We start from the raw sequence: 57671 nt of genomic DNA on the forward strand, positions 1-57671 counted from the left end.
CCTCCGCCGGTGCCGGGGCGGCCGTCTCGGGTCCGGCGCCCGGCTCGGTGTCCACGGTAATGAAGACGGCGCCGACGTCGACCGTCGCGCCCTCCTCGTAGTGCAGCTCCCGCACCACCCCGTTGAAGGGGATCGGGAGTTCGACGGCCGCCTTTGCCGTCTCGACCTCGCAGACCGTCTGTCCGTCGGTCACGCTGTCGCCCGGCTTCACGTACCACTTGAGGATCTCTGCCTCGGTGAGCCCCTCGCCCACGTCCGGCATCTTGAACTCGCGGAAGCGCTGAGTCGTCGTCATCGTCACTGCTCCTCGGCCCCTCAGTACGCCAACGCGCGGTCGACGGCGTCCAGCACCCGGTCCAGCCCGGGCAGGTACTCCTCCTCCAGCCGGGCCGGCGGATACGGCGCGTGGAAACCGCCCACACGCAGCACCGGGGCCTCCAGGTGGTAGAAGCACCGCTCGGTGATCCGGGCGGCCAGCTCCGCGCCCGTACCCAGGAATACCGGAGCCTCGTGCACCACGACCAGCCTCCGGGTCCGCTCCACCGAGCCCTGAACGGTGTCGAAGTCGATCGGGGACATCGAGCGGAGGTCCACGACCTCGAGGGACTTGCCCTCCTCCGCCGCGGCGGCGGCCGCCTCCAGGCAGACCTTCACCATCGGGCCGTACGCGACCAGTGTGAGGTCGGTGCCCTCGCGGACGGTACGGGCCCGGTGCAGCGGGCCGGGGATGGACTCGGTGTCGACCTCGCCCTTGTCCCAGTAGCGGCGCTTCGGCTCGAAGAAGATGACCGGGTCGTCGCTGTCGATGGCCTGCTGCATCATCCAGTAGGCGTCGGCGGAGTTCGACGGCGAGACACACTTCAGGCCCGCGACGTGCGCGAACAGCGCCTCGGGCGACTCGCTGTGGTGCTCGACCGCGCCGATGCCGCCGCCGTACGGGATGCGGATGACGACCGGCAGCTTGACCTTGCCCAGCGCGCGGGCGTGCATCTTGGCGAGCTGGGTGACGATCTGGTCGTACGCGGGAAAGACGAAGCCGTCGAACTGGATTTCGACCACCGGGCGGTAGCCGCGCAGCGCCAGCCCGATCGCGGTGCCGACGATGCCGGACTCCGCGAGCGGGGTGTCGACGACCCGGTCCTCGCCGAAGTCCTTCTGCAGGCCGTCGGTGACCCGGAAGACGCCGCCGAGCTTGCCGACGTCCTCTCCCATGATCAGGACCTTGGGGTCGTTCTCCATCGCCTTGCGGAGCGATTCGTTGATCGCCTTCGCGAGCGGGAGCTTCTGCGGCTTTCCGGCAGCGATGTCAGCGGCCATGTCAGCTGACCTCCTCGGCGAAGGACGCCTGGTAGGCGGCGAACTCGGCGCGCTCCTCGTCCACCAGGGCGTGGCCGTCGGCGTAGACGTTCTCGAAGATCGCCATGGTGTCGGGGTCGGGCATCAGCCGGATGGCCTCGCGCACCCGCTGGGCGAGCCCGTCGCTCTCCCGGTCCAGCTCCGCGAGGAAGCCGTCGTCCGCGATGCCCTCGGCCGTCAGATACGTCTTCAGCCGCAGGATCGGGTCCTTGGCCTCCCACGCCTCCCGCTCCTCGTCCCGGCGGTACTTCGTCGGGTCGTCGGAGGTGGTGTGCGCGCCCATCCGGTACGTGAACGCCTCGACCAGCGTCGGGCCCTCGCCGCGGCGGGCCCGCTCCAGCGCGGAACGGGTGACCGCGAGGCAGGCCAGCACGTCGTTGCCGTCGACGCGGACGCCCGGGAAGCCGTAGCCCTGTGCCCGCTGGTAGAGCGGCACCCGGGTCTGCTTCTCGGTGGGCTCGGAGATCGCCCACTGGTTGTTCTGGCAGAAGAACACGACCGGGGCGTTGTAGACGGCGGAGAACGTGAAGGCCTCCGCGACGTCGCCCTGGCTGGAGGCGCCGTCACCGAAGTACGCGATGACGGCCGCGTCGGAGCCGTCCTTGGCGACGCCCATGGCGTAGCCGGTCGCGTGCAGCGCCTGCGAGCCGATGACGATCGTGTAGAGGTGGAAGTTGTTGCTGTTCGGGTCCCAGCCGCCGTTGTTCACGCCGCGGAACATGCCGAGCAGATTCGTCGGGTCCACCCCGCGGCACCAGGCGACGCCGTGCTCGCGGTAGGTCGGGAAGACGTAGTCGTCGTCCCGGAGCGCCCGGCCGGAGCCGATCTGCGCCGCCTCCTGGCCCAGCAGCGACGCCCACAGGCCCAGCTCGCCCTGCCGCTGGAGCGCGGTGGCCTCGGCGTCGAAGCGCCGGGTGAGCACCATGTCGCGGTAGAGACCGCGCAGCTCGTCGTCGGTCAGGTCGATGGAGTGGTCCGGGTGCTCGACACGCTTGCCCTCGGGTGTCAGCAGCTGCACGAGCTCCGGCTTCGTCGCGTCCGGCGGCTTTTTCGCGCCGGCGCGCTTGGTCGTACGGCGCGGCTTGCGCGCCGCCGTGCTCTCCACGGTCACGGTGTGCTCCTCCGTCTGTCCGGCCCCCGGGGTCGCCGGTGGCCCGTTGGTCCCCCTCACCGACGGCAGGGGGGAGGCTCACCCGCTTCGTAACGGCGCACGGGGTGGGTGCGGCTGCTTCGAACCGGGCGTGACAGGCGCCCGGAACAGGGTCTGCGAGAGCACGTTACCCAGTGTTGCGCATTCCTGCGAAACCCCATCTGACCTGCGATTTTGCTTGGATATCCAAGTAAATCGTGAAAGTCGGGAACAACTACTGGTCACAGCCTTGCAGCCTGCCGGGACAACGGCACGTTATCCCGGGGGACAAGAGCACGGGAAGACTTCGTATGGGAAACTGGCTTCGTGCGCAAAGACGGACGTATGCCACATATATCTGTTTTCCTCGTCGACGACCACGAAGCCGTACGGCAAGGGGTGCACGGGCTGCTCTCCGGAGAGCCGGACATCGAGATCGTCGGCGCCTGCGGGACCGCCGCCGAGGCGCTCGCCCGCATCCCCGCCGCGCACCCGGACGTCGCGGTGCTCGACGTCCGCCCGGCGGGCGGCGGCAGCGTCGAGGTGTGCCGGGAGATCCGCGCCCTCGACGAGGAGGTCGGCTGTCTGATGCTGACGTCCTTCGCCCCGGAGGAGGCGCTGTCCGACGCGCTGCTGGCGGGCGCGGCGGGCTGCGTCCGCAAGGCGGTGCACAGCCGGGAGCTGGTCGAGGCCGTACGCGATGTCGCGGCGGGCCGTACGCTGCTCGACCCGGAGGCCGCCGGCCGGGCGCTGGAGCGGCTGCGGAACGGCGGGCCCACCCGGACGGCGCGGCTGACCGGCCGGGAGCGGACCGTCCTGGAACTGATCGGCGAGGGCCTGAGCAACCGCGCCATCGCCGACCGGACGGGGCTCGGGGAGGACGTCGTCCACGAGGTGGTGTCCGGCCTGCTCGCCAAGCTCTCGGCCGAGCGCCGGGTGCGGTCACCGGCGTGAAAGGCCCGGGGCACGCTGCAAGGGCCCCACGGGCGACGGGCGACGGGCGACGGGCGACGGGCGACGGGCGACGGGCGACGGGCGACGGGCGACGGGCGATCCTAGCCGCCCGAGCAGCCAGGACACGAGCTGAGCGAGGCCGCGGTCCGCCTGATCTAACATCTGACGAGTGCCGCGCTCATCCGTTGCCCCACCCCCGCCGGGCCTCGCCCCGCCCCCTCGTACGGACTCCGCAGCGGCCGGCCCCGGCCCGGGCGCGGGTCCTGACACGAGCCCCGGCGCGGGCCCGGGCACGGGCCCTGACGCGGGCTCCCTCGCCGAATTGCTGCGCCGCTACGGCCTGCCCGGCGAACCGGTCGCCTGCGAGCGCGTCGCCCAGGGACTGCTGAACCGCGGCTACCGGCTCACCACCACCGGTGGCCACTGGTTCCTCAAACACCACCTCGACGGCGACAGCCCCGCCATCGCCCGCCAGCACGCCGCCACCGTCCGGCTCGGTGCGCTGGCCCTGCCCGTCGCCCCGCCGCTCGCCGACACCGACGGCCGCACCACCGTCGTCCTCGACGGCCACTGCTACGCCCTGCACCCCTGGGTCGAGGGCCGGCACCGCTACGGCTCCCAGCTCACCGGCGCCGGTTCCGCCCGGCTGGGGAACCTGCTCGGCCGGGTGCACACCGCGCTGGAGCAGATCATGCCGCCCGCCGCCCACGTGCCCCGCCCCGCGTCGGGTCCGGCCGGCCCCGCTCCGGCGGGCAGGCTGCGGCTGCCGGGCCAGCGGCGCCCCACCTATCCGGCGGGGCCGCCCGCTCAGGAGAGCGCCGAGCCCGCCGACACGTACGCGCTCATCGACGAACTGCTGGCGCGCGTACGGCGGCGGCGCGCCCCCGACTCCTTCGACGCGCTGGCCGAACACCGGCTCACCGAGCGGCGTGCCCTGTTACGGCAGCACGCCCACCGCCGCCCGGACCCCGGCGAAGCGCCCCGCCCGGGCTGGGTGCACGGCGACTTCCACCCGCTGAACCTCATCTACCGGGGCACCGAACCGGCCGCGATCGTCGACTGGGACCGGCTGGGCGTCCAGCCCCGCGCGGAGGAGGCCGTCCGGGCCGCCGCAATCTTCTTCGTGCGGCCGCGGGGGACGCTGGACCTGGCGAAGGTGCGCGCGTACGCACGCGGATACCGGGCCGCGACCGGCGCGGGCCAGGACGAGCTGGCGGCGGCCGTGCACCGGGTGTGGTGGGAACGCCTGAACGACTTCTGGATGCTGCGCTGGCGCTACGAGCTGCACGACGGACGCGCGGACGACCAGTTCCCCGCGGCGGCCGCCCTGGCGGTCTGGTGGACCACGCGCTACGAGGACGTGCGCCAGGCGTTCACCGGCTGACTCGGCTGCCGCGTACGGCGGCGGGGGCGGACCGCGCCCGCGACAGCGGGAGGACACGTACGGCAGCACGGAGGCCCCGCGTACCACAGCGGGAGGACACGTACGGCAGCACGGAGGCCCCGCGTACCACAGCGGGAGGACACGTACGGCAGCACGGAGGCCCCGCGTACGACAGCGGGTGCCGGGAATCGGCCGCCGAGGGCACGGGTCCCGCCGCCGCGAGTCCGCGGCCACCCGCCGCCTCCGTCCCCGAGGACGGCCGGGCGCCCGCACCCGGCGGGGATGCGTGCTGCGGCTACTCGCCGTCCTCGTTGCCGCCGCCGCCACCGGTCGGCAGGGTCGTCGGCTGGTCGCCGCCCCCGTCGTCGCCGCCGGGGCCGCCGCCCTCGTCGCCGGTCTGGGTCGGGGTGCTCGGGTCCGGATCGCCGCCGCCGTTGCCGCCACCGGCACCGCCGTCGCCCTCGGTCTCGCTCGGCGAGGTGGTGGCGCTCGGGGACGTCGTCGGTGACGGGCTCCAGTCGCCGGTGCCGCCGTCGGTCGGCGTCACATCGCCCGTGTCGCCGGTGCCCGGCTCCTCGCCGGTGCCCTCGGAGCTCTGCTCCTCGCTGGGCGTCTCCGTCGGCTTCTCCTCCTGCGACTGGCTGTCCGACGGCTTCGGGTTCGGGTTGTCACCCTTCCCCGTGTCGGCCTTCTGCAGCGCGATGACCACGCCGACCGTGACCGCGATCAGGGCCAGCGCCATGAACAGCCACAACTTGCCGCGGCCGGCACCGCCGTTGCCGTTGCCGCGCGGACCGCCGTCGTACCCGCCGTCGTCACCGCGCGGGGAGCCCAGCAGCGGGGCGGGGATCTGCGAGGTGTCGCTGTGGCCCGGGTGCGCCAGGGCGCCGCCGCCGATCGCGGCGCCGCCCATCGCGGGGGTGGAGGCCCCGGCGTGGGTGACCGGGCCGGTGTCCCAGGTGCTGGTCCAGCCACCGCGCTCGCCGAGCATCCGCAGCGCGTACTGCACCATGCCGCGCATCTCCTCGGCGCTCTGGAACCGGTCGTCCGGCTCCTTCGCGAGCGAGCGCATGACCAGCCCGTCCAGCTCGGGCGGCACCGAGTCGGACAGCTGCGAGGGCGGCACCGGGTTGTCCTGGACGTGCTGGTAGACCACCGACAGCGGGGTCTCGCCGACGAACGGCGGGCGCAGCGCGAGGAGTTCGTAGAGCAGGCAGCCGGTGGCGTAGAGGTCGGAACGGGTGTCGACGGTCTTGCCGAGGGCCTGCTCGGGGGAGAGGTACTGCGGGGTGCCCATGACCATGCCGGTCTGGGTCATGGTGGACTGCGCGCCGTGCAGGGCGCGGGCGATGCCGAAGTCCATGACCTTGACCGCGCCGCCATGGGTGATGATCACGTTGGCGGGCTTGATGTCGCGGTGCACGATGCCGTGGTGGTGGCTGTAGGCGAGAGCCTCCAGCACGCCGGAGACGATGATCAGCGCCTGGTCGACGGGCGGCGCCTCGGCGTTGAGCAGCAGATCGCGGATCGTCCGGCCCTCGACCAGCTCCATGACGATGTAGGGCACGACGTTGCCGGCGACCGTGTCCTCGCCGGAGTCGTAGACCGCGACCACGGCGTGGTGGTTCAGGCCCGCGACGGACTGCGCCTCGCGCGTGAAGCGGGCCTTGGAGACCGGGTCCTCGGCGAGGTCGGAGCGGAGCAGCTTGACCGCTACGGTGCGTCCCAGACGGACGTCCTCGGCGGCGAAGACCTCAGCCATGCCGCCGCGGCCGAGGCGGTGGGTGAGACGGTAGCGTCCGTCGCCGACCAGGCCGCCGTTACCCCACATCTCCGGCGTCTCGGTCATGCCGCCGCCGCCTCCGTCGGGTTCGGACGGGCCGCCGGCGCGCTGCGTCTGTGCCATCTGTCCTCGCCGTTGTGTTCTGTCCGCATCTGTGCGGTAACCGGGTCCCCCTGCCTGGATCCGGGCCTGCCGGACCCTGGAGCCCGAGGGGCTTCCGGTAGGCACGCTACAGCCTCGGCGTGGCGCACCTTTCAGTGATGGACAGGCCATCAAACCCGCCGTTGGTGTACGAACGCAAATCCGCTGGTGCCCTTGTAACACTTCCCGAACTCTTCTTGCCCATCCGGTCACGGAACGGGCATGCGGCTTGACGTGCCCGACCCCTGGGGCAGACTTGGCCAGGAATCACTGTTCGATCAGTACGCCGGTACGCCGGGAACGTCGGGCAGCGCACCGAGAACACCGGATCACCGGAATACCGAGCACGCCGAGAACACCGTGGCCTGGCAGGGCCGTGCGCCGAGGGGGAGTAAGTCACATGAGTCACGACGGCGCGCAGGGCGGCGCTGCGGGAGGCCCGGGACGTTCGATCGCGGGCGGCCGCTACCAGGTCCGGGACCTGCTCGGCGCGGGCGGCATGGCCTCCGTGTACCTGGCCCACGACACGGTGCTCGACCGGCAGGTCGCCATCAAGACGCTGCACACGGAGCTGGGCCGCGAGGAGGCCTTCCGGGAGCGCTTCCGGCGCGAGGCGCAGTCGGTCGCGAAGCTCTCGCACACCAACATCGTCTCCGTCTTCGACACCGGTGAGGACACCCTCCCGGACACCGACGGCGGCGCCAAGATGCCGTACATCGTCATGGAGTACGTCGAGGGCCGCCCGCTGCGCTCCGTGCTCGACGAGGACATCGCCCGGTACGGCGCGATGCCGACCGACAAGGCGCTGAAGATCGCGGCGGACGTGCTGGCGGCGCTCGAGGTCAGCCACGAGATGGGCCTGGTGCACCGGGACATCAAGCCGGGCAACGTCATGATGAACAAGCGCAACGTGGTCAAGGTCATGGACTTCGGCATCGCGCGCGCCATGCAGTCCGGTGTGACATCCATGACACAGACGGGCATGGTCGTCGGCACCCCGCAGTACCTGTCGCCCGAACAGGCCCTGGGGCGCGGTGTGGACGCCCGCTCCGACCTGTACTCCGTCGGCATCATGCTGTTCGAACTGCTCACCGGGCGGCTCCCCTTCGACGCGGACTCGCCGCTGGCCATCGCCTACGCGCACGTCCAGGAGGAGCCGGTCGCCCCGTCGAGCATCAACAGCTCGATCCCGCCGGCCGTCGACGCGCTGGTCGCCCGGGCGCTGAAGAAGAATCCGAACGAGCGCTTCCCGACCGCGGAGGCCATGCGCGACGAGTGCGCGCGGGTCTCCTCCAGCGGCGCGACGGGCGCCGGGCCGCAGATCGTCAGCGGCGCCGCGGGCACGCGCAGCGGCGCCGGGGTCGGCTCCGCCGTCTTCCCGCCGGTCGACCAGCAGACCCCGGCCCCGCAGCACCCGCACACCCCGTACCAGCCGCAGCCGGCCTCCGGCGCGGGCCAGCTGGGCGGCTTCGGCCCGTCCACCCCGCCGCCCGCCTCGCAGCCGATGGGCGGCTACGGCACCCCGGCACCCGGCCCGTACGGCAGCGGGGTGCAGACCCCGCCGCCGTACGTCATGGCACCGGGCGGCGCCCCGGCCGGCGGCGGCAGGAAGAACATGCCGGTCGTGGTCGGCGCGATCGCGGTGGCGCTGCTGGCGATCGGCGGACTGATCACCGCCATCGCCATGAACAACGGCGACGACGGCGGCAAGCAGGCCGACGACCGGCAGACCAACCAGCCGGTCGATCCGGGCTCGGGCGGCACGGAGGCGGACACGGACTCCGGTTCGGGCAGTGACGCGGACAGCGAGCCGGAGAGCGGCAAGGCCGTCCCGGAGGACAAGAGCCGCACCATCGACGAGGACAAGTGCACCGACGCGTACGAGCACTACGACGACCAGGACTCGGTCTCGATGCCGGACTTCTTCACCCGGAACCTGTCCTCGGTGAAGGACTGCATGAACGCGGCGGGCTGGAAGTACAACGAGGTCGAGTACGAGGACTCCCTCTGGGGCAAGAACTCGGTGATCGAGCAGATCCCTCGCAAGGGTGAGGCGTTCAACCCCGAAGAGGACAAGATCACGCTGACCGTGGCGAGCGGCAAGACACCGTAGGGCCGTCCCGGCCGCTCACAGCGGCACCGCACGGCGCGGGGCCCGTACGCGAACTGCGTACGGGCCCCGCGCCGTGCGTCGTCGGTCGTCGGTCTTTGCTCGTCGGGCGCCCGGACCCGTCCGTAAGACCGCCCCCGGAGCACCGGCCCGGAGGCACGGGCTCCGGAGCCGGGCTCAGCCGGTACGGCCGGGGGGTGCGTACGGGCTCGGGGGTACGTACGGATTTCAACAGCAGGCTCAGCAACACTCGCGCGCAAGGTCGTGCGCAGGGCCCGGCGGGGTTCAGAGGTACGAGGTTCGGCAGTACGGGATCAGAGGTACGGGATCAGAGGTACGGGCCGGAGCGGGCGCCGCCGCCGGGGCTCGCGCCGTCCTCCTCGCCCTCGGACGCGATCATGCCCGGGGGGAGCGCCCGGCGCATCTGCTCCAGCTGGGCGCGGGCCGCCATCTGCTGCGCGAAGAGGGCCGTCTGGATGCCGTGGAACAGGCCCTCCAGCCAGCCGACCAGCTGCGCCTGCGCGATGCGCAGCTCCGCGTCGCTGGGCACGACGTCGTCGGTGAAGGGCAGCGAGAGCCGCTCCAGCTCCTCCACCAGCTCCGGCGCGAGGCCGTCCTCCAGCTCCTTCACGGAACCCGCGTGGATCTCCTTCAGCCGGACCCGGCTCGCCTCGTCGAGAGGCGCCGCCTTCACTTCCTCCAGCAGCTGCTTGATCATGCTGCCGATGCGCATGACCTTGGCGGGCTGCTCCACCATCTCCGTCACCGGGGTCTCGCGGGCCTCGCCCTCGCCGTCGCTGCCCTCCGGGCCGGCGCTGCCGAGAGCCATCCCCTCCGGTCCTACGACGAGGACCTGCGGATTCTCCTGTGACCGTTCATTCCTCGGCATCTCCATGCCGCCATTCTCTCGCACCGGGCGGGGTGGGCGGGCTCGGCCCCGGCTCACGGGGCCGGGGCGCGCGAGCCGTCCGGAAGGGGCGCGCGTCGCGTCCTCAGCGCCATCGCAGCCGGATGCCGAGGAAGCCCAGTCCGAGCCCGACGAGCAGGATTCCGGTGCCGAGGGCACCCACCTGGACGCCGGCCCCGCCCTGGCCCGTGCCCGGCGGGCCGACGGTGGCGGGCGGCCCGGCCTGCGGTGGGCTGCCGCTGTCCGCGGGATCCGCGGCGAGCTGCCGGGCCGGGGCCTCCGGGGCCCGGGTGGGGGCGTGCCCGTCGGTCCGTACCGAGGCGGGCGCGGCGACCGGTCTTCCCCGGTCCGAGGTGAAGTGATCATGGGCGAGGACCGCGGGCGCCGGCGCCACGGCGGCGGCGACCAGCAGTCCCAGAACCCACTTCGTGCGAAGCACCGGAGCCACAGGGTGACCCCCTCCCGTGCCGAACGGCATGATGACCGTGTCCAGCGTCACACGAGCCGACATCCCCGGCATCTCGGACATCGGGCGGCCTGCTCCGCGGGGGCGCCCCGTTACGGAACCAGCAGGATCTTCCCCACGTGCGAGCTGCCCTCCAGCACCCGGTGGGCCTCGGCGGCGTCCCGCATCGGCACCGTCCGGTCCACCACCGGCCGCACCCGGCCCGCCGCCACCAGCGGCCAGACGTGCTCCCGTACGGCCGCGACGATCGCCGCCTTCTCCTCCGGCGGCCGGGCCCGCAGCGAGGTCGCGGTGACCGCGGCCCGCTTCGTCAGCAGCGCGCCGAGGTTCAGCTCGCCCTTCACACCGCCCTGCATCCCGATGATCGCCAGCCGGCCGTTGACCGCCAGCGCCTTCACGTTCCGGTCCAGGTACTTGGCGCCCATGATGTCGAGGATGACGTCCGCGCCAGCGCCGTCCGTGGCCTTGCGGAGCTGCTGGACGAAGTCCTCCTCGCGGTAGTTGATCAGGATGTCGGCGCCCAGCTCACGGCAGCGCTCCAGCTTCTCCGGGCTGCCCGCGGTCACCGCGACCTTCGCGCCGACCGCCTTCGCCAGCTGGACGGCCATGGTGCCGATGCCGCTCGACCCGCCGTGCACGAGCAGCGTGTCACCGGGGCGCAGATGGGCGATCATGAAGACGTTCGACCACACCGTGCAGGTGACCTCCGGCAGCGCGGCCGCCGTGACCAGGTCGACTCCCTCCGGCACCGGCAGCAGCTGTCCCGCCGGCACCGCGACCCGCTCGGCGTAGCCGCCGCCCGCGAGCAGCGCGCAGACCTCGTCGCCGACGGCCCAGCCGGAGACACCCGGTCCCAGGGCCGCGATCCGGCCGGAGCACTCCAGCCCGGGATACGGGGAGGCGCCGCGCGGCGGATCGTAATAGCCCTGCCGCTGGAGGACATCGGCCCGGTTGACGGCACTGGCCGCGACCTCGACCAGGACCTCTCCCTCGCCGGGAACGGGATCGGGCACCTCGGCCCAGGTCAGAGCCTCGGGTCCGCCGGGTTCGGGGATGGTGATCGCGTGCGTAGACATGCCGCGAGGCTACTCCGCCGGTCTCGGCGGGCGGCGTTCCTCCGCCTCCGCGGCGTGCGCCGCCTTGGCCCGCCGGATGGTGATGAGACGGTCGGTGGACTGCAGCGGGCTCGCCTTCGGGTCGTCGTAGCCGAGCAGCCGGTGACCGCGCAGCACGGAGACGACGAGGTCCCCGGTCTCCCGCACCGAGCGGCCCACCTCCGCCTTGACGACCGGCCGTTCGACGAGATCGAGCCCGCTGCCCTGCGAGATCAGGTCCTCCATCACGGTGCCCGCGCTGGGGCTGAGCATGGACAGGCCGAGCAGCCGGCCGGCGGCGCTCGCGCTGGTGATGACCGCGTCGGCACCGGACTGGCGCAGCAGCGGCGCGTTCTCCTCCTCGCGGACCGCGGCGACGATCTTCGCCGCCCGGTTGAGCTGACGCGCGGTCAGGGTGACCAGGACGGCGGTGTCGTCGCGCTGCGTCGCGATGATGACCTGCCGCGCCTTCTGCGCCTCGGCGCGCAGCAGCACGTCGCTGCGGGTGGCGTCGCCGATGACGCCGACGAAGCCCTCGGCGTTCGCCGCGTCGATCACCTTGCTGTTCGGGTCGACGATGACGACCCGGTCCTTGACCAGGCCCTTGGCGAGCAGTGTCTGCACGGCCGAGCGGCCCTTCGTGCCGAAGCCGACGACGACGGTGTGGTCACGCAAGGCAGTCCTCCAACGGGCCAGCCGCCATTCCTCCCGGGTGCGTTCCGTGAGGACTTCGAGTGTGGTGCCGACCAGGATGATCAGGAACATCACGCGCAACGGCGTCACTATCAACACGTTGACCAGCCGCGCGCTGTCGCTCGCCGGGGCGATGTCGCCGTAGCCGGTGGTGGAGAGGGTGACGGTCGCGTAGTAGAGAGCGTCGAGGAAGTCGACGCCCTTGTCGACGTTGTCCTGGTAGCCGTCCCGGTCCAGATAGACGATCAGCACGGTCGCGAGCAGCACCAGCAGCGCCATCAGCAGCCGCCGGGCCACCTGCTGGAGCGGCCGCACGGTGTCCCGGCGGGGCAGCTGGATGCGGAAACTGGTCGGATCCTGCTCGCCGCGCGACGCGGCAGCGTCATGGGTTGGCAGCTTCACTCGATCTCCCCTTCGAACCAGGGGAGTTCCACGACCTCCACCACGGCTCCCGGCTCGGCACCGCCCGGGGGCACGACGGCGAACCCGTCGGCGGCGGCGACCCCGCGGAGCATAGCCGGTCCGTTGAACCGCAACGGAACCGCCCACTCGGCGTCGTCCCGGCCGGTGCTGCCGCCGTCCGCGCGGTGGGGGGCGCGGTGGGGGGCGGGTTCGGCGGTGCGGCCGGTCCTGCCCTCGTCGGCGCGGCGGGTGGTGGGATCGGTGGTGCGGTGGTCGATGCGGTGGGTGGTGGGTTCGGTGGTGCGGTACGCGACGGGCACCAGCCGGGTGGAGCGCGGGTGCCCGGTGACGCCCTCGGCGAGCGGCGCCCGTGCGGGGGCGCACGCCGCTCGGCCCGAGAGCGTGCGCAGCAATGGCTCGACCAGTGTCAGCAGCCCCGACACGGCCGCGAGCGGATTGCCCGGCAGGCCCACCAGATGCCGGCCGGGGGCCGTCCGCGCCAGCAGCATGGGGTGGCCCGGGCGCACCGCGACACCGTCCACCAGCAGCTCCGCGCCGGTGGAACGCAGCACCGGGTGCACGTGGTCGACCGGCCCGGACGCGGTGCCACCGGTGGTGACGAGCAGATCCGCGGTGGAGGTGGTGACGGCGCGGCGCAGCAGCCCGGCGTCGTCGCCCAGCCGGTGCGGTCCGGTCACCTCCGCGCCGAGGGCCCGCAGCCAGGGGGCGAGCATCGGGCCGAGGGCGTCGCGCACGAGGCCGTCGCGGGGCGGTCCGGAGTCCAGCAGTTCGTCACCGAGGACCAGGATCTCGACGCGGGGGCGGCGCACGGTGCGCAGCGTGTCGTATCCCGCGGCGGCGGCCAGTCCGAGGACGGCGGGCGTGACGCGCGTCCCCGCGCGCAGCAGCCGGTCGCCGCTGCGGCACTCCTGGCCGCGCGGACGGATGTCCTGGCCGGGGGCGAGGGGCCGGTGGGCGTGCAGCCGATCGTGGGGGACGCGGCGCTCGGGGGTGGGCGGGGTGGGGCTGTGCGGGGCAGGGCTACGGGGGATGGGGCCGTGCGGGGTGGCGCTGGGCGAGGTGGGGCCGGTCGCAGTGGCGCTGGGCGAGGTGGAGCCGGTCTCGGTGGCGCTGGGCGAGGTGGAGCCGGTCGCAGTGGCGCTGGGCGAGGTGGGGCCGGTCTCGGTGGTGTCGTTGTCGTCGGTGCCGGTGGTGTGGTTGGGAGTGGTGTGGTTGGGGGTGGTGTGGTTGCGGGTGGTGTTCTGCCTCTCGGCGTGCGGCCCTGCGGCATTTTGCCCGGTGGCGGGCTTGTCCGTGGCGGACTTGTCCGTGCCGAGCTGATCCGTGGCGGGGGGGCGCGCGCTGTGGACTTCGCCGTGCTCGCTGCGGAGTACGGCGGTGGTGCCCGCGGGCACGGGGGCACCGGTGGCGATCGGCACGGCCTCGCCGTCCTCCAGCGCGGCGCCGGTGTGCCCGGCCAGGATGCCGGGCCCGCCCGCGCCGACGAGCCGCCAGGGCCCGGGCCCCGAGACGGCCCAGCCGTCCATGGCGGAGGAGTCGAAGGACGGCAGGTCGGTGAGCGCCGTCAACGGTTCGGCCAGCACCTGCCCGAGAGCGTCCCCGAGTTCCCGCAATTGGGCGGGGAGCGGCCCGCGCGCGGCGCGAGCAGCCACGGCGCGCGCCTCGCTCCAGGGCATGGCACCGTGCCGCGGGCGCGCGGGCGGTCCCTCGTCACGGGCGCCCACCCCCGGTGCCGTTCCCGTTCCCGGTGCCGTTCCCGTTCCCGGGGCCGGTGTCGTTCCTGTTCCCGTGGCCGGGGCCGGGGCCGACGAACGGCCGGTGTCCGTGCCGGCGTTGATTCCGGTGTCCGTGCCGAGGTCCGTACCGCCGTCCGTACCGGTGGATCGGCCGCCCGCGGCCTCCGTACCCGGAATTGTGCTCCGGCCGTCGGCGCGGCGGGCCGGCCCACCCGGCGCGCACCCGGCCTCCCGACCGGCGTCCCACTCGGTGTTCCGACCGGCGTTCCGTCCGGCGTTATGTTCGGTGTTCTGCCCGGTGCCGGGCCCGGCCTTCTGCCCGATGCCCTGCCCGGTGTCCCGTTCGGCGTTCTGCCGGGCGTTCCGTTCGGTGGCTCGCCGCGGGCGGGAACCGGAGTCCCGGTGGCCGGCCGCACCACCGCTGCCACCGTCCGGCACGCCGCGACCGCCGTCCGGCGCTTCCGGTGCCCGGGCGGCCGGAGGGCGTGGGGCCTCGTCGGCCGGTTCGGGGCCGAACCAGTCGCGAAGCAGCGGTTCCGGTTCGGGTGGCTCCGGCGCGGCGGCCGTGGTCGGCCGGCGTCCCTCGTTGGCGATGGTGAGGGCCTCGTCGAGGTCGTCACCACCGGCACCGGGTTCGCGACCCGCGCCACCGGCGCCGGGTGCGCGCCCGGCCCGGCCGGTGCGCGGGCCGGTGCCCCGGTCCGCTCCGCCCGGGCTCGTCATTCCGTGGTCTTTCCCGGGTCCTCGGCGGACTCCTCCGCCCAGCGCGCGGCGAGCGCGGCGGCCTTGCGGGCGGCCTCCGCCACCGCCTCCGGGCCGCCACCGGCCTGCGCCGCGGCGTACCCGGCGAGGAACGTGGTGAGCGGCGCGGCGGGCCGGGCCACCCCGTGGGCGGCGTCGCGTGCGAGGTCGAGCAGGGCGGCGGTGTCGACGTCCAACTCGATCCCGAGTTCGTCCTTGACTGCGGTGATCCATTCGTCCAGCACACGCCCATGGTCCCTGATACGGGCCCGGGCGGCGGCGAGGTCCTCCCAGGTGTCGCAGTCGAAGGAGGCGGTGGCGTCCTCGGCGGGCAGCCGGCGCAGGTCGAGGTCGGCGGTCAGCAGACGCAGGGGCAGATGCGCGAGACCGCCGTGCTCGGTGGCCACGAGCGCGAGTTCGCGGCGCAGCGACTCGGTGCGGTAGACGGCGACAAGCGGCTGGTCACGGCCCTCGGCGTCGGTGAGCAGCACACCGTCGGGGCCCTGCGGGCGGGCCGGACCACCCCGACGACCGGGCGCACCGCCTGCGCGCCCGGTACCCGAACGCGCGGCCGCAGAACGCACGGCACCGGACGCACCGCCGGAACCCCGGTCACCGAACGCGCCACCGGGCGTGCCATCAGGATCCCGGTCACCGAACGCGCCACCGGGCGTGCCACCAGGATCCCGGTCACCGAACGCGCCGCCAGGGTCCCGGTCACCGAACGCACCACGGGACGCACCACCGGGCGTGCCACCGGAACCCCGCTCACCGGACGAACCACCAGACGTGCCACCGGAACCCCGCTCACCGAACGCGCCACCAGGCGTGCCCTCGGCACCCGCCCCACCGGAACCCCCGCCACCAGGCGTGCCCTCAGCACCCGCACCACCGGAACCCCCGGCACCGGGCGTGCCGTCCGGACGTACGGCACGGGACCGCCCGGCTGCCGGGCCCGGGGGCCGGGCGGTGCCGTCCGCACGGGCGGCGGCCTCTTCCCGGTTGCCGACGGCCGCCCGGTCATCCCGGTCGTCCACGGTGGTCCCGTGATCCCGCTCGTCCACGGCGGCGCCCTCCACGGCCTCCCGGTCGTCCAGGACGGCCCGGTCCACGGCGTTCCGGTCGTCCAGGCCGTCCAAGGCAGCCAGCAGCGCGCCCACCGTGTCCGGTGTCAGGAACGGCAGGTCGGCCGAGAGCGCCAGTACGACCGGGGCGGTGACATGCCGGATCCCGGCGTCCAGCGCGGCGAGCGGGCCACCGCCCGGCGGGTTCTCGTACGCCCAGCGCACCGGGCGCGCCGTCGGACGGCGGGCGCCGACGACGACGGTGCGGGCCGCGTCGTCGCAAGCGCTCAGCACCCGGTCCAGCAACGGCCGCCCGCCGACCCGGAGCCCGGGCTTGTCGGCCCCGCCGAGCCGTTTGGCGGCACCGCCGGCGAGCACCACGGCGTCGTACACCTGCACAGTCATGCCCCGAGTATCTCCGGGCGCCGGGCCCTTACCCGCTGCCGGGTCGGCAGCCCCGGCTGCGGCCCGCTGCCCCGGAGGCCACCCGGCCGCTTCGGAACCCCCGCCCCTGCGGAGCACGCGGGCGCGCTCCCGTAACCCCGGTCACCGGCGCGAGGACGACGGACACCCGGAAGCGCCCGGAAAGCATCCCGACCCGCCCGGACCCACCCGGACCCATCCGGGCGGGTCCGGACCCGCCCGGGCGCGTCCGGACTCACCCGGACTCACCCGGACGCGCCCGGAGCTACAGCGTGCGCAGGAGCACCGCCGGATGTTCGACGCAGTCCGCGACGTAACGGAGGAAGCCGCCCGCCGTTCCGCCGTCGCAGACCCGGTGATCGAAGGTGAACGACAGTTGCACCACCTGCCGGACCGCCAGTTCGCCCCCGTGCACCCACGGCTTCGGCACGATCCGGCCGACGCCGAGCATCGCGGCCTCCGGGTGGTTGATGATCGGGGTGGAGCCGTCGACGCCGAAGACGCCGTAGTTGTTGAGCGTGAAGGTGCCTCCGGTCAGCTCGGCGGGGGTGAGGCGGCCCGAGCGGGCGGCCTCCGTGAGCCGGGCGAACTCCCGCGACAGCCCTTCCGCGTCCAGCAGATGGGCGTCGCGGACCACCGGCACCATCAGACCCCGGTCGGTCTGTGCGGCGAAACCGAGGTGGATCCGCGGCAGCCTTACGACCTCGCGGGCCTCCGCGTCCACGGTGGAGTTCAGCTCCGGATACCGGGCGAGCGCTGCCGTGGTGATCCGCGCCATCAGGGCCAGCAGGGAGATCTTGGGGCCGCCCGCGGCGTTCATGGCGGCCCGCGCCGCCAGCAGCTCGGTCGCGTCGGCGTCCACCCAGGTGGTGGCGTCCGGAATCTCCCGCCGGCTGCGGGACAGCTTGTCGGCCACGGCGCCGCGCACGCCGCGCAACGGCACCCGGTCGGAACGCAGGCCCCGCCCGTCCCCGGACGGCGCCTCCTCCACCGGCCGCTGCCCGGGCCCCGCCCCCGCCACCGGCTCCGCCCCGGCCGGCGAGCCGGGCACGGCGTCCGCGAACGGCTCCGTCCCCGTACGGGCCTCGCCGGCGTGTCCTGCCGGAACTGCCGTGCGGCTCTGCCCGCGCGGGTCGGCGTCCATCGGCCCCTGCACGGCGTACGGCTCGGCGGGCGGGCTGTCGGTCCCGCCGCGCGTGTCCCGCGCGGCCGCGCCGGGCCCTCCGGCTCCCGACCGCACGGCGCGCTCGACATCGGCGCGCAGGATCAGCCCGTCGGGCCCGGAGCCGGCCAACCGCCGCAGGTCGATGCCGTGTTCGCGGGCGAGGCGCCGCACCAGCGGGGAGATGACGGCCACCGGGCCCCCGGTGACGGTGCGGTCCGGTCCGCCCCGGCCGGCCGCGGCCCCTTCGGACCGTGCCGTTCCGGCCCCGGGCGCACGGCCCTCGATGCCGTCCAGCGGCTGCCAGAACTCGGACGCGGCCTCGGAGGGGTCTCCGCCCGACGGCTCCGCCGCGGCCGTGCCGGGGGCGGCTGTTCCACCGTCGCCGTGCACACCACCGGGGCCGCCCGCCCGAACCCCTCGCGGCGCGCCGCCGGGCCGCTGGGCTGCCGGGCCCTCCTGCGGCGGCCACGCGCCGCCCTCGGGAAGCGTGCTCCCGTCCCGCTCGACCGGGCCGGACCGGCCGCCGCCGGACGCCGCGGACTCCCGGTCACCGCGCACCTCGGCTTCTCCGGCCGGTCCGTTCGGGCGGACCCGTCGGCGCCGCGCCGCGGGGGCGGCTGTGCCGTAACCGACGAGGACGTTCCCGGACCCCTCCGCCTCCGGGTCCGCAGCCGGCACACCGGAGCGGCCCCCGTCCCGGCCGGGACCGCCGCGGCCGCCGGAAGCGGGAGCCGCCCCCGCTCCCGGGCCGTTTCCGCCGCGGTCTGCCGCGCCCCCCGCACCGGAATCCGTGCCCCCGGTGCCGGCCTCCCCGCCCGCCACGGGTGCCTCGGCGCCGACCGCCACCGTCAGCAGGGCGGCCCCCACCGGCAGCTCCGTCCCCTCCTCACCGAAGCGGGCCGTCACCACACCCCCGTACGGGCACGGGACCTCGACCATCGCCTTGGCCGTCTCGACCTCGACAACCGGCTGGTCGACACGGACGACGTCGCCGACCTCGACAAGCCAGCGGACGATCTCCGCCTCGGTCAGCCCCTCGCCGAGGTCGGGCAGCGCGAATTCTCGGACCACGGGCATCAGTGCGCCCCTTCCCGGCCGGAGCCGCCCGCGGTGAAGTCCGACTCCCACTGGAGCCGGGCCACCGCGTCGAGGATCCGGTCCACGCCCGGCAGATGGTGCTTCTCCAGCATGGGCGGCGGATACGGAATGTCGAAACCGGTCACCCGCAACACCGGCGCCTCCAGGTGGTGGAAGCAGCGCTCGGTGATCCTGGCGGCCATCTCACCCCCGGGGCCGCCGAAGCCGGTGGCCTCGTGCACCACCACGGCCCGCCCGGTCCGGCGGACCGACGCGCACACCGTGTCGTCGTCGAACGGCACCAGGCTCCGCAGGTCGACGACCTCCAGCTCCCAGCCCTCCTCGCGCGCCGCCTCCGCCGCCTCCAGGCAGACGGGCACGGAGGGGCCGTAGGAGATGAGCGTCGCGGAGCGCCCCGTGCGCCGGACGGCGGCGCGGCCGATCGGGGCGACGGGCTCGGGGGCCTCCGGTGACCAGTCGGCCTTCGACCAGTACAGCCGCTTGGGCTCCAGGAAGACGACGGGGTCGTCCGAGGCGATGGCCGCGCGCAGCAGCCCGTACGCGTCGGCAACCGTGGACGGGGTGACGACGTGCAGGCCCGGAGTGGCCATGTAGTACGCCTCGGAGGAGTCGCTGTGGTGCTCGACCCCGCCGATGCCGCCGCCGTACGGCACGCGCACGGTGATCGGCAGCGGCATGGCACCGCGCGTACGGTTCCGCATCCGGGAGACATGGCTGACGAGCTGCTCGAACGCCGGATAGGCGAAGGCGTCGAACTGCATCTCGACGACCGGCCGCAGCCCGTACATCGCCATGCCCACGGCCGCGCCCAGGATCCCCGCCTCGGCGAGGGGCGTGTCCGTGCAGCGTTCGTCGCCGAAGGCCGCCGCGAGCCCGTCGGTGACACGGAAGACCCCGCCGAGCGTGCCGACGTCCTCGCCCAGGACGTGCACCGTGGGGTCGGCGGCCATCTCGTCGTGCAGCGCACGGCCCAGGGCCTGCGCCATGGTGGCGGGCTTGCGGGCCGTCGCGCCGGCCGGCTTCCGGGCCGCCCGGGTGGCGGCCTGTGTGGTGGTCTGTGTGGTGGTCTGTGTGGTCACTGCGGTCACTCCCCCGTCTTCCGAGCGCCATCGGCTTCTCCGGCTTCCCCCGAACCTCCGGCCTCTCCGGACCGTCCCGCTTCCCCGGACCGGCCGGCCGGGGCGTCCCGCCCGGGCCGGTCGCCCCGGTTGGCCCGGTCGCCCCGGTTGCCCCGGCTGTCCTGCTCGGCCCGGTGCGCCCGTCCCGCCTGTGCCGCTTCTCCCGCCCGTCCTGCCTGTGCCGCTTCTCCCGCCTGTCCTGCCTGTCCCGCTTCTTCCGCCTGTTCCGGCTGTTCCGGCTGTTCCGCTTCTTCCGCGGCGTCGAGCTCGGCGCGCAGTTGCTCGGCCTGGGCGCGGAGCTGCTGCGTCCGCTCCGCGTACACGTGCCCGAACAGGTCCATCGGGTCGAGCACCGGTTCCTCGTTCATCCGCTCCCGCAGACCGGCGGCCATCTCCTCGGCCCCGGCGCGGGCGGCGTCGGCCTGCTCGTCGTCCCAGCGGCCGGCGCCCCGCAGCTCGGACTCCAGCAGCGCCAGGGGGTCGTGGGCGCGCCAGGCCTCGACCTCCTCGTCCGAGCGGTAACGGGTGGCGTCGTCGGCGTTGGTGTGTGCCTCCATGCGGTAGGTCACCGCCTCCACGAGGGTCGGTCCGCCGCCCTCCCGTGCCCGGCGCACGGCGTCGGCGAGGACGGCGTGCACGGCGGCGGCGTCGTTGCCGTCGACCAGCCGGCCCGGCATGCCGTAACCGACGGCCTTGTGCGCGAGGGACGGGGCGGCGGTCTGCTTGGCCAGGGGTACGGAGATGGCGAAGCCGTTGTTCTGCACCAGGAAGACGACCGGGGCCCGCCAGACGGCCGCGAAGTTCAGCGCCTCGTGGAAGTCGCCCTCGCTGGTGCCCCCGTCGCCGACCATGGCCAGCGCCACCACGTCGTCACCCTTGAGGCGGGCCGCGTGCGCCAGCCCGACCGCGTGCGGAAGCTGGGTGGCCAGGGGGGTGGAGAGCGGGGCTATCCGGTGCTCGTGCGGGTCGTACCCGGTGTGCCAGTCGCCGCGCAGCAGGGTCAGCGCCTGTACGGGGTCGAGGCCGCGGGCGACGGCGGCCAGGGTGTCCCGGTAGCTGGGGAAGAGCCAGTCGCGGTCCTCCAGGACGAGGGCCGCCGCCACCTCGCAGGCCTCCTGCCCGGTGCTCGCGGGATAGACGGCGAGGCGGCCCTGCTTGGTGAGGGCGGTGGCCTGCGCGTTGAACCGGCGGCCCCGGACCAGCTGGACGTACAGCCGCCCCAGCAGCTCGGGATCGACGTCGCGGGCGGCCGGGGTGCCCAGCACGCGATACGGCTCGGAGTCCGGCAGCAGGGGACCGGGATCGGTGCGCGGCCGCCAGGCGGGAGGCGGGGCCGGCTGGGTGGACTGGTGTGATCCAGTCTGCTGCAGGACCGTCATGGCGGTGCACCTCCTGGGCTTCCCCTGCCCGGTGGGGCGGGGACGGCGGCATCCGGGCACGGAGCGTGTTGTACTCCCCTACCGATTGTTCGGTCGCGGGCGCATTTTGGCTACAGGGGACCCCAGCCTGTGGACAAACGGTTCTCCACAGGCTGGGATGACAGCAGGACGTCCAGGAGGAGGTGCCGCACGGGCATGCCGGATGAACGGATGGCCGAACCGGCCGGCACAACAGAACCGACGCGTCCGGAAGCCCCGCCCCCGGACGCCTCCCCTCCGGGCGCCCCGCCCCCGGGCGCCGCGCCTCACGCCGCCCCTCCTCCGAGCGCCACGGCTCCGGACACCCCGCCCCCGGCAACACGGGCGGCGCGGGCAGCACCGGCGGCGTGGGACGATCCGTCGCGCCCCGCACCGGCCGACGAGCCGCCGCGCCCGCCCGTGCGGCCGCTGGACGCCGTAGACCGCGAGATCCTGCACATCCTGCGCTCGGACGGCCGGGCGTCGATACGAGCGGTGGCGGAACAGGTGCACGTGTCCCGCGCCAACGCCTACGCCCGCATCAACCGGCTCATCGACGACGGCGTGATCCGCGGCTTCAGCGCCCGCGTGGACCACGAACGCGCGGGTCAGGGCGCGTCGGCGTACATCACCCTGAAGATCGTCCAGAACTCCTGGCGCACGGTCCGCGCACAGCTCCAGGCGCTCCCCGGCGCGGTGCACATCGCGCTGGTCAGCGGGGACTTCGACGTACTGCTGCTGGTGCACACGGAGGACAACCGGGCGCTGCGGGAACTGGTGCTGACCCGCATCCAGGCGATCCCGGAGGTGCTGAGCACGCGGACGCTGCTGGTCTTCGAGGAAACGGACCTCGGCCCCGAGCCGTAACGGCCGACGGCGCCCGGACAGCTTCCCGACCGCCCTCCGGCTCCCGGATACGACGCCCGAGGGGGCGGACAGCCGAGCGCGCCGATGCCCTGTGCACCGGTCCGTGTGCACCGGTCCGCGGCCGACGGTCCGCCGCGGGCCGGTGATCGGGGGCCCGGTGATCGGGGGCCCGGTGATCGGAGGCATCCTCGGCGGTCGGCCGCAGGTCAACGGCCGGTCGGCGGGCGGCGGTCGGTGCGGCAGGTGCAATCGCCGGTCGGCCACAGGTCGGCGGGCAGCGGCCGACGGGCGGGCAGCTTCCGTCGGCCGGCCGGGGAACGGCCCGGGAGAGTTGGTCAGCTGCCGCTGTCCGACAGCTTCGCCCGCAGCTGGAGCACCGACTTGGTGTGGATCTGGCTCACCCGGCTCTCCGTGACGCCGAGGACCCGGCCGATCTCGGCGAATGTCAGTCCCTCCCAGTAGAAAAGAGTCACCACGGTCTTCTCCCGCTCCGGCAGGGTGTTGACGGCCCGTGCCAGCAGGCGCCGCAGCTCCCGCTCCTCCGCCACTTCCACCGGGTCGTCCGCGCCGGTGCCCACCGGCATGTCCGTCAGCCCGGACCGGCCGCCCTCGACGCCCGCGTGCAGCAGTTCCTCCAGGGCCACGACGTCCGCCGGGGAGGGCCGACCGAAGATCTGCTGCAGGTCATCCGGGCCGATGCCCAGCTCGGCGGCCACCTCCGCGTCGGACGGGTTGCGGCCGAGCGACGACTCCAGCGTGGCATGGGCCCGTTCGACGCTGCGGGCCTGCTGCCGCACCGACCGGGGGAGCCAGTCCAGCGCCCGCAGCTCGTCGAGCATCGCACCGCGGATACGGGTCACGGCGTACGTCTCGAACCGCACCGGCCGCTGCTCCGGGTCGTACGTCTCGATGGCGTCGATGAGCCCGACGACTCCGCTGGACAGGAAGTCGGCCTCGACGCCGGGCGGAAGGCCGACGGCGACCCGGCCCGCCACATACTTGACCAGCGGCGAGTAGTGCAGGATCAGCTGTTCCCGCAACCGCTCGTCTCCCGTCGCCCCGTACGACCGCCACAGCTCACCGGTTGTCGTGGGGGCGCCGGGGGTCTCGGGAACAGCGCTGTCCGTGCCGCCGGGAGCCGCCACGGACACGGCGGACCGTCCGGCACGGGAGGAGCCGTCCACCTCCGCGGTGCCTGCCGCCCGCAGCGCGAGGGCGCGGGCGGGCACGGCGCCGGCCGGCCGGGCCTCCGCACCGTCCGGGAGAGCCGCGGCGGGTGCGCCCTCGCGCCGGAGCCGTGCCTTCAGCGCCGCCAGTGAGGTTTCCGTCTCCTCCGCCGGAACGGCCTGGCTGAGCGCCGTCCCGGTCGCGCGCAGCATGCTCCGGACCGGGTCGTTCCGCGTCGGCCGGGGGTGATCGGTTCGCTCCTGCCGATGCCCCGTCACCGCTGGTCACCTCCCTCGGCCGCGTCGAACAGACCCAGCTGCCTCAGCTTGACCGACAGCGGTTCGAGTTTCCGGCGTGCCGTGCTCAGCTGTACCCGCACAGTCGAGGGCTCGGTCCCCAGTATGTCGGCGATGTCGGCCGCGGAGAGACCGTCCAGGTGATGGAGCACCATCACGGCGCGTTGGCGGGGCGGCAGTCGCGCGATGGCGGTGCACACCTGAAGGAACCCCTCCTTCACATCCATCAGTGCGGCCATGTCCGGGCCCCGCGCCGACGACTCGGCTTCGTCGAGGGGTGCCGTAGCCGGGTGGCGGTTGCAGACTTTGACCGCCTCTCGTATCACCGTCCTGGTCAGCCAGGGCCCCCAGTTCCTCACCGGTTCGGCGTGCGGGGCGTTCATCCGGCGCCAGCACTGGACGAACGCCTCTTGCACGGCGTCGTACGCCAGCGTGTGCAGGGCTCCGCACACCATGGAGGCCTTGGCGAGCAGCGGTCGGTACCACCGCCGGTACACCGCGTCGAACTCCTCCTCGAAGGGCTCTCCGGGCATTCATTCCTGCTCACTGTGGGGAAGCCTCGCGGACCACGAGCCGCCGTCCCGGTCCGTGACCTCCACGGAACCGCCGCCGGAGGCGAGTTGGCGCAGTACGACCCCGAGAGTTTCCCGCCGTGCCGCCTCACGAATCCAGTAGGCACCGGCGCGCAGGGCGATTCCCACCGCGGCACTCACACCGGTTGCCACACACGTCCAGCCCCAGACTGTGAGCACTCCGGGCTCCCCTCTCCGTGTCTTCCACCCGCCGGGGTGTCCCGGCACTCTGTAAAGAGGGGAGCGGGCCCGGAAACGCGTAGCCGGAAGGCTGGACGCAACGACGAGTCACCCGATCGAGTGATGATCTGAACTGATCCGAACCCTGGTGCGACGGTTACTCCCGACGCCCGGAGCCGGATTCGGGACGCCCGGGGCCACCCGGGGCCACTCGGGGCCACCCGGGGTCACGGAGCCCGGCCGCGTACATCCGGCCCCGGACATCCGGCTCGGGCAATCCTGACCGGGACACATCCGGCCCGGAGCGTCGCTGTGCCCGCCGCATGTCACCCGGCCCCGCCGCCCGGCTCCTGTCGCCCGCCGTCTGTCGCCCGCCGTCTGTCGCCCGGCGCCTGACTCAGGTCCTGCGCCCGGTTCATCGGGTCCTGCGACTGATTCAGGTCCTGCGCAGGCCCTCGAAAGCCAGCCGGACCACCGCGTCGGCGACCTCGTCGCCGTGGTCGGCCCCCGCCCCGCCCGGGCGGTACCACTCCACGATGGAGTTGATCATTCCGAACAGCAGCCGGGTCGCGAGCCGGGCGTCCGTGTCCACCCGCAGGTCGCCGTCCGCAGCCGCCTGCTTCAGCAGCTCGGACACCTGCTGGTCGAACTCGCGGCGGCGTCCCATCGCCCACCGCTCGGTGTCGGTGTTGCCGCGCACCCGCAGCAGCAGGGTGACGTACGGCAGCTCGGCCATCAGCACCTCGGCGGTACGGCGCGTGACGTGCTCCAGGCGCTCCACCGCGCGCCCCTCGCACGCCTCCGGCTCCCGGAGGATGCCGAACAGCCCGTCCAGCGCGCGGCTTATCGCCAGCCGCAGCAGTTCCTCCTTGCCGCGCACATGGTGGTAGATCGACGACTTGGAGATCCCGGCGGCCCGGGACAGGTCCTCCATCGAGGTGCCGTCGTAGCCGCGCTCGATGAACACCTCGACGGCGACCGCGAGCAGCGATTCGGGCGTGTAGGTGTCTCGCTTGGCCATGGTCAGATTGAACCAGGTTCCCCGCGGAGGGGGCGCACCGAAGCCGGTACGAGCGCGGGTGCCCCTTCTCACGCCGCCCGCCCGGCCGCCCGTTCCGGCAGCATCCGGCGCCGCGGCCGACCGGCTCCTCTGGCCGGCCGACCGGCTTCCCGTGCCGGGAGACCGGGCCCGTGCCGACCGACGGGCTTCCCCGGACCGGCCGACCGGAGCCGTGCCGACCCGCTCCCGAGGCCGACCGGCTCCCGAGGCCGACCCGCTCCCGAGGCCGACCGGCTCCGGCGGCCGACCGGCTCCGGCGGCGGCCCGGGCGCCTTCACCGGGCACGGTGACGTGCACGCGTTCTCCCCGTTCACGCACCTTCCGGCCGGCGAGGGGCCCGGAGGTTCCGCCGGGCCGGCCCGCCGCGCGCCACTCCCTTCCCGTCTCCGCCCGGCCGTCGCCGGGGCGCTCCGGCCGGCTGCGAGGAACAGTTATCCACAACCCTTGCACCGACCGATCGTTCGGTTACTCTGAGAGCCGTTGTTCCATCCGTACGCCAGCCGCATGCCATCCCCATGCGACAGCCCGGCTCGACGAGGAGTTGGTCACCCATGGCCGCCGCTCTCAGCGCGCAGCAGCTCAGCGAGAAGCACCGCAGCACCCTCGACCAGGCGCTGGAGACGATCCACACCCGTGCCTACTGGTCGCCGCATCCGGAGCATCCGAAGGCCTACGGCGACAGCGCCGCCGGGGACGGGAAGGCGGCCTTCGAGGCGCTGCTCGGGTCCCGGTTCCAGCTGGACCAGCCCGGGACGGACGGCTGGGTGGACGGCGAGGTGTCGCCGTACGGGATCGAGCTCGGGGTGGAGTATCCGCATCCGGATCCCGAGATGCTGCTGCCGGCGATGCGGGCCGGCATGGGGACCTGGCGGCGGGCCGGGGCCGAGGGCCGGGCCATGGTGTGCCTGGAGATCCTTGCCCGGATCAGCGCCCGGACGCACGAGTTCGCGCACGCGGTGATGCACACCTCCGGGCAGGCCTTCATGATGGCCCTCCAGGCCGGCGGACCGCACGCCCAGGACCGCGGGCTGGAGGCGGTGGCGTATGCCTATGCCGAGCAGGTGCGCACCCCCCAGACCGCCGAGTGGTCCAAGCCGCAGGGCAAGCGGGACCCGGTGAATCTGACCAAGACGTTCACCCCGGTCGGCCGCGGGGTCTCGCTGCTGATCGGCTGCAACACCTTCCCCACCTGGAACGGCTATCCCGGCCTCTTCGCCTCCCTCGCCACCGGGAACCCGGTGCTGGTCAAGCCCCATCCGCGGGCCGTGCTGCCGCTGGCGATGACGGTCGCCGCGGCCCGTGAGGTGCTCGCCGAGGCGGGCTTCGACCCGAATCTGGTGGCGCTGGCGGCGGAAGGTCCGGGTGAGGGGCTGGCCAAGCGGCTCGCCACCCGGCCGGAGATCCGCATCATCGACTACACCGGCTCCTCCGCGTTCGGCGACTGGCTGGAGGAGAACGCCGTCCAGGCCCAGGTCTTCACGGAGAAGGCCGGGGTCAACACCGTCGTGGTCGAATCGACCGACGACTACCGGGGGATGCTCTCCAACCTCGCCTTCTCGCTGTCGCTCTACAGCGGCCAGATGTGCACCACCCCGCAGAATCTGCTGATCCCCCGGGACGGCATCGCCACGGACGCCGGCCACAAGGGGTACGACGAGGTGGTGAGCGATCTCGCGGGCGCGGTCGACCGGCTGCTGAGCGACGACGCCAAGGCGACCGCGTTCCTCGGCGCGATGGTGAACCCGCAGGTGAAGGAGCGTATCGAGGCCGCGGCCGAGCAGGGCGAGGTCGCGCTCGCGTCCCGCTCGATCACGCATCCGGAGTTCCCCGGCGCCACCGTGCGCACCCCGGTCCTCGTCAAGGCCGACGGGGCGCGGAAGCAGTGGGACGGGGCGGACACCGAGGCCCCGTATCTCAGCGAGTGCTTCGGGCCGGTCGCCTTCGCGGTGGCGGTGGACTCGGCCGCCGACGCGGTCGACCTGCTGCGGCACACCGTGCACAGCCGGGGAGCGATGACCGTCGGGGCGTACACGGTCTCAAAGGAGGTCGAGAGGATGGTCGAGGACGCCTGTCTCGACGAGTGCGCGCAGCTTTCGCTGAACCTCACCGGTGGTGTGTACGTCAATCAGACCGCGGCGTTCTCCGATTTCCACGGCTCCGGGGGCAACCCGGCGGCGAACGCGGCGCTGTGTGACGGGGCGTTCGTGGCCAACCGGTTCCGTACGGTCGAGGTCCGCCGGCCGGCCTGAGCGGGGGGCGGGCCGAGCAGGGCCCGCCCGTACGGGAACGGCCGGCCCCCGTCACCGCGTGACCGCCGGGAGGTGCCCCCCCGTCATCGCCCGGCGGTCATCGCTCAGCCGGCCATCGCTCAGCCGGCCATCGCCCGGCGGTCATCGCTCAGCCGGTCATTCCTTCACCGAGCCGCTGAGCATGCCCTCGATGAAGCGGCGCTGGAGCAGTACGTAGACGATCACCACCGGCAGCGCGATGAGGACCGAGGCCGCGGCGAGCAGGGCGGTGTCGGAGCTGTGCTGGCCCTGGAAGAAGGCCAGGCCCAGCGGCACCGTGCGGTGCGCCTCGTCGCTGACCATCACCAGCGCCAGCAGGAACTCGTTCCAGGTCCACATGAAGACGATGACCACCATGGTGGAGATCGCGGGCCGTCCCATCGGCACCAGGATCCGCCAGAGGGTGGCCCAGCTGGAGGCGCCGTCGATCCGGGCGGCGTCGATCACGGCCCGCGGGCTGCCGCGGAAGTAGGTCCGCATCCAGAACACGCCGAAGGCCAGGGACTGCGCGGTCTGCGGAAGGATCAGCGCCCAGTAGGTGTCGGTCAGTCCCCAGTGGCGCAGGTCGAAGTAGAGCGGGACGACCAGGGCCTCCTGGGGGAGGGTGAGGCCGAGGACGAAGAGATAGAAGAGCAGCGTGGAGCCCGGGAAGCGCATCACCCCGAAGGCATAGGCCGCGAGCACCGCGAGCAGCGAGGTGACGGCCACGACGACGACCGTGACCAGCACCGAGTTGGCCAGATAGCTGCCGAAGTGGCCGCGGGTCCAGGCGTCCGCGAAGTTGCCCCAGTTCAGGCCGTCGGGGAGGGAGAAGCCGGTGTCGAGTGACGACTGCGAGCCGAAGGCTGAGGAGAGGATGCCCACGACGGGGGTGAGCGAGATGATCGCGAAGAGTATGAGTACGCCGTATCCGGCGACGCGTTCGAAACGGCTGGTCATGTGGTGTTCCGCCCCTCCACGAGCCGCGTCACGGCGACCGTCAGCACGAAGATCAGCACAGTGAGGCCGACCCCGACCGCCGCCGCCGAGCCGACCTCGTTGATCTCGAACGCCCGGTGGTAGACCTGGTACGCGGGGACGGAGGTGCTGGTGCCCGGCCCGCCACCGGTGGTGATGTAGATCAGGTCGAAGTTCCGCAGCCCGGCGATCATCGTCAGGGTCAGCGCCACGGCGATCTCGGCCCGCAGCCCCGGCAGGGTGACGGCGAAGAACTCCCGTACCGCTCCGGCCCCGTCCATCCGCGCCGCCTCGTACAGCTCACGCGGGATGCGCTGGGTGCCGGCCAGGAACAGCACCAGGCACAGACCGGTCTCCACCCAGGTGCCGACCGCGCCCACCGCCGGGAGCGCCCAGGTGTAGTCGCCGAGCCAGGAGCGGGTGAGCCCCTCCAGGCCGACGGTCCGCAGCAGGTCGTTGAGCAGCCCGTCCGGCGCCAGGATCGACCGCCAGGCGACCGCGACGACCACCATCGCCAGCACCTGCGGCAGGAACAGCACGGTGCGGAAGAACGTCATGCCGCGCACCCGGAAGCGGGACAGCACGGACGCCAGCAGCAGTCCGATGGCGACCGGCAGCGCGGCGTAGAAGACGAGCAGCGCGAGCGCGTGCAGGAAGGAGTCCCGCAGGACCGGATCGCGGAAGAGATCACGGTAGTTGTCGAGACCCGCCTCGGTGGCGACCGTCAGGCCGTCCCAGTGCACGAACGAGAGCCAGATCGTCTGGCAGAGCGGGAAGAGCAGAAAGACGGCGTAGAGGATGAAGGCCGGGAGGAGGTAGAGATAACCGACCGCGCGCGGCTCGCCGGGGGCCCGGCCGCCGTAGTGCCGGCCGACGAGGGCCCGCAGCCGCCCGGCGGGCCCGCCCGGGAGATGCCCCGCGCTCACCGCTCGCCGCCCGCGGCCCGTCCGGACTCCTCCTGCTGCTGCTTTTGGAAGTCCGCGTAGTCCTGCTGGAGCGCCTCCGCGAAGGCGTCCGGGGAGACCTTGCCGTCGATGACTCCCTGGAGCCACTTGGAGAGGGTGTCGTAGAAGGTCGGCGTCGTGTAGTCGAGGTAGGGCACCAGGCCGTCCGCGGCGTTCAGCCGTTCCCAGCCGTCGATGAGCTGCCCGTCGACGCTGCCGGCGGGCACCTCGCGCGCCGCCTTGCCGGGCACTGCGGGCAGGACGCCCTCCTCGGTCATCACATCGGCCGCGTGCTCGTCGGTGAGGAAGTCCAGATAGGCGGCGGCGACCTCCGGATGCTCCGACTTCGACGTCACCGACCAGGCGAGTCCCTGACCGCCGGTGGACACCGGCGCGCCCCCGGCGGACGCGGGCGGCGGGGGCATCAAGCCGAGCTTGTCGCCCATCGGCTTCTTCAGGTCGGCGAGCAGCCAGGTCCCGGTGATCAGGAAGGCGCCGTCGCCGGAGGCGAACTGCTTGGTGGCGTCGTCGTAGCCCTTGCCGTTGGCGCCCTTCGGCAGATAGCCCTTCTCCGCCCAGTCGGCCAGGGTGCGGGCGGCCTCCCGGGTGTGCTCGTTGTCGAAGCCGGTACCGGCGCCGCCCGCGCCGAGGACGGTGTTCCGTACGGCCTCGGCGCCGCCCGCCTGGTTCTGGAGCACGCCGAAGGTGTGGATCGCCGGGTACTGGTCGAGGTTGCCGAACTGGACGGGCAGTTCGCCCTCGGCCTTGAGCTTCGGCAGTGCCCCGGTGAGGTCGGACCAGGTCTTCGGCGGCTCCACCCCGGCCTTGGCCAGGACGTCCTTGTTGTAGTAGACGCCGACGTACTCGCCGGTCTGGGAGATGCCGTAGAGCCGGCCGGTGCCGAAGCGGCTGCCGTCGGCGGCGACGCGGTTGAGGTTGAGCAGCGTGTTCGGGTAGCGGGTGTTCCAGCCGTAGATGCCCGCGTAGTTGTCGAGCGGCAGCAGCAGTCCGGCCTTCACGAAGGCGACCATGTCGGGGTAGCCCTGGTTGGCCTGGACGATGTCGGGCGGGTTGTTGCCGGACATCGCGAGCTTGAGCGTCGTCTTGAGGTCGTCGAAGCTGCGGGCCACCCGCTTGATCGTGACGTTCGGGTACTTCTCCTGGAACTCCCGGTTCAGCCGCTCGATCTCGGCGTTCTGCCCGCCGCGGATCTCCTGGTCCCAGACCGTGAGGGTGACCTTTCCGGCCTTCGCCGGATCGGGCACCCCGGTGGCCCCGGCACCCGGGCCTGCACCGCCCGCGGCCCCCGACCCGTCGGTGCCGGGCACACAGGCGGACGCGAGCAGGACGGTCGTGGCGGCCAGAGCCGTACCCGCGGACCGGGCGCGGCGGTGCGCACTCATCGTGGTTCTCCTCTCGGCGCCCTGCGGCGGCTGTTCACTGACGGCTGATCATTGGCAGCTGTTCACTCACGGCTGTTCACTGGCGTTGTTCACCTGCGTACGGACTCCGGCGTACGGGACTCCGGCGTACGGGTCGTCCCGTCCGGCCGCCGCCCGGTGCGCCGTGTCAGGACGGACGGAAGCCGATCGTGGGGGTGGCGCGGCGCAGCGGCCAGTCGGTGGTGCCCGCGGGCAGCAGGTCGCCCAGGAAGCGGTAGCGCCGCATCACGTCCTCGCTCTGGCCGCCGCACTTGGTCGCGTACTGCCACCAGGCCGCGACCTCGGCCCAGCCGGGCGCCGAGAGCGAGCCTCCGAAGTGCTGGACGGACAGGGCGGCGGTGAGGTTGGCGAAGGCGAGCCGGTCGGCGAGCGGCCAGCCGGCCAGGGTGCCGGTGGTGAAGCCCGCCATGAAGACGTCACCGGCACCGGTGGTGTCCAGGGCCTCGACGCGCAGCGCCGGTACGTCGGCGCTCTCCCCGGTGAGCGAGTCGACGGCGACGGCGCCCTCACCGCCCTTGGTGACCACGGCGATCGGCACGAGTTCGGCGAGGGCGCGCGCCGCCTGCTCGGGGGTGTCGGTGCGGGTGTAGTTCTGTGCCTCGACGGCGTTGGGCAGAAAGGCGTGGCAGTAGGTGAGGTCGGCGAGCGTGTCCGCGTTCCAGGCGCCGGTCTCGTCCCAGCCGACGTCGGCGAAGATCTTGCTGCCCTCCTCGTACGCCTGCCGGACCCAGCCGTCCATCCGGTGACCGGGGTCGAGCGAGGTGACGCAGGCGCGGGAGCGGGGGCGTTCGGCGACGCTGACGCAGGGCTTCGGGGCCTCGTGGCCGTGCGAGACCATCGTGCGCTCGCCCTCGTACGCCATGGAAACGGTGACCGGCGAGTGCCAGCCGGGCGCCCGGTGGGAGGGGCCGAGATCGATGCCCTCGCTGTCGGCGAGGCTCTCCCAGCAGTAGTCGCCGTAGACGTCGTCGCCGAACGCCGCGGCGAGCGAGGTGCGCAGGCCCAGCCGGCGCAGCGCGGTCGCCATGTTGGCGACGCCCCCGGGGCTGGATCCCATGCCGCGGGCCCAGGACTCGGTGCCGCGCACGGGGGCGTGGTCGAGGCCGGTGAAGACGATGTCCAGGAAAACCGTGCCGGTGAGGAAGACGTCCTGTCCGGGGTCGCCCTCACGGCGTACGGCAGCCAGCGGATCCATCGGGGCCGGGGACGGCGCCGGCTGGGCGGTTCCGGTGGTACTCAACGTGCTCGTGCCTCTCCTGGCTCGTGTGGCTCCGTCGCGCGGGAGCTTCACTTCTGTGACCGACACCCTGCAACCGACAGCCGGTAAATGCAATACCTCGGTCATACTCGCGCACACTCGCTCACAGAAGGTAGATTGCCGAGCATGTTGCGCGAGAACCGCCACGAGCAGTTGCTGCGGGTCCTCCGCGAGGAAGGGGTGCTCCCCATCCGGGAGATCGCCAGGCGGCTCCAGGTCAGCGAGGCCACCGCGCGGCGCGATCTCACGGATCTCAGCGAGGCCGGCCGGCTCACCCGGGTCTACGGCGGCGCCGTCGCCCGCGAACCCTCCGAACGGCCGTTCGCCGAGGAGGAGGTCGACGACCTCGACGCCAAGAACGCCGTCGCCCGGCGCGCCGCCGCGCTGATCGAGGACGGCGACGTGGTGCTGCTGGACATCGGCACCACCACGCTCCAGCTGGCGCGGCTGCTGCACGGCCGGAAGATCACCGTGGTGACCAGCAATCTCGCCGTGTACGAGGAGCTGCGCGACGACGAGGCCCCCGAACTCGTCCTGCTCGGCGGCCGGGTGCGGCGCAACTACCGGTCGGTGGTCGGCCACATGACCGAGACCGCTCTGCACGCGCTCTACACCGACCGGCTGTTCCTGGGCACCAGCGGCGTGCTCCCCGACGGCCGGGTGCTCGACACCACCGATGTCGAGGTGCCGGTCAAGCGGGCCATGCTCGCCGCCGCCCGGCAGGTGGTGCTGCTCGCGACCGCCAAAAAGTTCCCGGGCACCGGGACCGCCCGGATCTGCGGACCGGACGACATCGACGTACTGATCACCAACGAGGCGTCCGACCCGGCCACCGTCGCCGGGTTCCGCGAGGCCGATGCGGAGGTTCTGCAGGTATGAGGCTGACCGTGCTGGGCGGCGGCGGGTTCCGCGTGCCGCTGGTGTACCGGGCGCTGCTCGACGACAGCGGCTCCCCGGAGGGCCGCTGCACCGAACTCGTCCTGTACGACACCGACCGAGCGCGGCTGGACGCGATCGGTGCCGTGCTCGCCCACCAGGCCGAGCGGCACGCGCAGGGCCCCGGCGGGGGCGGTCCGGCACCCGCCGTGCGCGCCACCACCGACCTCGACGACGCGCTGCGCGGCGCCGACTTCGTCTTCTCGGCGATCCGCGTCGGCGGTCTGGAGGGCCGCACCCGCGACGAGCGGATCCCGCTGGCCGAAGGGGTGCTGGGCCAGGAGACCGTCGGCGCGGGCGGCGTGCTGTACGGGCTGCGCACCCTGCCGGTCGCGGTGCGGATCGCCGAGCGGATCGCGGAGGTCGCCCCCGAGGCGTGGGTCATCAACTTCACCAACCCGGCCGGCATGGTCACCGAGGCCATGGGCCGGGTCTTCCGCGAACGCGGCCTCGGCGACCGGGTGATCGGCATCTGCGACTCCCCCGTGGGGTTGTGCAGGCGGGCGGCGCGCGCCCTGGGAGCCGACCCCGACCGCGCGAGCTACGACTACGTCGGCCTCAACCACCTCGGCTGGCTGCGCGGGGTGACCGTGGACGGGCGCGATCTCTTGCCGGGGCTGCTGGCCGACCCGGGCGCCCTGGAGTCGTTCGAGGAGGGCAAGCTCTTCGGCGCCGACTGGCTGCGCGCGCTGGGCGCGCTGCCGAACGAGTATCTGCACTACTACTACTTCAACCGGGAGGCCGTCGCCTCGCTGACCGGCGCGGACGCCACCCGCGGCGAGTTCCTGCGCGAACAGCAGGCCCGTTTCTACGCCGAGCTGGGCTCCATCGCCGACCCGGCACAGGGCGGCCCGGCACAGGCCTACGACGCCTGGGAGCGGACCCGGCTGGAGCGCGAGGAGACGTACATGGCCGAGAGCCGCGAGGCCACCGGCGGCTGGCAGCGCGACAGCTGCGACCTCGACGGCGGCGGCTACGACCGGGTCGCCCTCGCCCTGATGCGCGCCATCGCGCGGGACGAGCGCACCACGCTGATCCTGAACGTGCCCAACCGCGGCGCCGTGCCCGGGTTCGACGCGGACGCCGTCGTCGAGGTGCCGTGCCTGGTCGGCGCGGGGGGCGCGCGGCCGCTGGCGACGGGCACGGTCGCACCGGACCAGCTCGGGCTGATGCTCGGGCTCAAGGCGGTGGAGCGGTCGGCGATCGAGGCCGCGGCGAGCGGCTCCCGGTCGGCGGCGCTGCGGGCGGTCGCGCTGCACCCGCTGGTGGACTCCGTACGGGTCGCGGAACGGATCCTGGAGGCGGCGGGACGCTGAGGGGGGGGCGGCTCGGGGCGGGAGGCGCGGCTACCGGGACCGCCGACGGACGCCCAGGGGGCACGGAGCGCGGCACCCGGCAGCGCCGGTCGGCGCTCAGAGGTACGGGCGGGGCACGGCGACCGGGACCGCCGACCGGCGCTCAGTGGTACGCAGCGGGCGCTCGGCACCGCCGGCGGGCGCTTCGGGGTGCGGGGCGGGCGCTTCGGAGTGCGGGGCGGGCGCTCAGCCGAAGACGTGCGCCTGCACCCAGGCGTGCATCGCGATCGCCGCCGCCGCGCCCGCGTTGATCGAGCGCGTCGAGCCGAACTGCGCGATCGAGCACACCATGGCCGCGTGTTCGCGCGCCTCCTCCGTGAGCCCCGGCCCCTCCTGCCCGAACAGCAGGACGCAGCGGCGGGGCAGCGCCGTCGTCTCCAGCGGCACCGATCCCGGAAGGTTGTCGATGCCGATGATCGGCAGCTTCTCGGCGGCGGCCCAGGCGGTCAGCCCGGCGGTGTCCGGATGGTGCCGTACGTGCTGGTACCGGTCGGTGACCATCGCGCCCCGGCGGTTCCAGCGCCGCCGCCCCACGATGTGCACCTCCTTGGCCAGGAAGGCGTTGGCGGTGCGCACCACGGAGCCGATGTTGAAGTCGTGGCCCCAGTTCTCCACGGCGACGTGGAAGTCGTGCCGCCGGGTGTCGAGGTCGGCGACGATCGCCTCCCGGGTCCAGTAGCGGTACCGGTCGACGACGTTCCGGCGGTCGCCGTGCGCGAGCAGCTCCGGGTCGTACCGCGGGCCCTCGGGCCAGGGCCCGGGGTGCGGGCCGACGCCGACGGGCTCCGGGCCGTGGCCCTCGTCGTACTGGAGGGGGAGCGGCCCGTTCTCGGCGGCCGGCTCGGTGGCGGGGGTCTCGCTGCTCACCCGACGAGGGTACGGGGCCGCCCGCGGCCGTCGCCGTCGCGCTCCGCGTCCCCGCGCCCCGCGCCGCCGCGCTGCCCGGGCAGCCGCAGCCGGGCCGTGCCCCGGCGCGCGTACCGGCCGAGGCCCCGCAGAAAGCCGGTCGGCAGGAACACTGCGTCCACGGCGACCATGGCGAGCGAGAAGAACGGCAGCCCGAGCAGCACCGCGATCGACAGATGCTCGGCGATCATCACCACCAGCAGGACGTTCTTGACCCGGCGGTTGAACAACGTGAAGGGGAACGCGACCTGCGTGATCACCGTGCCGTAGGTGATCAGCATGACCAGCAGGCCGCTGCTGCTGACCAGTTCGGAGAGGCCCGGCCAGGGAGTGAAGTAGTCCAGGTGCAGCGGGTAGTGCAGGGCGGTGCCGTCCTGCCAGCGCGAACCCTGCACCTTGTACCAGCCCGCGGTGGCGTAGATCAGGCACACCTCGGCCATGATCACCAGCAGCGCCCCGTTGTGCACGAGGTTCGCGACGATGTCCGCGACCGCGCGCGGCTCCCGGTCCGGCGCGTACCGGCACAGCGCCCACCACAGGGCCTGTACGGCCCACAGCCCCCAGAAGACCAGGGCCCAGCCCCAGCCGAGGCCGGGCCCGAGCGTGACGGCCGTCAGCGCGAGACCGAGCACCGACCAGAGCACGACGCCGGTGGCGTCGGCGTGCGGAGGTTGTCCGTGGTCCGCCCCGTGCGCGGCCGCCCGCACGCGCGCCCGGCGGGCGTCGAGCGACCAGACCCGGGCGCAGCGGGTCAGCACCAGATAGACGGCCATCAGATGGATGACGTTGTCGCCGCCGTCGCCCATGAAGATGCTGCGGTTCTGCAGGGACAGCACGCCGGCCATGAAGAGCACGGACACGGTGCGGGTGCGCCAGCCGAGCAGCAGCAGGGCGCTGGAGACGACGGAGAACAGATATCCGGCCTCGAACCACAGCACGTCGTCGGACCACAGCAGCGCGGTGAACGCACCGTTCCCCTCGACCAGCTGCCGCGCCATGTCCCAGCCCCAGGGGCTGTCCGGACCGTACAGCTCATGGCGGTGCGGCCACTCCCGGAGCAGGAAGCACAGCCAGGTCGCGGAGATGCCGATGCGGAGCACGGCGGTCTGGTACGGGCCGAGGGCCGAGGCGGTGATCCGGGCCACGGCGCGTGCCGGAGGGCCGGAGACCCGAGCGGGGATCACGACTCGTCCACCTTCGCCGCGGTTCCGGAGGCCGGGTCGCCGGGAACGTCGCCGGCGTCCACCGGCCACCAGTCCAGCTCGCGGTGGACCGTCTTCCGGTCGACCTTCTCGTCGCTCCAGGCGGGCGGGGCGACGGGGGTGGTGGCGGAGCGCACCTGGATCCGGCGCACCGTGCCGCCTTCGGTGGCCGGGCCGATCCGGGAGAGCACGATGCGCTTGACGTACCGCTCGGACAGCTCGCCGCGCAGGCCGTTCGGGCGGTTCTCCTCGTCGTGCGAGCCGACGAAGAAGTCCCAGGCGCGGCGCAGCTCGTTCTGCCGGGTGTGGCTGGGGACCAGGCTGTGGTGGATCTCCGCGCCGTCGAGGGCCGAGAGATCGGTCCAGCTGGTGACGGAGACACCGCCGTCCGCCGCCACCACCTCGGCCCGCGCCTGGACGGCGACGTTCTGCTGGAGCGGGTTGGGCGCGAACAGCTTCCAGTTCTGCTCGAACTCCGGATAGACGTAGTCGTCGATGACCTCGCCGTGCTGCTTGGAGACGGTGTTGGCCGGTGCGACGTGCAGAAACATCATGCCCAGATGCACCGCGGCGGCCACGGCGACGACGGCTGTGACCACCGCGACCACTATTCGCGACGGCAGCGACAGGGAGGCGATCCCGCCCGGCGTGCGCGGGGGCGCGGGCGCCCCGGCGGGCGTGTGCGCCGCTCCGGAGGCCGGTGTCGCGGCGGACGCCGGTGTCACCCCAGCCGGTGTCGCGGCGGACGCCGGTGTCACCGCGGGCCCGTGCCCGGTCGTCTCCCGTTCCCGGCCGTGGATTCCCGCTCCGGCCGGTCCGGGGATCGGGGTTCCGGTCGCCGCTGTCCCGCTGTCCGGGGCCCCCTGCTCGCGGCGTACGTGCTCGTGGTGCTCGTCTCGCTCCATCGCGCCTCTCCCTGAACCCCCGGATCCCGGAGAACGGTACTCAGCCGGGGCCCCTCGTGGACAGCCGGACGGTCGGCGTCGTCCGCAGGGGGCGTCCGCAGGGGGTGTCCTCGGGCAGCCGTCCACAGGCGGTCGTCCACAGGGAGTTGCCGGCAGTTGTCCACAGGCGGTCGCCCACAGCCTTGACACACCCGGGAGCGCACCACACCATTGAACCGAACGATCGGTCGGTTGATTGGCTGAGTGCCCGGACGGGGCCGACGGGAGCGAGGGCTTTCGGATGACAGCAGTGCTGGACGCGGCAGGCGGCGCGAGTGCGCCGGCCGAGGTCTTCGAAGCGGCGGTGGCGGCGGACGAGCGCATCGAGCCGCGGGACTGGATGCCCGACGCCTACCGGGCCACCCTGGTCCGGCAGATGGCGCAGCACGCCCATTCCGAGATCATCGGCATGCAGCCCGAGGCGAACTGGATCACCCGCGCGCCCTCGCTGCGCCGCAAGGCGATCCTGATGGCCAAGGTGCAGGACGAGGCGGGCCACGGACTGTATCTGTACAGCGCCGCCGAGACCCTGGGCACCAGCCGCGAAGAGCTGCTCGACAAACTGCACGCCGGCCGCCAGCGCTATTCCTCGATCTTCAACTACCCCACGCTGACCTGGGCGGACGTGGGTGCCATCGGCTGGCTGGTGGACGGGGCCGCGATCACCAACCAGGTGCCGCTCTGCCGCTGCTCGTACGGCCCCTACGCCCGCGCGATGGTGCGGATCTGCAAGGAGGAGTCCTTCCACCAGCGTCAGGGGTACGAGCTGCTGCTCGCCCTGAGCCGCGGCACGGAGGCGCAGCACGCGATGGCGCAGGACGCCGTGGACCGCTGGTGGTGGCCGTCGCTGATGATGTTCGGCCCGCCGGACAGCGAATCCTCGCACTCCGACCAGTCCATGGCCTGGAAGATCAAGCGGCATTCCAACGACGAGCTGCGGCAGCGCTTCGTCGACATCTGCGTCCCGCAGGCGGAGTCGCTCGGGCTCACCCTCCCCGACCCGGACCTCCGGTGGAACGAGCAGCGGGGCCATTACGACTTCGGGCCGATCGACTGGGACGAGTTCCGCGAGGTCCTGCGCGGCAACGGCCCGTGCAACGAAGAACGGATCTCCCAGCGCAGGCGGGCCCACGAAGAGGGCGCCTGGGTGCGGGAGGCGGCAGCGGCGTACGCCGCGAAGCACCGGGAGGCAGACGCATGAGCAGCACCGACTGGCCGCTGTGGGAGGTGTTCGTGCGCAGCAGGCGCGGGCTGTCCCACACCCATGCCGGCAGCCTGCACGCACCGGACGCCGAGATGGCCCTGCGCAACGCCCGGGACCTCTACACCCGCCGGGCCGAGGGCGTCTCGATCTGGGTGGTGCCGTCCACCGCGGTCACCGCCTCCTCGCCGGACGAGAAGGACCCGTTCTTCGAGTCGGCAGCCGACAAGCCGTACCGCCACCCGACGTTCTACGAGATCCCCGAGGGGGTGCGCCACCTGTGACGACGACATCCGAGACCGGGACCCCCGAGACCCGGAATTCCGGGACGGCCACGCCCGGGACGGCGACGCCCGGGTCCGCGGCGCCGGGGTCCGCGACGCCCGGGTCCGGCACCGCGGGGGACGACCGCCTCACCGGTGCCGCCGCCGCGGCCGCGATCGCCCTCGGGGACGACGCCCTGGTCCTCTCCCACCGCCTCGGCGAGTGGGCGGGGCACGCGCCGGTCCTGGAGGAGGACGTCGCCCTGGCCAACATCGCCCTCGACCTGCTCGGACAGGCCAGGACGCTGCTCTCGCTCGCCGGGGACGAGGACGAGCTGGCGTATCTCCGCGAGGAGCGCGACTTCCGCAACATCCAGCTGGTCGAGCAGCCGAACGGCGACTTCGCCCACACCATCGCCCGCCAGCTCTACTTCTCCACCTGGCAGGAGCTGCTCCACGACCGGCTGGCCCGCGGCGACGTCCCGGAGAGCGCCCCGTTCGCCCCGCTCGCGGCCAAGGCCGTCAAGGAGGTCGCCTACCACCGCGACCACGCCGAGCAGTGGACACTGCGGCTCGGCGACGGCACCGCGGAGAGCCGGGAGCGGATGCAGCGCGGACTGGACGCCCTGTGGCGCTTCACGGGTGAGCTGTTCCAGCCGGTCGACGGTCTCGGCGTCGATCCGTCCTCTCTGGAGGCGGACTGGCTCGCCCGCATCGCGGCCGTGCTCGACCGGGCCACGCTGTCCGTGCCCGAGGGGCCGCGCCGCAACGGCTGGACCGCGGGGGCCGGGCGCCAGGGCCTGCACACCGAGCCGTTCGGGCGGATGCTGGCCGAGATGCAGCATCTGCACCGCAGCCACCCGGGGGCGTCGTGGTGACCGCCGCCCCGACCCCGCTGGAGGATCGGCTGCGCGAGCTGGCGGGCTCCGTGCCCGACCCGGAGCTGCCGATGCTCACGCTCGACGAGCTGGGAGTGCTCCGCGGCGTCCGGCTGCTGGGCCCGGGCCGGGTCGAGGTCGAACTGACCCCCACTTACACCGGCTGCCCGGCGATCGGGACAATGGCCGCCGACATCGAGCGCGTGCTGCACGATGACGGCGTGCCCGAGGTCACCGTGCGCACCGTCCTCTCCCCGCCCTGGACGACGGACGCCATCAGCTCCGAGGGGCGCCGGAAGCTCGCCGAGTCCGGCATAGCCCCGCCGCGCCCCACCCGCGACGGCGGCCCGCCCGGCGCCGCCGCCTCCGACGGCCCGGTACCGGTGGAACTGGCCGTCCGCTGCCCGCAATGCGGGTCGACGGCCACCAGCCTGCTCAGCCGCTTCTCCTCCACCGCCTGCAAGGCGCTGCGCCGCTGCGAGTCCTGCCGCGAGCCCTTCGACCACTTCAAGGAGCTGTGATGGCCCCGGAGACGGCTCGGGAAGAGCAGACGGCCGCACCGGTCCCGGCCCGGCACGGCGCGTTCCACCCGCTGCCGGTGACCGGGGTCGAGCGGCTCACGGACGACTCGGTGGCCGTCACCCTGGCCGTGCCGCCCGGGCTCCGCGAGACGTTCCGGCACACCCCCGGCCAGCATGTGGCGATCCGGCTGTTCCTGGAGGGTGAGGAGATCCGCCGCACCTACTCCGTCTGCTCCCCCGCCCCCGGTCCGGGCGGCCCGCGCACCCTGCGGGTGGGGGTCCGGCTCGTGGAGGGCGGCGCGTTCTCCGTCCACGCCCTGAAGGAGCTGGCCGCCGGGGACGTCCTCGACGTGATGGCCCCGGCCGGGAGGTTCGTGCTGGAGCCCGCACCCGGGCACTACGCCGCCGTGGTCGGCGGCAGCGGCATCACGCCCGTGCTGTCCATCGTCTCCACGCTGCTCGCCCGGGAGCCGGAGGCCCGCTTCTGCCTGGTCCGCAGCGACCGCACCGCCGCCTCGGCGATGTTCCTGGAGGAGCTGGCCGACCTCAAGGACCGCTGGCCCGGCCGGCTCCAGCTGGTGCACGCGCTGTCCCGCGAGGACCAGCAGTCCGGGCTTCCCTCGGGGCGGCTCGACGAGCCCCGGCTGCGCTCGCTGCTGCCGTCGCTGCTGCCGGTGGAGTCCGTCGACGGCTGGTTCCTCTGCGGTCCGCACGGCCTCGTCGACGGCGCCGCCCGGGCGCTGCGCGGTCTGGGCGTCCGGCGGGACCGGATCCACCAGGAGATATTCCATGTCGACGGCAGCCCGGCGGACGGCTCCGCGGACAGCGCGGCGGACGGCGACACGGCGATCGGGTCGGCGGGCACCACAGCGGCAGGTGCGGGCTCCGGCGGAGACGGCATGGCCGCTGCGGCGCCCGTGGACAGCACCGTGACCGCGACGCTGGACGGCCGCTCGGGCAGCTGGCCCGTCCGGACCGGTGAGTCACTGCTGGAGACCGTGCTCCGCAACCGGCCGGACGCGCCCTACGCCTGCAAGGGCGGCGTGTGCGGGACCTGCCGGGCCTTCCTGGTCTCCGGAGAGGTGCGGATGGACCGCAACTTCGCCCTGGAGCCGGACGAGGTGGAGGCCGGCTATGTGCTGGCCTGCCAGTCGCACCCGGCCACCGCGGAGACCGAGCTGGACTTCGACCGCTGACACCGGGCGGCCGGACGCGGCGCCTGCGGTACGGCGCATGGGCGAGGCACGGCGCGTGGAGAGCAGCGCCCGAGCGGGTCTCGGTGCCCGGGTGGAGGCTCGGCGCCGGGCGAGGGCTCGGCGCCCGGGCCGGGTGCGGCGCCGGTCAGATGACGGCTGCGGTGCCGCCGCCGTCCGTGACCAGCGGACGGCCGGCGGCCTCCCAGCCGAGCATCCCGCCGTTCACGTTCACCGCGTCCAGTCCCTGGGCGACGAGGTACTGCGTCACCTGCGCCGACCGGCCGCCGACCCGGCACACCACATGCACCCGCCCCGCTCCGGCGGCCGCCTCGGTCAGCTCGCCGTAGCGCGCCACGACCTGGCCCATCGGGATGTGCAGCGCTCCCTCCGCATGACCGGCGGCCCACTCCTCGTCCTCCCGGACGTCCAGCAGGAAGCCGTCCTTCGGCACCTCTGCGGCATCAATTGCGGGCACCTGCGCGAAATGCATGATCAAGCCTCTCAACGAACACGGACACGGACACGGGCATGGACATGGGCATGGGCACGGGACGGGAAACAGGAAGGGGACCGGGGCAGGGGTAAGGCAGGGCAAGGGCGGGTGGGGATCGTGGCTGCCGGCTACGGCCCCGGCACGGGTCCCGGGTACCTCACGAGGCCAGCTTCGCCAGCTGGGCCTCCCGCTCGGAGACCTGTGCCAGCAGTTGCTCGGCGATCTCCTCGAGCAGCCGGTCCGGGTCGTCCGGTGCCATCCGCAGCATCGAGCCGATGGCGCTCGACTCCAGCTCCGACGCCACCGCAGCCAGCATCTCCTTGCGCTCGGCCAGCCACTCCAGCCGGGCGTACAGCTCCTCGCTCGGGCCCGTCTCGGGCCGCTCGGGCTCCGGGCCCTTCTCCCACTCCTCGGTGAGCTTCAGCAGCTGCTCCTGGTCCCCGCGGGCGTACGCACTGTTCACCCGGGAGATGAAGGCGTCCCGGCGCTCACGTTCGGCGTCGTCCCGGGCGAGGTCCGGATGGGCCTTGCGGACCAGCTCGCGGTAGATCCGCCGGGCCTCCTCGCTCGGCCGGACCCGGCGCGGCGGCTGCACCGGCTTGTCGTTGAGCATCGCGTCGGCCTCCGGCGGAATGCCCTCCGAGTCGATCCAGCCGTGGAACAGCTCCTCGACCCCCGGCATCGGCTGCACCAGGCCGCGCAGCTCCCGGGCCCGGCGTTCGTCCTCCGGGTCACCCGAGCGGGCCGCGACCGCCTCCGCGATCTGCGCGTCCAGCTCGTCCAGCCGCGAGTACATCGGGCCGAGCCGCTGGTGGTGCAGCCGGGAGAAGTTCTCCACCTCGACCCGGAAGGTCTCCACCGCGATCTCGAACTCGATCAGGGCCTGTTCCGCGGCGAGCACCGCCTTCTCCAGCCGCTGGGCCGCCTGCCGCTCGGCCTCCAGCTGCTCGGGGGTGGGTTGCGTCTGGTCGGCTTCCGGATTCGTCACTCGTCCACCCTACGAGCAACCGCGCCCGGCACGGCCCGGCCCCGCCCGGTCCCGCCCGGTCCCGGCCCTCGGCTCAGCCCTGGTCCTACCGGCACCGACCGGCACGGCTTAATGCTGTCCGTCCCGAGCCCGGCACCCGGCTCGGGCGGCACCACTCGGCCCCGGCCCCTCCGGCGCCCGTCCCACCGGCACCGGGACTGCTCGGCTTGGCCCGGCCACCGCTCGGCCCGGCCCCGCTCGGCTCGGCGCTGCTCGGCCCAGATCCTGCCGACACCGGCCTGCTCGGCTCAGTCCTGTCCGGCCCGAGCCCGGCCCGGCACCACTCGGCCCCAATCCCACCGGCGCCGACCCGGCCCGGCTTGGTGCTGCACGGCTTGGCGCCGCCCACCCAGAGCCCGACCCCGCCCGGCACCACTCGGCCCCAATCCCACCGGCGCCGACCCGGCCCAGCTTGGCGCCGCCCGCCCCGATCCCGACCCGGCTTGATGCTGCCCGGCGCCGCGGCCCCGGCCCCTCGGCTCGGCCTCGCCCCTCGGCTCGGCCCCGCCTTCGCTCAGACCCCTGTCTCCGCGGCGACCCGCCCGTCGCGCACCGCCGCGGCCAGCTCGGCGTGGTCCGCCTCCGTGCGGTCCGCGTACGCCACCGCGAAGGCCGCCAGAGCCTCGTCGAGCTCGTCGCTCTTCCCGCAGTACCCCGCTATGAGCCGGGGATCGGCGCTGTGCGCGTGCGCCCGGGCCAGCAGGGCGCCGGTCATCCGGCCGTAGTCGTCGAGCTGGCCCGGCTCCAGGGCCGCCGGGTCCACGCTGCCCTTCCGGTTCCGGAACTGCCGTACCTGGAAGGGCCGCCCGTCGACCGTGGTCCAGCCGAGCAGGATGTCGCTCACCACCTGCATCCGCTTCTGCCCCAGCACGATCCGGCGGCCTTCGTGCGCCGCGCCCGGCAGCGGACTGTTGAGCCGGGGGTCCAGCGGCGCCTTGGACGCGTACGGCAACAGGGCCGACGGCCGGGCCTCCTTCACCTGGAGCACCAGCGCCTCGCCCCGGTGGTCCAGCAGCAGCACGACATAGGACCGGAGCCCCACACTGCCCGTGCCCACCACCCGGAACGCCACGTCCTGCACCTCGTACCGGGCGAGCAGCGGCAGACGGTCCTCCGGCAGCGTCCCCAGATACTCGCCCAGCCCGAGCACCACGGCCGCCGCCTCCGCGTCCGGCACCCGGCGCAGCACCGGCGGCGCGTCCGTGAACCGCCGCCGCACGGCCCGGCGGCCGGCGCCCGCCGTCCCCACGTCGGCCCGGGCCCCGCGGCCCAACCGGTCACCGGGGACGTCCGGCACCGGCTCGGTGGCCCTGGCCGCGAACCGGGCGCTCGTGTTGCGCTTGGCCTTGGCGGCGACCCGCTCCAGGGTGCCGAGCAGGTCGCGGGCGTCGGTGTGCGAGACCAGCTCTTCGTCGGCGATGGCGTTCCACGCGTCCAGCACCGGCAGCTTCGCCAGCAACCGCATCGTGCGCCGGTAGGCACCCGCCGCGTCGAAGGCCGCGGCCCGGCAGGTGTCCTCGTCTGCGCCCGCCTCCCGGCCCGCCAGCACCAGCGATGCCACCAGCCGCTTGAGGTCCCATTCCCAGGGGCCGTACGCCGTCTCGTCGAAGTCGTTGATGTCCATGACCAGGCCGCCGCGGGCGTCGCCGTACAGGCCGAAGTTCGCCGCGTGCGCGTCGCCGCAGAGCTGGGCACCGATGCCGCTGACCGGGGTCCCCACCAGGTCGGACGCCATCAGAGCGGCCGAGCCGCGGAGGAACGCGAACGGCGAGGCGGCCATCCGGCCGACCCGGATCGGCACCAGCTCCGGCAGCCGCCCGGCACTGGACTCCCCGACCGCCCGCACCGCGTCCGGCCGCCCGGGACCCGGGGGAGCTGCCGCGTGCACCGACCGGGGCACGGCGGCCCGCAGCGCCTTGCCCTCCCGCTTCGGCGAAGCCTTCGCGTCCACCGGACGCGCGAACCCGGCCACGAACGGAACCCGCGGCCCCGGACCGGTCGTCGCCCCGCGCTCCACGCCCGGCCCCACGTCCCGGCCGGGGCCCGTGGCCGCCCGGTCCGGGCCCGTCAACGACCCCGTCCCGGCGGCGGGCGCACGGTCCGCCTCCGAGCCTGCACCCGTCCCCGCACCCGTCCCCGCAACCGAGCCGACGTCCGGGCCGACGTCCGGAGTCCCACCCGAGTGCGCGTCCGGCTCCACGGCCGAACCGGTGTCCGGCCCCACAGCAGCCGAGCCCTCACCCGAGCCCGTCCCCGAACCCGGACCCGAACGCGGACCCGAACCCGGGCCCACACGCGAGCCGACACCCGACCCCGACCCCGCACCCGGCTCCGGCCTCACCAGCCGCACCGCCGCCCGCCCCGGCACCCCGCCGCGCGTCTCCGTCATGCTCCTGACCTCCCGGTCCCCCCGCTCGTCCCGCCGCCCGCGGGACGCCCCCGTGGCACGACGAAGACCGTACCCCCGCCCCCCGACACCCGGAACCGGCCTGTGGAAAACTCGGATCCGGGGACCCGACGGCCCCGGCGGACCACGTCGGAAGGACGGCGCGATGAGCACCGAGGACCATGGGCGCGACGCGTCCCTGGAGACCATCCAGCGCGAGCTGACCGAGTTCGCGCGCCGGTCCCGGGCGACCGCCACCCGTATCCACCCGGAGCTGCCGCTGGTCTCGTACACGCTGCTCGCCCACGTCGACGCCCGCGGCGGGTGCAGCGCCACCGAGCTGGCCGCCCACTATCTGCTCGACAAGTCCACCGTCAGCCGCCAGGTCTCCGCGCTGGAGCGGCTCGGCCTCGTCGAGCGCCGCCCCGACCCGGCCGACCAGCGGGTGCAGGTCGTGCACTGCACCGAGGCGGGCGAGGAGGCCGTCGTACGGGCCCGCGAGAGCCGCCGGGAGGCCATCCGGGCCCGGCTGACCGACTGGGACACCGAGGATCTGGCCACGTTCGCGGCCCTGTTGCGGCGCTACAACACCGCCCCCGCTACACCCCCAGCCCGGCGTCCCGGGCCAGCAGAGCGGCCTGCACCCGGTTCTCGCAGTCCAGCTTCGCCAGAATCCGGCTGACGTAGGTCTTCACCGTGGCCTCGCTCATGTGGATGCGGGCGCCCGCGTCCGCGTTCGACAGGCCCTCGCCCAGCAGCGCGAGCACCTCCAGCTCGCGGGCCGTCAGCGCCTCCAGCCGCCGCCGGGCCTCGTCGCCCCGCCCCACCGCCTGCCCGGACGCCAGCGAGTCGACCACGTGCCGGGTGGCGCCCGGCGACAGATAGGCGTCGCCCCCGGCGGCCGCCCGCACCGCGGCGATCAGCTCGCCGGGCGCCGAGTCCTTCAGCAGGAAGCCGGCGCCGCCACCGCCGAGCGCCCGCAGGACGTTCTCCCGCTCGCCGAACGTGGTGAGCATCAGCACCCGTGCGTCCGGGGCGGCGCGCCGCAGTTCCGGCAGGGCCGACAGCCCGTCCATGACCGGCATCTGGATGTCCAGCAGCACCACGTCGACCGCGTGCCGCCGCGCCAGCTCGACCGCCTCCCGGCCGTCGCCCGCCTCCGCCACGACATCGACGTCCGGGTCCGAGGTGAGGATCATTTTGATGCCGGCCCGGATGAGCGGCTCGTCGTCGACGACCAGAACCCTGATCACGGCTCTCCTGTGCGGTTGGGAAGCGGACAATCGAAGACCGGTGGCACCGGCCGGTGCGGACGACGCCCGCACGTCCTCCGGAGGGACGGCAGTCTCCCGGAGGGACGGCACGTCTCCCGGAGGGCGGAACGGCACGTCTCCCGCGGGACACGGACGGCACGTCTCCCGCGGGACACGGACGGCACGCCCGCGGAACGCCGGCAGCCCCAAGGATGGCGCCCGGACCGCCGACGGGGAACCGCGCCTCCCCGGAGAGCCGGATCCTGGAATCCGCCCCCCTCGAAGAGCCGGATCCCAGGCGGACAGCCCGCCCTCCGGCAGAGACCGAGTCAAACGGAGGACCGGCTCGCAGGCGGAGGACCGAGCCCAAGCGGAGGACCGCCCTCGAACCCGCCCCCGTCGGACGGCCGCGGCTCGGCGTCGCGGAACCGGGCCCCGCCGGACAACCCGACCCCCGTGTCGCGGAACCGGCCCCGGGCAGACAGCCGCGCCACCGCCCCCGGAAGCCGCCCCCGAGCCACCGCCACCACCGCCGGAACCCGGAACCCCCGCCCCCGGAAGCCCGGAGCCACCACCCCCGGAGCCCGGAACCCCCGCCCTCAGCTCCTTGATTCGTACGACCTCTTCTCCACGAGCTTCCCGTCCCGGAAGCAGAAGCGGTACGCCGGTTCCGCGTTCCAGTCCGCTGAACTCTCCGACGACATCAGCATCAGGCACTCCGTCCCCTCCGGCCGCGGCGGCGCCCCGTCGGCCAGCCCGTCCGTCAGCAGGGACTCCCCGGCCGGCAGTTTCTCGCGCACCTCGGCCTCCGACTGCCCGACGCGCACCGACTCGTACGTCTTCGGGTCGATCATCGACTCGTCGAGCATCATCACCAGCCGCACCACGCCCCAGACCACCACGGCCCCCACCGCCAGCACGATCAGCGCGGCGATGGCACAGCCCGCCGCGATCCCGCCGCTCCCGGAGCCCTGGCCCGGCCGGGCGCCGGACTCCACCGGGTGCCGCGGCGGTGACCAGTCGACCTCTCCCGGGCGGGTTCCGGGCGCGCCCGCGGTGACCGGCCCGCTCCGGACGGCCCCGCGGGCGGGCGGCTCCGGGGGCCCCTGCTCCTGCTGCGGGCGCCTGCTGCCGTTCTCCGCCGCGTACGGCAGTACGCCCGCGAGCCGGAAGCCTCCGCCGTCCGACGGGCCCGCGTGCACCATCCCGCCGATCAGCCGGGCGCGTTCCCGCAGTCCCGTCAGCCCCTGCCCGCCGCTCACGGCCGCACCGACCGCACGGGGCGGACCGGCCTGCCCCGCCGCACCGCCCGCCGCCTGCCCCGGGCCGCCCACCGGCGCCGGGACCGGGGCCGGGGACCCGTTGGCGACCTCGACCACCAGGGAGTCCGGCTCGTACCGCAGGGCCACCGTGATCGGCGCTCCGGGCGCGTGCTTGTGCGCGTTCGTCAGCCCCTCCTGGGCGATCCGGTACGCCGCGTGGTCCGCCGCCGGTGCCAGCGGCCGGGGCTCGCCGGCCCTCTCCAGCCGTACGTCGGTGCCCGCGCCGCGGGACGCCTCCACCAGCCGCTCGACGCCCTGCACGCCCCGCGCGGCGGGCCGCGCGTCCTCGGTCTGCTCGGGAGCCTCCGTGCCGTCCCGCAGGATGCCCACGACCTCGCGGAGTTCGCGCATGGCCGCCACCGAGGCCTCCCGCAGCACGCCGACCGCCTCGCGCTGCTGCCCCGTCAGTTCCCGGTCGACCTCCAGGGCACCGGTGTGCACGGCGATGAGCGACAGCTGGTGGCCCAGGCTGTCGTGCATGTCCTGCGCGATCCGCTGCCGTTCCCGCAGCCGGGCCTGGCCGGCGACCATCGCGTGCTCGCGCAGCAGTTGCTCGTTGTGCTCGCGCAGGGTGTGCAGGAGTTCCCGCCGCTGCCACCAGTAGCGGCCCGCGAGGCCCGGCATCACGACTGTGGCCAGGAAGAACACCAGCGATATGGCCAGCAGCGGCACGGCCCCCTCGTGCGGCGACCGGACCACGGCCGTCACCGTGCTCAGCCCGAACGCCAGCGAGAACGCGCCCACGGTCCGCCACACCCCGGGAATCCGCCGCCCGGCGGACCAGCCCGTCATCATCAGCAGCGGGGTGAAGCCGTCCACGGCCCCGGACAGGGCACCGGCGACGACCAGCACCGTCGTGGGCAGGGCACGGCGCAGCGGCGACAACAGCATTGCGGCCGGCACGACGGCCGCCGTCCGCGGGCCCGCCTCGCCGCCCAGCATCTCGGACCCGACCGCGAGCAGCGCCAGCACGACCGCGAGCACCACCTCGCCCGCGACGCGTCCCGGGGGCCACTCGGCGCGGTCGAAGAGACTCCGCCCCGGCCGTCCGGCCCGCCCGAGGACGCGCCGCCACCCCGCCCGCTCGAACAGACGCCGCCACTCGGCCCGTTCGAGTCCGTGCCGTCCCGGCCGTCCGGCCCGTATGCCCCCGAGGGCCTCCCGGCCCCGCTCTGCCATGTCCACGCCGCAACGCTAGACACCGTCGCGGCGGTACGGCACCCGCCGTTCGGCTCGGCCGCTGTCGACGAAAGTCGCGGGCGCGTCCTCGACGGCCGGGCCCGCTGCCCCCGCCGCCCCGCCGGACTGCCCGTGCGAGCACCGCGTGCCCGGCGGCCCCGGGTTACCGGGCCCCGTGATGCCGCCCGGCCGGACCGCTCGCGCCGCGCCGGGTCCCGGCCCGCTGCTTCGGCGTCTTCACGAGCGTCGATCCGATGTCCGCCGCCCTGATCGGCCTGCCGGCCCGCAACCGTCGCCTCGACACGGCGTCGTGACCGGTTGTCGTCTTGGCCGGCTGGCCTCGTGATCGGCTGGCGTCGTGGCCGGCTGGCGTCGTGACCGGCTGGCGTCCTGATCGTGATCGTGACCGCGAACGCCGTCGCCGTCGCCGTGGGCACGGCCGGCCGCCGCTTCCACGCCCCGCTGGGCCTGCTGGAGTGGCCATCCGGGGAGCGAAGCGAGCCGCCCCGACCCGGTCCGGGACGCCGGTGCGCGGGCCGCCCGCGGGGGCGCTCCCGGACCGGCCCGGCGCGGCCCCTAGGATGGCGGCGTGAGTTCGAAAGCACGGTTCTTCCCCGCCCGGCAGCAGCCGGTGCGCCGGACCCGCGCACTGTTCGTTCTCACGCTTCTGGCCGGGCTGCTGGGCATGCACGGACTGGCCCCGGCCGCAGCCCTTCCCACCGCGCACGGGCACGGCTCCGGCCCAGGGCACCACGCACAGCAGGTGCGGCCCGCGCAGCACACGGGCCCCGCACAGCCCATCCGGCACACGGGCCCCGTACAGCCCGCGCAGCACGGACATCCCGTGCCTCATCTCGTATCGCATCCCGTACCGCATGACGTGCGGCACCACATACGGGACGTACGGGACACGCAGGATCATGTACGGGAACACGTACGGCACCGCGGACAGGACCGACAGCACGCACAGCACGGGGCCGGTGAGCGGCACGCCGGGGCCTCCCTCTGCCACCGCGTGCCCGGCGAACCCGGCGGACACAGCGTCCACGCCGATCAGTCGTGTTCCTCGGCGGCGGTCTCCGCGGCCGTGTCGCTGCCCGGCCTGACGCCCTCCGTGGGAGAGGTCCCCGCGGCAGGCCACGCCCCGGCACGCGGCGCCCATGGACCGCCGGGCGGCCGCGCCCCGCCCACCCTCGCCGAACTCCAGCTCCTGCGGATATAGACCCGCGCCCCCGACGCGGCGTGCCCCCGTACCGACGGGAGAGGCCGCCGCGTCGCTCACGCGTGTCCCGACATCCGCACACCACACAGCAGGAGCACCGCACCGTGAACACAACTCCCCACCGAGGCATGCCCCGCCGCCCCCTGTCCCGCCGCACGGCCCTGGCCGCCGGCGCGGCCCTCTCGGCCGTACTGCTCACGGCCTGCGGAGCCGGCGACGACGGCTCCGGCCGCCCGTCGGCGGACTCCGGGGCCTCCGCCACCGCCGGGAACGGCACGCACAACGCGGCCGACGTCGCCTTCGCGCAGGGCATGATCCCGCACCACCGGCAGGCCGTCGCCATGTCGGAGAACGCCGCGGGGAAGGCGGCCTCCCCCGAGGTCGAGGACCTCGCCGCGGAGATCGGGAAGGCCCAGGCTCCCGAGATCGAGACGATGTCCGGCTGGCTCGAATCCTGGGGGGAGAAGGTCCCCGAGGGCATGGGCGGCACGGCGGAGAACGGCCACGGCGCCCACCGCGGCCACGACCCCGCCATGCCCGGCATGATGGACGACCGGCAGCTGAAGGAGCTGAACGGCGCCTCGGGCAAGGAATTCGACACGCTGTTCCTGACGATGATGATCGAGCATCACGAGGGCGCGGTGAAGATGGCGGAGACCGAGCTGAAGCAGGGCGCGTACCGCCCGGCCAGGGATCTCGCCGCGGAGATCGTCAAGGCGCAGACCGGCGAGATCAAGCGGATGAAGCAGCTTCTCGACCCCGCCTGATCCGCCGCCTCCGGCCGGGGGCGCCCGGTCCTCCCCGGTGAGTACGGGGGACACGGAACGCCGACGGCGGAGCGACGCCGGAGGCGAACACCGGGCGAGGACACCGGCCACCGGCCGCCGGTCGCCGACCGCCGCACACCGGCCGCCGAAAGACCGACACCGAGGACCGGACGCCGCTTACCGACACCGAGGACCCGGACGCCGGACGCCGGGGGAGCCGCCGTGGCTCCCCCGGCACCGGTGAGCTGCGCCGGTGCGCGGCACGAAGCCGAACCGGTGAGCCGCACCGGTGAGCCGCACGGCACTCCACCGGTGAGCGGCGCCCACGCCCGGCTCAGACCGCCGCCCGGAAGCCGCGCAGCCGGAGGCTGTTGCCGACGACGAAGACCGAGGAGAAGGCCATCGCCGCCCCGGCGATCATCGGGTTGAGCAGGCCGGCCGCGGCCAGCGGCAGCGCGCCGACGTTGTAGGCGAAGGCCCAGAACAGGTTGCCCTTGATGGTGCCCAGCGTCTTGCGGGACAGCCGGATCGCGTCGGCCGCGGCGCGCAGGTCGCCGCGGACCAGGGTGAGGTCACCGGCCTCGATGGCGGCGTCGGTGCCGGTGCCCATGGCGAGCCCGAGGTCGGCCTGGGCGAGGGCGGCGGCGTCGTTGATCCCGTCGCCGACCATCGCGACCGTACGGCCCTCCGCCTGGAGCCGCCTGACGACGTCGGCCTTGTCCTCGGGCATGACCTCGGCCAGCACCTCGTCGATGCCGACCTCGCGGGCCACGGACGCGGCGACGGCGCTGTTGTCGCCGGTGAGCAGGACCGGCGTGAGCCCGAGGGCCTTCAGCCGGGCGACGGCCTCGGCGCTGGTGGGCCTGACGGCGTCGGCGACCTCCAGAACGGCGCACGCACGGCCGTCCCGGGCGACGACGACGGCGGTACGGCCGGCCGCCTCTGCCTCGTTCTTCGCCCGGGCCAGGTCCGCCGGCAGCTCGACGGCCCGTTCCTCCATCAGCTTCCGGCGGCCGACGAGGACCGCGTGCCCGTCCACGACACCGCGGACGCCGAGGCCGGGAACACCGGCGAAGTCCTCGGGCACGGGCAGCGTTCCCACCCGCTCGGCGGCTCCGGCGGCGACGGCCCGGGCGACGGGGTGCTCGGAGGCGTGCTCCAGCGCACCGGCCAGGCGCAGGATCTCCGTCTCGCTCTCACCGTCGGCGGTGTGGACGGCGAGCAGGGTCATCCTGCCGGTGGTGACGGTTCCGGTCTTGTCGAGCAGGACGGTGTCGGCCCTGCGGGTGTTCTCCAGGACTTCGGGGCCCTTGATGAGGATGCCGAGCTGGGCCCCGCGTCCGGTGCCGACCATCAGCGCGGTGGGCGTGGCCAGCCCCAGGGCGCACGGGCACGCGATGATCAGTACGGCGACGGCGGCCGTGAACGCGGCGGTCCAGCCCGCGCCGTTGCCGAGCCAGAAGCCGAGGGTGGCGAGGGCGAGGGTGATGACGACGGGCACGAACACGGCGGAGATCCGGTCGGCGAGCCGCTGCGCGGCGGCCTTGCCGTTCTGCGCGTCCTCGACCAGTTCGGCCATCCTGGCCAGCTGGGTGTCGGCCCCGACGCGGGTGGCCCGTACGACGAGTCGTCCCTCGGTGTTGACCGTGCCTCCGGTGACGCCGTCGCCGATGCCGACCTCGACGGGCACGGACTCGCCGGTGAGCATGGAGGCATCGACCGCCGAGGTGCCCTCCACGACGGTGCCGTCGGTGGCGATCTTCTCCCCGGGACGGACCAGGAACCGCATGCCCTCCCGGAGTTCACCGATGGGAACGCGCTCCTCGCGGCCGCCGCGCAGCACGGTGACGTCCTTGGCGCCCAGCTCCATCAGGGCGCGCAGGGCGGCCCCGGCCCTGCGCTTGGACCGGGCCTCGAAGTAGCGCCCGGCCAGGATGAAGGCGGTGACCCCGGCGGCCGCCTCCAGGTAGATGTTCCCGGCGCCGTCGGTCCGGGCGACGGTCAGCTCGAAGGCGTGTGTCATGCCGGGGGTGCCGGCGGTGCCGAAGAACAGGGCCCACACGGACCACAGGAAGGCCGCGGACGTGCCCACCGAGATCAGGGTGTCCATGGTCGCCGCGCCGTGCCGGGCGTTGGTGAAGGCCGCCTTGTGGAAGGGCCAGGCCGCGTACGTGACGACCGGGGCCGTCAGGGTCAGCGACAGCCACTGCCAGTACGCGAACTGGAGAGCGGGCGCCATGGCCATCGCGACGACCGGGACGGCGAGGACCACGGCGGTGACCAGCCGCTGCCGCAGCGACCGCAGTTCACCGGTCTCCGGAGCCCCGTCGGCCGGCTCGCCGGTGCCGCTCGGCGAGCCGGCGGGAGCGGGCGGGGTGGCGGTGTAGCCGGTCGCCTCGACGGTGCCGACGAGGTCCTCCACGCCGACACCCCCGCCGTAGGTGACCTTGGCCTTCTCGGTGGCGTAGTTGACGGTGGCGCTCACCCCGTCCATGCGGTTGAGCTTCTTCTCGACGCGGGCGGCGCAGGAGGCACAGGTCATCCCGCCGATGGCGAGTTCGACCTCGGCTGTTCCGCTGACGGTGGTGGTCATCACTGCTCCTGTTCGGGGAGGGGCCCGGCGGGGGGCGCACGGGCGGGGCCCGGCGCGGCGGGTTCAGGCGGCGCGGCCGGTCAGTTCGTAACCGGCCTCGTCGACGGCCTCGGCGAGCCGGGCGTCGTCCGGTGCGCCGCCGGTGGTGACGGTGACCCGGCCGGCCGCGACGTCCACCTCGACGGACAGCACGCCGTCGAGGGCGCCGATCTCACGGGTGAGGGTGGTCTCGCAGTGGCCGCAGCTCATGCCGGCGACGGCGTAGACGGTGGTGTGGCCACCGGCAGCCCGGGCCGTGGTGGTCTCCGGCGCGCCGGTCGAGCAGCTTCCGTCAGGAGTACAGCAGGACGACATGGTCTTTCCTCCAAGGAATCCATTACGGGCTCGATACCCCTAGGGGGTATCGACGACAGATTCCTGTATACCCCCTCCCCCTATTCAGAGCAAGTCTCGCAGCGCACCTTGCGAATACCCCTAGGGGGTATAAGCTCCACGGTGCGGCCGCTCGTGCGGAAGCACACGTCCACCGGCAGAGGGAGAGCACCATGAACACCGCGTTGAAGATCACCGCGTTCGCCGCCGCGCTCACGGCGTCGTTCGGGGCCGCGTACGGACTGGGGTACGCCGTGGACCCCGTCGCCGCCGGAACCGCCCCCGCCGCGCACACCGGCCACGAGGAGGACCGGCGGGACGACGACACCGCGGCCGGCCCGGAGCACGGGAAGGCCGGACACGGGCGGGACGGCCGGCCGGAGGCCGCGAGCGGCGGACTGAGCGTCTCCGAGGGCGGCTACACCCTCGACCTGGCCACCCCGCGCGTCCCCGCCGGGCAGAAGACCGAACTGCGCTTCACCGTCCGCGACCGCGACGGCAGGCCCGTCACCGCGTACCGGACGGAGCACGGCAAGCAGCTGCACCTGATCCTGGCCTCACGGGACCTGGACACCTACCGCCATCTGCACCCGGCCCGCGCCGCCGACGGGACCTGGAGCACTCCCGTGCGGCCGGCCGACGCGGGCGACTACCGCGTCCTCGCCGGCTTCCGCCCCCGGGCCGAGGGCGCGCCGCCCCTCACCCTGGGCGCCGACCTGGCAGTCTCCGGTGCCTACGAGCCCGGCGAACCGCCCGAGCCGTCCACCCGCGCCGGCGTCGACGGCTACACCGTGACCCTCGACGGGGCCCTGCGGCCCGGAGCGGCACGGGAGCTGGAGCTGACGGTCACCCGGGACGGCCGCCCCGTCACCGACCTCCAGCCCCATCTCGGCGCCTACGGCCATCTCGTCGCCCTGCGTTCCGGCGATCTCGCCCAGCTCCACGTCCACCCGAACGGCGAGCCCGGCGACGGCACCACCGAGCCCGGCCCGGCCGTCTCCTTCACCGCCACCGCGCCCAGCAGCGGCACGTACCGCCTCTTCCTGGACTTCAAGCACGACGGCAAGGTGCGCACGGCGGCCTTCACCGTCACCGCGGACCCGGCGGACCCCGCGGCCGGGGACACGTCGCAGGAAGGCCACGACGACGAGAAGGACGGCGGGCACCGGCACTGACCGGGCCGCCGGCAGTACCGCGGTTCCCCGCGGTGCGGCACGTTCTACCGGGGGACGCACAGCCCCGCGTACTGGGAGCGGGAGCTGCGCGCCGCGCTCCCGGCCGGCCGTCCCCACCACGGCACGCACCCGCGAACGCGACCGTGATAGAGATCACGAAAAAATCGCCGGGCGGCAGCGGGGGAAACAGCCGGCACCCGGCCCCCGGAACCCCGGCCGCCCGCCCGCGCCGCCGCCCCGCTGCGGCCGGCCCCGCACGTCCGCCCGACGGCACCCCGGACCGACCGGGAAACCGGCGGAGAGACCGAACCGGGGCCGCGAACCGGGAGCGGGACCGGGAGCGGGACCGGGAGCGATAGGGAGCGCGGCGCCGGGACAGGCCGGTGGACCGTGCACCGCTCCCGCCCTGTCCGCCACCCCCGCCCTGTCCACCGGCTGTGCACCGGCCTCGGCGGGAGCAGTGAGCGGCACGGAGCGCGGCAGCCCTTCACCGGCCGTGACCGCCCCCGGGCACAGCGAAACGGGCTCCTCCTGGCGACTTTCGTCACTCGGAGAAGCCCGTCTCGGTACTTCTGGTGCGCGAGGGGGGAGTTGAACCCCCACGCCCTTTCGGGCACTGGAACCTGAATCCAGCGCGTCTGCCTATTCCGCCACCCGCGCATGGGTGTTGTCGTTCGATGCTCTCACATCTCCGGGCCTGTCCGGATCACTGATCCGGGCCGCGGTCCGTGCTGTGGGAGCGCCTTCCGACATCCAGAAGATTAGCACGCCGGACAGGGTGGGTTCACACGCCTTTGCGCCGCCCCCGGGCGGTCCGCTCCCGTGGACCCCGCCGGTTGCGGGACACTGTCACGGAGCCGCCCCTACGATCCGTGTGAGGCGCGACACTGGGACGCGGGGGCGGGAAGTGGAACCACCGGTGTTTGCTGCTCGTGGATACGATCAGTAGGCAGTACCAGGACGCGATCGAGGCAAGCATCAAGGAAGGAGGTGCCCGGTGGGAGTACTGAAGCGCTTCGAGCAGCGTCTCGAGGGTCTCGTGAACGGCACCTTCGCCAAGGTGTTCAAGTCCGAGGTGCAGCCCGTCGAGATCGCGGGCGCACTCCAGCGCGAGTGCGACAACAACGCGACCATCTGGAACCGCGACCGCACGGTCGTCCCCAATGACTTCATCGTCGAGCTCAGCGCCCCCGACTTCGAACGTCTGAGCCCCTACTCCGGGCAGCTCGGCGACGAGCTGTCCGGCATGGTGCGGGACTACGCGAAGCAGCAGCGCTACACCTTCATGGGTGGCATCAAGGTCCACCTGGAGAAGGCCGACGACCTGGACACCGGTCTCTACCGGGTCCGCAGCCGTACGCTCGCCACCAGCGAGTCCCAGCCCCAGGCCGGCCGCCGCCCGGCGGCCGCCGCACCGCACCCGGGCGGCTATCCGGCCCAGCCCGCGAGCCCGCCGCCGATGCCCGCGGGACCGCCTCCGGGCGCCCCGGCCCCGGGCCCGGCCCCGGTGACGCGGCTGCCCGGCGCCGGCCCGATGCCGGGCGCGCAGACCCGCCGCTGGATCGAGATCAACGGCACCCGCCATCAGATCTCCCGCCCCACCCTGGTGCTCGGCCGCAGCACCGAGGCGGACGTACGCATCGACGACCCCGGAGTCTCCCGCCGGCACTGCGAGATCCGGGCCGGGACGCCCTCGACGATCCAGGACCTCGGGTCGACGAACGGCATCGTGGTGGACGGACAGCACACCACCCGCGCTACGCTCCGCGACGGCTCGCGGATCGTCGTGGGCAGCACCACCATCGTTTACCGGCAAGCCGAAGGGTGAAGCGGGGGCAATGTCAGAGCTGACCCTCACGGTCATGCGGTTGGGTTTCCTGGCCGTACTGTGGCTGTTCGTCATCGTGGCCGTGCAGGTCATCCGTAGCGACCTCTTCGGCACCCGCGTCACGCAGCGCGCGGCCCGCCGCGGGGCCGACCAGAACCGTCCCCCGGCCGGTGCCGGCCGGCCCGCTCCGGACCGGGGCCGGCAGAGCGGCGGCCGCGGCGGCGGGCGGCAGCGGCGCGGCGCGCCCACCAAGCTGGTGGTCTCCGAGGGCACACTGACGGGCACGACCGTCGCGCTCCAGGGCCAGACCATCAGCCTCGGCCGGGCGCACGACTCGACGATCGTGCTGGACGACGACTACGCCTCCAGCCGGCATGCCAGGATCTACCCGGACCGTGACGGCCAGTGGATCGTCGAGGACCTCGGGTCCACCAACGGC

The 57671-nt window shown here is 73.8% G+C and carries 46 protein-coding genes, 1 tRNA gene and 3 pseudogenes (1 of these 50 running past the window's edge); 18 read left to right on the top strand and 32 right to left on the bottom strand.

Features of this window, described 5'->3' with window-relative positions; genetic code table 11:
* From GCU69_RS14765 to pdhA (GCU69_RS14775), 3 genes are all read right to left on the bottom strand, one after another.
* The coding region (locus tag GCU69_RS14765) for a biotin/lipoyl-containing protein (RefSeq protein ID WP_328629996.1) at window positions 1-295 on the bottom strand (295 nt) is incomplete at its 3' end.
* Between the two features lie 20 nt (window positions 296-315).
* Complete coding sequence (locus GCU69_RS14770) at window positions 316-1317, bottom strand: alpha-ketoacid dehydrogenase subunit beta (protein WP_098752829.1); 1002 nt, start codon at window positions 1315-1317, stop codon at window positions 316-318.
* 1 nt (window position 1318) lies between these two features.
* On the bottom strand, window positions 1319-2467 hold the full coding sequence (pdhA, locus tag GCU69_RS14775; protein ID WP_098752830.1) for a pyruvate dehydrogenase (acetyl-transferring) E1 component subunit alpha: 1149 nt from the start codon (window positions 2465-2467) through the stop codon (window positions 1319-1321).
* A gap of 345 nt (window positions 2468-2812) precedes the next feature.
* Here pdhA (GCU69_RS14775) and GCU69_RS14780 point away from each other — a divergent pair, with 345 nt between their 5' ends.
* Window positions 2813-3439 (top strand): response regulator transcription factor, encoded by a 627-nt coding sequence (locus GCU69_RS14780; RefSeq protein ID WP_156206305.1) that lies wholly within the window; start codon window positions 2813-2815, stop codon window positions 3437-3439.
* 322 nt (window positions 3440-3761) lie between these two features.
* On the top strand, window positions 3762-4823 hold the full coding sequence (locus GCU69_RS14785) for a phosphotransferase (RefSeq protein WP_156206306.1): 1062 nt from the start codon (window positions 3762-3764) through the stop codon (window positions 4821-4823).
* Window positions 4824-5118: 295 nt separating this feature from the next.
* On the opposite strand, the gene GCU69_RS14790 is transcribed toward GCU69_RS14785, so the two are convergent.
* Window positions 5119-6729, bottom strand: a complete 1611-nt coding sequence (locus GCU69_RS14790) for a protein kinase domain-containing protein (protein WP_098752835.1) — start codon at window positions 6727-6729, stop codon at window positions 5119-5121.
* Window positions 6730-7147: 418 nt separating this feature from the next.
* Between GCU69_RS14790 and GCU69_RS14795 the strand changes: the two genes are divergently transcribed.
* Window positions 7148-8860, top strand: a complete 1713-nt coding sequence (locus GCU69_RS14795; protein ID WP_156206307.1) for a protein kinase domain-containing protein — start codon at window positions 7148-7150, stop codon at window positions 8858-8860.
* A gap of 325 nt (window positions 8861-9185) precedes the next feature.
* Here the strand turns inward: GCU69_RS14795 and GCU69_RS14800 are convergent, their stop codons facing one another.
* From GCU69_RS14800 to pdhA (GCU69_RS14850), 10 genes and pseudogenes are all read right to left on the bottom strand, one after another.
* On the bottom strand, window positions 9186-9752 hold the full coding sequence (locus tag GCU69_RS14800; RefSeq protein WP_098752837.1) for a bacterial proteasome activator family protein: 567 nt from the start codon (window positions 9750-9752) through the stop codon (window positions 9186-9188).
* Window positions 9753-9849: 97 nt separating this feature from the next.
* Entirely contained in the window at window positions 9850-10203 is a 354-nt protein-coding gene (locus tag GCU69_RS14805; RefSeq protein WP_143671167.1) for a hypothetical protein, read from the bottom strand.
* Window positions 10204-10322: 119 nt separating this feature from the next.
* The gene (locus GCU69_RS14810; protein WP_156206308.1) at window positions 10323-11306 is read right to left on the bottom strand and encodes an NAD(P)H-quinone oxidoreductase; all 984 of its coding nucleotides are present in this window, start codon (window positions 11304-11306) and stop codon (window positions 10323-10325) included.
* 9 nt (window positions 11307-11315) lie between these two features.
* Window positions 11316-12419: a potassium channel family protein gene (locus GCU69_RS14815; protein ID WP_098752840.1), complete on the bottom strand. Its 1104-nt coding sequence runs from the start codon at window positions 12417-12419 to the stop codon at window positions 11316-11318.
* Window positions 12416-14092 carry a molybdopterin molybdotransferase MoeA gene (locus tag GCU69_RS33730; protein WP_328629997.1) on the bottom strand — a complete coding sequence of 559 codons (1677 nt, stop codon included), beginning with the start codon at window positions 14090-14092 and terminating at the stop codon, window positions 12416-12418. Before GCU69_RS33730 ends, GCU69_RS14815 begins: the two co-directional genes overlap by 4 nt.
* A gap of 803 nt (window positions 14093-14895) precedes the next feature.
* Window positions 14896-15417, bottom strand: a pseudogene (locus GCU69_RS34950) (DUF6457 domain-containing protein); the annotation flags it as partial.
* Between the two features lie 606 nt (window positions 15418-16023).
* A pseudogene (gene mobA, locus GCU69_RS34955) lies at window positions 16024-16386 on the bottom strand (molybdenum cofactor guanylyltransferase); the annotation flags it as partial.
* A 283-nt stretch (window positions 16387-16669) separates the two neighbouring features.
* Entirely contained in the window at window positions 16670-18646 is a 1977-nt protein-coding gene (locus GCU69_RS14840) for a dihydrolipoamide acetyltransferase family protein (protein ID WP_156206309.1), read from the bottom strand.
* The gene (locus GCU69_RS14845; RefSeq protein WP_098752843.1) at window positions 18646-19653 is read right to left on the bottom strand and encodes an alpha-ketoacid dehydrogenase subunit beta; all 1008 of its coding nucleotides are present in this window, start codon (window positions 19651-19653) and stop codon (window positions 18646-18648) included. Before GCU69_RS14845 ends, GCU69_RS14840 begins: the two co-directional genes overlap by 1 nt.
* A 379-nt stretch (window positions 19654-20032) precedes the next feature.
* A pseudogene (gene pdhA / locus GCU69_RS14850) lies at window positions 20033-21164 on the bottom strand (pyruvate dehydrogenase (acetyl-transferring) E1 component subunit alpha); the annotation flags it as partial.
* A gap of 438 nt (window positions 21165-21602) precedes the next feature.
* On the opposite strand from pdhA (GCU69_RS14850), the gene GCU69_RS14855 reads away from it, so the two are divergent.
* Window positions 21603-22049 carry an Lrp/AsnC family transcriptional regulator gene (locus GCU69_RS14855; RefSeq protein ID WP_098754468.1) on the top strand — a complete coding sequence of 149 codons (447 nt, stop codon included), beginning with the start codon at window positions 21603-21605 and terminating at the stop codon, window positions 22047-22049.
* 335 nt (window positions 22050-22384) lie between these two features.
* On the opposite strand, the gene whiG is transcribed toward GCU69_RS14855, so the two are convergent.
* From whiG to GCU69_RS14870, 3 genes are all read right to left on the bottom strand, one after another.
* The gene (gene whiG / locus GCU69_RS14860; protein ID WP_235978489.1) at window positions 22385-23200 is read right to left on the bottom strand and encodes an RNA polymerase sigma factor WhiG; all 816 of its coding nucleotides are present in this window, start codon (window positions 23198-23200) and stop codon (window positions 22385-22387) included.
* A gap of 290 nt (window positions 23201-23490) precedes the next feature.
* Window positions 23491-24045 carry an RNA polymerase sigma factor gene (locus tag GCU69_RS14865; RefSeq protein WP_098754470.1) on the bottom strand — a complete coding sequence of 185 codons (555 nt, stop codon included), beginning with the start codon at window positions 24043-24045 and terminating at the stop codon, window positions 23491-23493.
* Between the two features lie 655 nt (window positions 24046-24700).
* Entirely contained in the window at window positions 24701-25291 is a 591-nt protein-coding gene (locus GCU69_RS14870; protein WP_098754477.1) for a TetR/AcrR family transcriptional regulator, read from the bottom strand.
* A 584-nt stretch (window positions 25292-25875) separates the two neighbouring features.
* Between GCU69_RS14870 and paaN the strand changes: the two genes are divergently transcribed.
* Window positions 25876-27573 carry a phenylacetic acid degradation protein PaaN gene (gene paaN / locus GCU69_RS14875; RefSeq protein ID WP_156206311.1) on the top strand — a complete coding sequence of 566 codons (1698 nt, stop codon included), beginning with the start codon at window positions 25876-25878 and terminating at the stop codon, window positions 27571-27573.
* A 156-nt stretch (window positions 27574-27729) separates the two neighbouring features.
* Here the strand turns inward: paaN and GCU69_RS14880 are convergent, their stop codons facing one another.
* The 4 genes from GCU69_RS14880 to GCU69_RS14895 all read right to left on the bottom strand — a co-directional run bounded on the left by GCU69_RS14880 (window position 27730) and on the right by GCU69_RS14895 (window position 32150).
* On the bottom strand, window positions 27730-28551 hold the full coding sequence (locus GCU69_RS14880) for a carbohydrate ABC transporter permease (protein WP_156206312.1): 822 nt from the start codon (window positions 28549-28551) through the stop codon (window positions 27730-27732).
* Window positions 28548-29456, bottom strand: a complete 909-nt coding sequence (locus GCU69_RS14885; RefSeq protein WP_156206325.1) for a carbohydrate ABC transporter permease — start codon at window positions 29454-29456, stop codon at window positions 28548-28550. Before GCU69_RS14885 ends, GCU69_RS14880 begins: the two co-directional genes overlap by 4 nt.
* A gap of 35 nt (window positions 29457-29491) precedes the next feature.
* On the bottom strand, window positions 29492-30916 hold the full coding sequence (locus GCU69_RS14890) for an extracellular solute-binding protein (RefSeq protein WP_156206313.1): 1425 nt from the start codon (window positions 30914-30916) through the stop codon (window positions 29492-29494).
* Between the two features lie 166 nt (window positions 30917-31082).
* Window positions 31083-32150 carry a carbohydrate kinase family protein gene (locus tag GCU69_RS14895; RefSeq protein ID WP_098754474.1) on the bottom strand — a complete coding sequence of 356 codons (1068 nt, stop codon included), beginning with the start codon at window positions 32148-32150 and terminating at the stop codon, window positions 31083-31085.
* A gap of 189 nt (window positions 32151-32339) precedes the next feature.
* Between GCU69_RS14895 and GCU69_RS14900 the strand changes: the two genes are divergently transcribed.
* Together GCU69_RS14900 and GCU69_RS14905 are read left to right on the top strand one after the other, a co-directional pair.
* The gene (locus tag GCU69_RS14900; protein WP_098754475.1) at window positions 32340-33092 is read left to right on the top strand and encodes a DeoR/GlpR family DNA-binding transcription regulator; all 753 of its coding nucleotides are present in this window, start codon (window positions 32340-32342) and stop codon (window positions 33090-33092) included.
* Entirely contained in the window at window positions 33089-34465 is a 1377-nt protein-coding gene (locus GCU69_RS14905; RefSeq protein ID WP_098754476.1) for a 6-phospho-beta-glucosidase, read from the top strand. The genes GCU69_RS14900 and GCU69_RS14905 overlap by 4 nt, the downstream gene beginning before the upstream one ends.
* A gap of 225 nt (window positions 34466-34690) precedes the next feature.
* Here GCU69_RS14905 and GCU69_RS14910 read toward each other — a convergent pair whose 3' ends face one another.
* The 3 genes from GCU69_RS14910 to GCU69_RS14920 are packed head-to-tail and all read right to left on the bottom strand — an operon-like array spanning window position 34691 to window position 37517.
* The gene (locus GCU69_RS14910) at window positions 34691-35371 is read right to left on the bottom strand and encodes a TrmH family RNA methyltransferase (RefSeq protein ID WP_156206314.1); all 681 of its coding nucleotides are present in this window, start codon (window positions 35369-35371) and stop codon (window positions 34691-34693) included.
* Window positions 35368-36594, bottom strand: coding sequence for an HTTM domain-containing protein (locus GCU69_RS14915; RefSeq protein WP_098754777.1), 1227 nt, complete (start codon window positions 36592-36594; stop codon window positions 35368-35370). The genes GCU69_RS14910 and GCU69_RS14915 overlap by 4 nt, the downstream gene beginning before the upstream one ends.
* Entirely contained in the window at window positions 36591-37517 is a 927-nt protein-coding gene (locus GCU69_RS14920; protein WP_235978485.1) for a DUF5819 family protein, read from the bottom strand. Before GCU69_RS14920 ends, GCU69_RS14915 begins: the two co-directional genes overlap by 4 nt.
* A 280-nt stretch (window positions 37518-37797) precedes the next feature.
* Here GCU69_RS14920 and paaA point away from each other — a divergent pair, with 280 nt between their 5' ends.
* Genes paaA through GCU69_RS14945 form a run of 5 tightly spaced genes read left to right on the top strand, consistent with a single transcriptional unit; the run spans window position 37798 to window position 41615 of the window.
* Window positions 37798-38757: a 1,2-phenylacetyl-CoA epoxidase subunit PaaA gene (gene paaA / locus GCU69_RS14925; protein ID WP_098754779.1), complete on the top strand. Its 960-nt coding sequence runs from the start codon at window positions 37798-37800 to the stop codon at window positions 38755-38757.
* The gene (gene paaB, locus GCU69_RS14930) at window positions 38754-39041 is read left to right on the top strand and encodes a 1,2-phenylacetyl-CoA epoxidase subunit PaaB (protein ID WP_098754780.1); all 288 of its coding nucleotides are present in this window, start codon (window positions 38754-38756) and stop codon (window positions 39039-39041) included. Before paaA ends, paaB begins: the two co-directional genes overlap by 4 nt.
* Window positions 39038-39898 carry a 1,2-phenylacetyl-CoA epoxidase subunit PaaC gene (gene paaC / locus GCU69_RS14935; RefSeq protein WP_098754781.1) on the top strand — a complete coding sequence of 287 codons (861 nt, stop codon included), beginning with the start codon at window positions 39038-39040 and terminating at the stop codon, window positions 39896-39898. Before paaB ends, paaC begins: the two co-directional genes overlap by 4 nt.
* The gene (gene paaD, locus GCU69_RS14940; RefSeq protein WP_156206315.1) at window positions 39892-40419 is read left to right on the top strand and encodes a 1,2-phenylacetyl-CoA epoxidase subunit PaaD; all 528 of its coding nucleotides are present in this window, start codon (window positions 39892-39894) and stop codon (window positions 40417-40419) included. Before paaC ends, paaD begins: the two co-directional genes overlap by 7 nt.
* Window positions 40419-41615, top strand: a complete 1197-nt coding sequence (locus GCU69_RS14945; protein ID WP_098754783.1) for a 2Fe-2S iron-sulfur cluster-binding protein — start codon at window positions 40419-40421, stop codon at window positions 41613-41615. Before paaD ends, GCU69_RS14945 begins: the two co-directional genes overlap by 1 nt.
* Window positions 41616-41760: 145 nt before the next feature.
* On the opposite strand, the gene GCU69_RS14950 is transcribed toward GCU69_RS14945, so the two are convergent.
* From GCU69_RS14950 to GCU69_RS14960, 3 genes are all read right to left on the bottom strand, one after another.
* Window positions 41761-42105 (bottom strand): rhodanese-like domain-containing protein, encoded by a 345-nt coding sequence (locus GCU69_RS14950; RefSeq protein WP_098754784.1) that lies wholly within the window; start codon window positions 42103-42105, stop codon window positions 41761-41763.
* A gap of 160 nt (window positions 42106-42265) precedes the next feature.
* Window positions 42266-43096 carry a J domain-containing protein gene (locus GCU69_RS14955; protein ID WP_408055808.1) on the bottom strand — a complete coding sequence of 277 codons (831 nt, stop codon included), beginning with the start codon at window positions 43094-43096 and terminating at the stop codon, window positions 42266-42268.
* A gap of 553 nt (window positions 43097-43649) precedes the next feature.
* Complete coding sequence (locus tag GCU69_RS14960; protein WP_176604578.1) at window positions 43650-45164, bottom strand: DUF2252 domain-containing protein; 1515 nt, start codon at window positions 45162-45164, stop codon at window positions 43650-43652.
* Between the two features lie 523 nt (window positions 45165-45687).
* Between GCU69_RS14960 and GCU69_RS14965 the strand changes: the two genes are divergently transcribed.
* Window positions 45688-46203 (top strand): MarR family winged helix-turn-helix transcriptional regulator, encoded by a 516-nt coding sequence (locus GCU69_RS14965; RefSeq protein ID WP_098754644.1) that lies wholly within the window; start codon window positions 45688-45690, stop codon window positions 46201-46203.
* Here the strand turns inward: GCU69_RS14965 and GCU69_RS14970 are convergent.
* Together GCU69_RS14970 and GCU69_RS14975 are read right to left on the bottom strand one after the other, a co-directional pair.
* Window positions 46121-46774 carry a response regulator gene (locus GCU69_RS14970; protein WP_098754643.1) on the bottom strand — a complete coding sequence of 218 codons (654 nt, stop codon included), beginning with the start codon at window positions 46772-46774 and terminating at the stop codon, window positions 46121-46123. The two genes, GCU69_RS14965 and GCU69_RS14970, sit on opposite strands and share 83 nt — an antisense overlap.
* A 599-nt stretch (window positions 46775-47373) precedes the next feature.
* Window positions 47374-49275: a sensor histidine kinase gene (locus GCU69_RS14975; RefSeq protein ID WP_156206327.1), complete on the bottom strand. Its 1902-nt coding sequence runs from the start codon at window positions 49273-49275 to the stop codon at window positions 47374-47376.
* Window positions 49276-49864: 589 nt separating this feature from the next.
* Between GCU69_RS14975 and GCU69_RS14980 the strand changes: the two genes are divergently transcribed.
* Together GCU69_RS14980 and GCU69_RS14985 are read left to right on the top strand one after the other, a co-directional pair.
* Window positions 49865-50497, top strand: coding sequence for a DUF6153 family protein (locus tag GCU69_RS14980; RefSeq protein ID WP_156206317.1), 633 nt, complete (start codon window positions 49865-49867; stop codon window positions 50495-50497).
* Between the two features lie 128 nt (window positions 50498-50625).
* The gene (locus GCU69_RS14985; protein WP_156206328.1) at window positions 50626-51264 is read left to right on the top strand and encodes a DUF305 domain-containing protein; all 639 of its coding nucleotides are present in this window, start codon (window positions 50626-50628) and stop codon (window positions 51262-51264) included.
* Window positions 51265-51598: 334 nt separating this feature from the next.
* Here the strand turns inward: GCU69_RS14985 and GCU69_RS14990 are convergent, their stop codons facing one another.
* Together GCU69_RS14990 and GCU69_RS14995 are read right to left on the bottom strand one after the other, a co-directional pair.
* Window positions 51599-53857, bottom strand: coding sequence for a heavy metal translocating P-type ATPase (locus tag GCU69_RS14990; protein ID WP_170315854.1), 2259 nt, complete (start codon window positions 53855-53857; stop codon window positions 51599-51601).
* 63 nt (window positions 53858-53920) lie between these two features.
* Entirely contained in the window at window positions 53921-54211 is a 291-nt protein-coding gene (locus tag GCU69_RS14995) for a heavy-metal-associated domain-containing protein (RefSeq protein ID WP_098752848.1), read from the bottom strand.
* 191 nt (window positions 54212-54402) lie between these two features.
* On the opposite strand from GCU69_RS14995, the gene GCU69_RS15000 reads away from it, so the two are divergent.
* Entirely contained in the window at window positions 54403-55404 is a 1002-nt protein-coding gene (locus GCU69_RS15000; RefSeq protein WP_156206319.1) for a hypothetical protein, read from the top strand.
* Window positions 55405-55977: 573 nt separating this feature from the next.
* Here GCU69_RS15000 and GCU69_RS15005 read toward each other — a convergent pair.
* Window positions 55978-56064: transfer RNA gene (locus GCU69_RS15005), tRNA-Leu, on the bottom strand.
* Window positions 56065-56401: 337 nt separating this feature from the next.
* Here GCU69_RS15005 and GCU69_RS15010 point away from each other — a divergent pair.
* Window positions 56402-57232 (top strand): FhaA domain-containing protein, encoded by an 831-nt coding sequence (locus GCU69_RS15010; protein ID WP_098752850.1) that lies wholly within the window; start codon window positions 56402-56404, stop codon window positions 57230-57232.
* A 10-nt stretch (window positions 57233-57242) separates the two neighbouring features.
* A protein-coding gene (locus GCU69_RS15015) for an FHA domain-containing protein FhaB/FipA (RefSeq protein WP_098752851.1) crosses the window boundary here: on the top strand, window positions 57243-57671 show its 5' portion. It continues 96 nt past the right edge of the window; 429 of the gene's 525 nt are visible here — the first part of the coding sequence; its start codon is at window positions 57243-57245; its stop codon lies beyond the right edge, outside the window.

The sequence above is a fragment of the Streptomyces lycii genome (genome assembly GCF_009735685.1).
GTDB classification, from domain to species: Bacteria; Actinomycetota; Actinomycetes; order Streptomycetales; family Streptomycetaceae; genus Streptomyces; species Streptomyces lycii.

What these genes read in the sequence shown, in the direction of transcription:
- GCU69_RS14770 (WP_098752829.1), bottom strand. Translation starts at nt 1,317, where the DNA reads ATGGCCGCTGACATCGCTGCCGGAAAGCCGCAGAAGCTCCCGCTCGCG.
- GCU69_RS14790 (WP_098752835.1), bottom strand. Translation starts at nt 6,729, where the DNA reads ATGGCACAGACGCAGCGCGCCGGCGGCCCGTCCGAACCCGACGGAGGC.
- GCU69_RS14795 (WP_156206307.1), top strand. Translation starts at nt 7,148, where the DNA reads ATGAGTCACGACGGCGCGCAGGGCGGCGCTGCGGGAGGCCCGGGACGT.
- GCU69_RS14800 (WP_098752837.1), bottom strand. Translation starts at nt 9,752, where the DNA reads ATGGAGATGCCGAGGAATGAACGGTCACAGGAGAATCCGCAGGTCCTC.
- GCU69_RS14810 (WP_156206308.1), bottom strand. Translation starts at nt 11,306, where the DNA reads ATGTCTACGCACGCGATCACCATCCCCGAACCCGGCGGACCCGAGGCT.
- GCU69_RS14840 (WP_156206309.1), bottom strand. Translation starts at nt 18,646, where the DNA reads ATGCCCGTGGTCCGAGAATTCGCGCTGCCCGACCTCGGCGAGGGGCTG.
- GCU69_RS14845 (WP_098752843.1), bottom strand. Translation starts at nt 19,653, where the DNA reads ATGGCGCAGGCCCTGGGCCGTGCGCTGCACGACGAGATGGCCGCCGAC.
- GCU69_RS14865 (WP_098754470.1), bottom strand. Translation starts at nt 24,045, where the DNA reads ATGCCCGGAGAGCCCTTCGAGGAGGAGTTCGACGCGGTGTACCGGCGG.
- paaN (WP_156206311.1), top strand. Translation starts at nt 25,876, where the DNA reads ATGGCCGCCGCTCTCAGCGCGCAGCAGCTCAGCGAGAAGCACCGCAGC.
- GCU69_RS14880 (WP_156206312.1), bottom strand. Translation starts at nt 28,551, where the DNA reads ATGACCAGCCGTTTCGAACGCGTCGCCGGATACGGCGTACTCATACTC.
- GCU69_RS14890 (WP_156206313.1), bottom strand. Translation starts at nt 30,916, where the DNA reads ATGAGTGCGCACCGCCGCGCCCGGTCCGCGGGTACGGCTCTGGCCGCC.
- GCU69_RS14895 (WP_098754474.1), bottom strand. Translation starts at nt 32,150, where the DNA reads ATGGATCCGCTGGCTGCCGTACGCCGTGAGGGCGACCCCGGACAGGAC.
- GCU69_RS14900 (WP_098754475.1), top strand. Translation starts at nt 32,340, where the DNA reads ATGTTGCGCGAGAACCGCCACGAGCAGTTGCTGCGGGTCCTCCGCGAG.
- GCU69_RS14905 (WP_098754476.1), top strand. Translation starts at nt 33,089, where the DNA reads ATGAGGCTGACCGTGCTGGGCGGCGGCGGGTTCCGCGTGCCGCTGGTG.
- GCU69_RS14920 (WP_235978485.1), bottom strand. Translation starts at nt 37,517, where the DNA reads ATGGAGCGAGACGAGCACCACGAGCACGTACGCCGCGAGCAGGGGGCC.
- paaA (WP_098754779.1), top strand. Translation starts at nt 37,798, where the DNA reads ATGACAGCAGTGCTGGACGCGGCAGGCGGCGCGAGTGCGCCGGCCGAG.
- paaB (WP_098754780.1), top strand. Translation starts at nt 38,754, where the DNA reads ATGAGCAGCACCGACTGGCCGCTGTGGGAGGTGTTCGTGCGCAGCAGG.
- GCU69_RS14945 (WP_098754783.1), top strand. Translation starts at nt 40,419, where the DNA reads ATGGCCCCGGAGACGGCTCGGGAAGAGCAGACGGCCGCACCGGTCCCG.
- GCU69_RS14950 (WP_098754784.1), bottom strand. Translation starts at nt 42,105, where the DNA reads ATGCATTTCGCGCAGGTGCCCGCAATTGATGCCGCAGAGGTGCCGAAG.
- GCU69_RS14965 (WP_098754644.1), top strand. Translation starts at nt 45,688, where the DNA reads ATGAGCACCGAGGACCATGGGCGCGACGCGTCCCTGGAGACCATCCAG.
- GCU69_RS14975 (WP_156206327.1), bottom strand. Translation starts at nt 49,275, where the DNA reads ATGGCAGAGCGGGGCCGGGAGGCCCTCGGGGGCATACGGGCCGGACGG.
- GCU69_RS14985 (WP_156206328.1), top strand. Translation starts at nt 50,626, where the DNA reads ATGCCCCGCCGCCCCCTGTCCCGCCGCACGGCCCTGGCCGCCGGCGCG.
- GCU69_RS14990 (WP_170315854.1), bottom strand. Translation starts at nt 53,857, where the DNA reads ATGACCACCACCGTCAGCGGAACAGCCGAGGTCGAACTCGCCATCGGC.
- GCU69_RS14995 (WP_098752848.1), bottom strand. Translation starts at nt 54,211, where the DNA reads ATGTCGTCCTGCTGTACTCCTGACGGAAGCTGCTCGACCGGCGCGCCG.
- GCU69_RS15000 (WP_156206319.1), top strand. Translation starts at nt 54,403, where the DNA reads ATGAACACCGCGTTGAAGATCACCGCGTTCGCCGCCGCGCTCACGGCG.